This is a genomic window from Enterococcus sp. SB12 (genome assembly GCF_030910025.2).
Classification (GTDB): domain Bacteria; phylum Bacillota; class Bacilli; order Lactobacillales; family Enterococcaceae; genus Enterococcus_B; species Enterococcus_B faecium.
In genome coordinates, this window is sequence record NZ_CP175675.1 from 1 (window position 1) to 57,671 (window position 57,671).

52 protein-coding genes and 1 pseudogene (1 of these 53 running past the window's edge) are annotated in these 57,671 nt (G+C 39.3%); 43 read left to right on the top strand and 10 right to left on the bottom strand.

Annotated features, from left to right (window positions below):
* The 15 genes from dnaA (at position 1) to RBL01_RS00075 (ending at position 19,288) form a co-directional block, all read left to right on the top strand.
* Entirely contained in the window at positions 1–1,335 is a 1,335-nt protein-coding gene (gene dnaA, locus RBL01_RS00005) for a chromosomal replication initiator protein DnaA (RefSeq protein WP_002288360.1), read from the top strand.
* A gap of 197 nt (positions 1,336–1,532) precedes the next feature.
* A complete protein-coding gene (gene dnaN / locus RBL01_RS00010) occupies positions 1,533–2,663 on the top strand; it encodes a DNA polymerase III subunit beta (protein WP_002288361.1) in 1,131 nt (376 codons plus the stop codon).
* Positions 2,664–2,891: 228 nt separating this feature from the next.
* The gene (gene yaaA, locus RBL01_RS00015) at positions 2,892–3,134 is read left to right on the top strand and encodes a S4 domain-containing protein YaaA (RefSeq protein ID WP_002295251.1); all 243 of its coding nucleotides are present in this window, start codon (positions 2,892–2,894) and stop codon (positions 3,132–3,134) included.
* A complete protein-coding gene (recF, locus tag RBL01_RS00020) occupies positions 3,121–4,245 on the top strand; it encodes a DNA replication/repair protein RecF (protein WP_307781024.1) in 1,125 nt (374 codons plus the stop codon). Before yaaA ends, recF begins: the two co-directional genes overlap by 14 nt.
* Positions 4,242–6,188: a DNA topoisomerase (ATP-hydrolyzing) subunit B gene (gyrB, locus tag RBL01_RS00025; protein WP_002288364.1), complete on the top strand. Its 1,947-nt coding sequence runs from the start codon at positions 4,242–4,244 to the stop codon at positions 6,186–6,188. Before recF ends, gyrB begins: the two co-directional genes overlap by 4 nt.
* Positions 6,189–6,207: 19 nt before the next feature.
* On the top strand, positions 6,208–8,679 hold the full coding sequence (gyrA, locus tag RBL01_RS00030) for a DNA gyrase subunit A (RefSeq protein ID WP_002293127.1): 2,472 nt from the start codon (positions 6,208–6,210) through the stop codon (positions 8,677–8,679).
* A gap of 612 nt (positions 8,680–9,291) precedes the next feature.
* On the top strand, positions 9,292–9,591 hold the full coding sequence (gene rpsF / locus RBL01_RS00035) for a 30S ribosomal protein S6 (RefSeq protein WP_002293129.1): 300 nt from the start codon (positions 9,292–9,294) through the stop codon (positions 9,589–9,591).
* A 50-nt stretch (positions 9,592–9,641) separates the two neighbouring features.
* Complete coding sequence (gene ssb / locus RBL01_RS00040; RefSeq protein WP_002288368.1) at positions 9,642–10,154, top strand: single-stranded DNA-binding protein; 513 nt, start codon at positions 9,642–9,644, stop codon at positions 10,152–10,154.
* Positions 10,155–10,179: 25 nt separating this feature from the next.
* Positions 10,180–10,416: a 30S ribosomal protein S18 gene (rpsR, locus tag RBL01_RS00045; RefSeq protein ID WP_002288370.1), complete on the top strand. Its 237-nt coding sequence runs from the start codon at positions 10,180–10,182 to the stop codon at positions 10,414–10,416.
* A gap of 142 nt (positions 10,417–10,558) precedes the next feature.
* Complete coding sequence (locus RBL01_RS00050) at positions 10,559–12,532, top strand: DHH family phosphoesterase (RefSeq protein ID WP_307781025.1); 1,974 nt, start codon at positions 10,559–10,561, stop codon at positions 12,530–12,532.
* Between the two features lie 5 nt (positions 12,533–12,537).
* Positions 12,538–12,990 carry a 50S ribosomal protein L9 gene (gene rplI, locus RBL01_RS00055; RefSeq protein ID WP_002288372.1) on the top strand — a complete coding sequence of 151 codons (453 nt, stop codon included), beginning with the start codon at positions 12,538–12,540 and terminating at the stop codon, positions 12,988–12,990.
* Between the two features lie 274 nt (positions 12,991–13,264).
* Positions 13,265–14,632, top strand: a complete 1,368-nt coding sequence (dnaB, locus tag RBL01_RS00060; RefSeq protein WP_002288373.1) for a replicative DNA helicase — start codon at positions 13,265–13,267, stop codon at positions 14,630–14,632.
* 667 nt (positions 14,633–15,299) lie between these two features.
* A complete protein-coding gene (locus tag RBL01_RS00065; RefSeq protein WP_002309895.1) occupies positions 15,300–16,592 on the top strand; it encodes an adenylosuccinate synthase in 1,293 nt (430 codons plus the stop codon).
* A gap of 666 nt (positions 16,593–17,258) precedes the next feature.
* Positions 17,259–18,122, top strand: a complete 864-nt coding sequence (locus tag RBL01_RS00070; protein ID WP_002316532.1) for a DegV family protein — start codon at positions 17,259–17,261, stop codon at positions 18,120–18,122.
* Between the two features lie 206 nt (positions 18,123–18,328).
* Positions 18,329–19,288, top strand: a complete 960-nt coding sequence (locus tag RBL01_RS00075) for an IS30-like element IS1252 family transposase (RefSeq protein ID WP_271206292.1) — start codon at positions 18,329–18,331, stop codon at positions 19,286–19,288.
* 29 nt (positions 19,289–19,317) lie between these two features.
* On the opposite strand, the gene RBL01_RS00080 is transcribed toward RBL01_RS00075, so the two are convergent.
* The gene (locus RBL01_RS00080) at positions 19,318–20,940 is read right to left on the bottom strand and encodes an ABC-F family ATP-binding cassette domain-containing protein (RefSeq protein ID WP_002319326.1); all 1,623 of its coding nucleotides are present in this window, start codon (positions 20,938–20,940) and stop codon (positions 19,318–19,320) included.
* A gap of 249 nt (positions 20,941–21,189) precedes the next feature.
* On the opposite strand from RBL01_RS00080, the gene RBL01_RS00085 reads away from it, so the two are divergent.
* Positions 21,190–21,711, top strand: a complete 522-nt coding sequence (locus RBL01_RS00085; protein WP_002339459.1) for an HdeD family acid-resistance protein — start codon at positions 21,190–21,192, stop codon at positions 21,709–21,711.
* A 430-nt stretch (positions 21,712–22,141) separates the two neighbouring features.
* On the opposite strand, the gene spxB is transcribed toward RBL01_RS00085, so the two are convergent.
* Positions 22,142–23,872 carry a pyruvate oxidase gene (spxB, locus tag RBL01_RS00090; RefSeq protein WP_002339460.1) on the bottom strand — a complete coding sequence of 577 codons (1,731 nt, stop codon included), beginning with the start codon at positions 23,870–23,872 and terminating at the stop codon, positions 22,142–22,144.
* A gap of 164 nt (positions 23,873–24,036) precedes the next feature.
* Here spxB and RBL01_RS00095 point away from each other — a divergent pair, with 164 nt between their 5' ends.
* A complete protein-coding gene (locus tag RBL01_RS00095) occupies positions 24,037–24,855 on the top strand; it encodes a ZIP family metal transporter (protein WP_002319329.1) in 819 nt (272 codons plus the stop codon).
* A 101-nt stretch (positions 24,856–24,956) separates the two neighbouring features.
* Here RBL01_RS00095 and RBL01_RS00100 read toward each other — a convergent pair whose 3' ends face one another.
* Positions 24,957–25,154, bottom strand: a complete 198-nt coding sequence (locus RBL01_RS00100; RefSeq protein ID WP_002309889.1) for a hypothetical protein — start codon at positions 25,152–25,154, stop codon at positions 24,957–24,959.
* A 168-nt stretch (positions 25,155–25,322) separates the two neighbouring features.
* Between RBL01_RS00100 and RBL01_RS00105 the strand changes: the two genes are divergently transcribed.
* Both RBL01_RS00105 and RBL01_RS00110 read left to right on the top strand, forming a co-directional pair.
* Positions 25,323–25,901, top strand: a complete 579-nt coding sequence (locus RBL01_RS00105) for a TMEM175 family protein (protein WP_002319330.1) — start codon at positions 25,323–25,325, stop codon at positions 25,899–25,901.
* A 94-nt stretch (positions 25,902–25,995) separates the two neighbouring features.
* Positions 25,996–26,133, top strand: a complete 138-nt coding sequence (locus RBL01_RS00110) for a hypothetical protein (protein ID WP_002319331.1) — start codon at positions 25,996–25,998, stop codon at positions 26,131–26,133.
* 118 nt (positions 26,134–26,251) lie between these two features.
* Here the strand turns inward: RBL01_RS00110 and RBL01_RS00115 are convergent, their stop codons facing one another.
* Together RBL01_RS00115 and RBL01_RS00120 are read right to left on the bottom strand one after the other, a co-directional pair.
* Positions 26,252–27,430: an IS256-like element ISEf1 family transposase gene (locus tag RBL01_RS00115; protein WP_000997695.1), complete on the bottom strand. Its 1,179-nt coding sequence runs from the start codon at positions 27,428–27,430 to the stop codon at positions 26,252–26,254.
* 967 nt (positions 27,431–28,397) lie between these two features.
* Positions 28,398–28,901: a VanZ family protein gene (locus RBL01_RS00120; protein ID WP_002315482.1), complete on the bottom strand. Its 504-nt coding sequence runs from the start codon at positions 28,899–28,901 to the stop codon at positions 28,398–28,400.
* A gap of 315 nt (positions 28,902–29,216) precedes the next feature.
* Here RBL01_RS00120 and RBL01_RS00125 point away from each other — a divergent pair, with 315 nt between their 5' ends.
* The 4 genes and pseudogenes from RBL01_RS00125 to RBL01_RS00140 all read left to right on the top strand — a co-directional run bounded on the left by RBL01_RS00125 (position 29,217) and on the right by RBL01_RS00140 (position 31,571).
* Entirely contained in the window at positions 29,217–29,438 is a 222-nt protein-coding gene (locus RBL01_RS00125) for a helix-turn-helix domain-containing protein (RefSeq protein ID WP_002319332.1), read from the top strand.
* 89 nt (positions 29,439–29,527) lie between these two features.
* The gene (locus RBL01_RS00130; protein WP_002339461.1) at positions 29,528–29,779 is read left to right on the top strand and encodes a helix-turn-helix domain-containing protein; all 252 of its coding nucleotides are present in this window, start codon (positions 29,528–29,530) and stop codon (positions 29,777–29,779) included.
* 235 nt (positions 29,780–30,014) lie between these two features.
* Positions 30,015–30,131: a putative metal homeostasis protein gene (locus RBL01_RS00135; RefSeq protein ID WP_002288644.1), complete on the top strand. Its 117-nt coding sequence runs from the start codon at positions 30,015–30,017 to the stop codon at positions 30,129–30,131.
* 150 nt (positions 30,132–30,281) lie between these two features.
* A pseudogene (locus RBL01_RS00140) lies at positions 30,282–31,571 on the top strand (ISL3 family transposase).
* 142 nt (positions 31,572–31,713) lie between these two features.
* On the opposite strand, the gene guaA reads toward RBL01_RS00140, so the two are convergent.
* Both guaA and coaA read right to left on the bottom strand, forming a co-directional pair.
* Positions 31,714–33,279, bottom strand: coding sequence for a glutamine-hydrolyzing GMP synthase (gene guaA, locus RBL01_RS00145; protein WP_002298578.1), 1,566 nt, complete (start codon positions 33,277–33,279; stop codon positions 31,714–31,716).
* Positions 33,280–33,337: 58 nt separating this feature from the next.
* Complete coding sequence (coaA, locus tag RBL01_RS00150) at positions 33,338–34,261, bottom strand: type I pantothenate kinase (protein WP_002339462.1); 924 nt, start codon at positions 34,259–34,261, stop codon at positions 33,338–33,340.
* Positions 34,262–34,456: 195 nt separating this feature from the next.
* On the opposite strand from coaA, the gene RBL01_RS00155 reads away from it, so the two are divergent.
* From RBL01_RS00155 to RBL01_RS00215, 13 genes are all read left to right on the top strand, one after another.
* Positions 34,457–35,062 carry a class I SAM-dependent methyltransferase gene (locus RBL01_RS00155; RefSeq protein WP_002309852.1) on the top strand — a complete coding sequence of 202 codons (606 nt, stop codon included), beginning with the start codon at positions 34,457–34,459 and terminating at the stop codon, positions 35,060–35,062.
* A gap of 308 nt (positions 35,063–35,370) precedes the next feature.
* A complete protein-coding gene (locus RBL01_RS00160) occupies positions 35,371–36,387 on the top strand; it encodes a LacI family DNA-binding transcriptional regulator (protein WP_002291103.1) in 1,017 nt (338 codons plus the stop codon).
* A gap of 140 nt (positions 36,388–36,527) precedes the next feature.
* Positions 36,528–37,829 carry a pyrimidine-nucleoside phosphorylase gene (locus tag RBL01_RS00165; RefSeq protein WP_002291105.1) on the top strand — a complete coding sequence of 434 codons (1,302 nt, stop codon included), beginning with the start codon at positions 36,528–36,530 and terminating at the stop codon, positions 37,827–37,829.
* Positions 37,830–37,875: 46 nt separating this feature from the next.
* Positions 37,876–38,538 (top strand): deoxyribose-phosphate aldolase, encoded by a 663-nt coding sequence (gene deoC, locus RBL01_RS00170; protein ID WP_002291107.1) that lies wholly within the window; start codon positions 37,876–37,878, stop codon positions 38,536–38,538.
* An 18-nt stretch (positions 38,539–38,556) separates the two neighbouring features.
* Complete coding sequence (locus RBL01_RS00175) at positions 38,557–38,955, top strand: cytidine deaminase (RefSeq protein ID WP_002291109.1); 399 nt, start codon at positions 38,557–38,559, stop codon at positions 38,953–38,955.
* 65 nt (positions 38,956–39,020) lie between these two features.
* Positions 39,021–40,103 carry a BMP family protein gene (locus RBL01_RS00180; RefSeq protein ID WP_002319336.1) on the top strand — a complete coding sequence of 361 codons (1,083 nt, stop codon included), beginning with the start codon at positions 39,021–39,023 and terminating at the stop codon, positions 40,101–40,103.
* A 211-nt stretch (positions 40,104–40,314) separates the two neighbouring features.
* On the top strand, positions 40,315–41,877 hold the full coding sequence (locus tag RBL01_RS00185) for an ABC transporter ATP-binding protein (protein WP_002319337.1): 1,563 nt from the start codon (positions 40,315–40,317) through the stop codon (positions 41,875–41,877).
* Entirely contained in the window at positions 41,870–43,003 is a 1,134-nt protein-coding gene (locus tag RBL01_RS00190; RefSeq protein WP_002291115.1) for an ABC transporter permease, read from the top strand. The genes RBL01_RS00185 and RBL01_RS00190 overlap by 8 nt, the downstream gene beginning before the upstream one ends.
* Positions 43,003–43,959, top strand: a complete 957-nt coding sequence (locus RBL01_RS00195; protein ID WP_002309847.1) for an ABC transporter permease — start codon at positions 43,003–43,005, stop codon at positions 43,957–43,959. Before RBL01_RS00190 ends, RBL01_RS00195 begins: the two co-directional genes overlap by 1 nt.
* Before the next feature lie 98 nt (positions 43,960–44,057).
* Positions 44,058–45,224, top strand: a complete 1,167-nt coding sequence (gene deoB / locus RBL01_RS00200; RefSeq protein WP_002291118.1) for a phosphopentomutase — start codon at positions 44,058–44,060, stop codon at positions 45,222–45,224.
* Between the two features lie 24 nt (positions 45,225–45,248).
* Positions 45,249–46,067: a purine-nucleoside phosphorylase gene (locus tag RBL01_RS00205; protein ID WP_002319339.1), complete on the top strand. Its 819-nt coding sequence runs from the start codon at positions 45,249–45,251 to the stop codon at positions 46,065–46,067.
* A 16-nt stretch (positions 46,068–46,083) separates the two neighbouring features.
* On the top strand, positions 46,084–46,791 hold the full coding sequence (gene deoD / locus RBL01_RS00210; RefSeq protein WP_002319340.1) for a purine-nucleoside phosphorylase: 708 nt from the start codon (positions 46,084–46,086) through the stop codon (positions 46,789–46,791).
* A 433-nt stretch (positions 46,792–47,224) separates the two neighbouring features.
* A protein-coding gene (locus RBL01_RS00215; protein ID WP_094850654.1) for an IS3 family transposase occupies positions 47,225–48,351 on the top strand; the annotation gives its coding sequence in 2 pieces (ribosomal slippage) (positions 47,225–47,453 and positions 47,453–48,351; 1,128 coding nt in all).
* Between the two features lie 491 nt (positions 48,352–48,842).
* Here the strand turns inward: RBL01_RS00215 and gpmA are convergent.
* From gpmA to rpiA, 3 genes are all read right to left on the bottom strand, one after another.
* Positions 48,843–49,529: a 2,3-diphosphoglycerate-dependent phosphoglycerate mutase gene (gene gpmA / locus RBL01_RS00220; RefSeq protein WP_002290434.1), complete on the bottom strand. Its 687-nt coding sequence runs from the start codon at positions 49,527–49,529 to the stop codon at positions 48,843–48,845.
* A 170-nt stretch (positions 49,530–49,699) separates the two neighbouring features.
* Positions 49,700–50,281, bottom strand: a complete 582-nt coding sequence (locus RBL01_RS00225; protein ID WP_002315503.1) for a recombinase family protein — start codon at positions 50,279–50,281, stop codon at positions 49,700–49,702.
* 132 nt (positions 50,282–50,413) lie between these two features.
* Entirely contained in the window at positions 50,414–51,097 is a 684-nt protein-coding gene (gene rpiA / locus RBL01_RS00230; protein WP_002309842.1) for a ribose-5-phosphate isomerase RpiA, read from the bottom strand.
* Positions 51,098–51,416: 319 nt separating this feature from the next.
* Here rpiA and rpsL point away from each other — a divergent pair, with 319 nt between their 5' ends.
* From rpsL to rplD, 7 genes are all read left to right on the top strand, one after another.
* Positions 51,417–51,830 (top strand): 30S ribosomal protein S12, encoded by a 414-nt coding sequence (gene rpsL, locus RBL01_RS00235; RefSeq protein WP_002294318.1) that lies wholly within the window; start codon positions 51,417–51,419, stop codon positions 51,828–51,830.
* Between the two features lie 83 nt (positions 51,831–51,913).
* Positions 51,914–52,384 carry a 30S ribosomal protein S7 gene (rpsG, locus tag RBL01_RS00240; RefSeq protein ID WP_002290440.1) on the top strand — a complete coding sequence of 157 codons (471 nt, stop codon included), beginning with the start codon at positions 51,914–51,916 and terminating at the stop codon, positions 52,382–52,384.
* 93 nt (positions 52,385–52,477) lie between these two features.
* Positions 52,478–54,565, top strand: coding sequence for an elongation factor G (fusA, locus tag RBL01_RS00245; protein WP_002309841.1), 2,088 nt, complete (start codon positions 52,478–52,480; stop codon positions 54,563–54,565).
* Positions 54,566–54,736: 171 nt separating this feature from the next.
* Positions 54,737–55,924: an elongation factor Tu gene (gene tuf / locus RBL01_RS00250; RefSeq protein ID WP_002290442.1), complete on the top strand. Its 1,188-nt coding sequence runs from the start codon at positions 54,737–54,739 to the stop codon at positions 55,922–55,924.
* Between the two features lie 405 nt (positions 55,925–56,329).
* Positions 56,330–56,638, top strand: a complete 309-nt coding sequence (gene rpsJ / locus RBL01_RS00255) for a 30S ribosomal protein S10 (RefSeq protein ID WP_002290443.1) — start codon at positions 56,330–56,332, stop codon at positions 56,636–56,638.
* A gap of 30 nt (positions 56,639–56,668) precedes the next feature.
* A complete protein-coding gene (gene rplC / locus RBL01_RS00260) occupies positions 56,669–57,298 on the top strand; it encodes a 50S ribosomal protein L3 (protein WP_002290445.1) in 630 nt (209 codons plus the stop codon).
* A 27-nt stretch (positions 57,299–57,325) separates the two neighbouring features.
* Positions 57,326–57,671: the 5' portion of a 50S ribosomal protein L4 gene (gene rplD / locus RBL01_RS00265; protein ID WP_002290446.1), read on the top strand. 278 nt of this gene lie beyond the right edge of the window; 346 of the gene's 624 nt are visible here — the first part of the coding sequence; the start codon lies at positions 57,326–57,328; its stop codon lies beyond the right edge, outside the window.

Consider the following 57,671-nt stretch of genomic DNA (forward strand, 5'->3'; position numbering starts at 1 on the left):
ATGGTATCCCTCGATGCTTTATGGAATGAATTAAAAGCAACATACCAAAAGGATTTATCGCCTGCTAGCTATAATACATGGATCGAAACAGCGAACCCTCGAACCCTTGATCAAAACCAGCTCGTTGTTGAGGTTCCTAGCAAGATTCATAAAGAATATTGGGAAAAAAACCTGGCGACAAAAATCGTTGAAGTCGGTTATATGTTATCAGGAAATGAGATTATCCCTCGCTTTATTACTGGCGAAGAAGCAGAGCAAGAAGAAGTTATAGAAGAAAAAAATCCAAAAGTTGTGGCACCTAGTCCGCTAAAAAAAGCCATGCTGAACCCTAAATATACCTTTGATACGTTTGTCATTGGTAAAGGAAACCAGATGGCTCATGCAGCAGCGCTCGTTGTAGCAGAAGATCCAGGTTCTATTTATAACCCGCTCTTCTTTTATGGAGGCGTGGGACTTGGTAAGACTCACTTGATGCATGCAATTGGTCATCAAATGCTGCAAAGTCAGCCTAATGCCAAAGTAAAATATGTAAGCAGTGAAACTTTTGCTAATGATTTCATCAATTCGATCCAAAACAAAACAGCAGAAGAGTTCCGTCAAGAATATCGAAATGTTGATTTACTGCTAGTGGATGACATTCAATTTTTTGCAGAAAAAGAAGCTACGCAAGAAGAGTTTTTCCATACTTTCAATGCCTTGTACAATGAAGGGAAACAAATCGTACTAACCAGTGATCGGTTGCCAAACGAGATTCCGAAACTGCAAGAACGCCTTGTTTCTCGCTTTGCATGGGGGCTGTCTGTTGATATTACACCGCCGGATCTTGAAACAAGAACAGCGATTTTACGTAAAAAAGCGGCGGCTGAACGTCTAGAGATCCCAGATGACACACTAAGCTACATCGCAGGACAAATTGATTCTAACATTCGTGAATTAGAAGGTGCGCTTGTTCGAGTGCAAGCTTTTGCTGCGATGAATAGTGAAGATATTTCGACTAGTCTAGCTGCAGACGCACTGAAAACTTTAAAATCAGGAAAAGGACATCCTCAATTGTCAATCCTGCAGATCCAAGAAGAAGTGGCAAAGTATTATCACATCCAATTGAAAGATCTCAAAGGAAAGAAACGCGTCAAATCTATTGTTGTTCCTAGACAAATCGCTATGTATTTGGCACGTGAGCTCACAGATAATTCTTTACCGAAAATCGGAGCTGAATTCGGTGGCAAGGATCATACAACGGTTATCCATGCTCATGAAAAAATCCAGCAGCTGATGGATTCTAGTGTCAGTATGCAAAATGAAGTATCAGAAATCAAAAACTTTTTACTAAATTAATTTGTCGATTCTATCAACTGAAAATAGCATGTGGATAAAAGAAAAAAACGTTCAAAAGTTATACACACTTTTTCCACAGCTGTTTTTTCGGTTCTCTCTTACGTTTTTTGAGTTTTCCACAGAATCAACATGCCCTATTACTTTTATTATTCTTTTTAACTAATAATAAATAAACAAACATTCAAAGGAGATACATCATGAAAGTTACTTTAAACCGAGCTAGCTTTATGCAGGAATTGCAAACTGTTCAACGAGCTATTTCAAGCAAAACCACGATCCCTATTTTGACAGGTGTAAAAATCACACTGACACAAGAAGGTTTGACTTTGACGGGGAGCAACGCTGATATATCAATTGAAACTTTTTTGTCTGTTGAAAACGAAAAAGCAAATATGCAAATCGAATCTACTGGTTCCATTGTTTTACAAGCACGTTTCTTTAGCGAAATCATTCGGAGACTTCCTGAAGAAACATTTACTTTAGAAGTTTTAGAAAATAAACAAGTAGCGATCACTTCTGGAAAAGCGAATTTTATCGTAAATGGATTAGATGCAGATAACTATCCTCATCTTCCTGTTGTCGAAAGCCATAACCAGATGAAATTACCTGTACACGTATTGACTAAACTAATCAACGAAACAGTTTTTGCTGTCTCACAACATGAGAGTCGTCCAATCTTGACAGGTGTGCATTTCATTTTATCTGATAATTCTTTATTGGCTGTAGCTACTGATTCTCACCGTCTAAGTCAACGCGTGATTCCAGTAGAACAAGCGGCTGATCATTTTGATATTGTTATTCCTGGAAAAAGTTTGATCGAATTATCTCGCTCATTAACAAATGAAGAAGAAATCGTCGAAATCAGCATTATGGAAAACCAAGTGTTGTTCAAAACAGAAACGATGTATTTCTATTCCCGTTTGCTAGAAGGAAACTATCCTGATACCAATCGTTTGATTCCTTCAAGTTTTAATACAGAGGTTGAATTTTCTGTTCCTAGCTTTTTAGCGGCGATCGAACGGGCTTCTTTACTTTCTCATGAAGGCCGTAACAACATCGTTCGTTTATCTATTCGTCCAGATGCGGTTGTTTTATACGGAAATTCGCCAGAAATCGGGAAAGTAGAAGAAAGCTTGAGTTATACAGCAAGCAGTGGCGATCCATTAGATATTTCTTTCAATCCGGATTATATGAAAGCAGCGTTGCGTGCATTTGGAGATATGAGCATCAAAGTGAAATTTATCTCTGCTATTCGTCCATTTACATTGGAACCAACGGAAGATGGCGTTCAATTTATTCAGCTGATTACTCCTGTACGTACAAATTAACAATGATTTTCAATGTTCTTGAAAATTTAATTGAAAAGAAATAGAAAAAATAAAATTTTAAACAGAAGGCCCTAAAATCTCTTTTAAGGCTTTCTGTTTATTTTTGTTTAAATCACCTTTTTTAGATTAAATCGTCTTATATGGAAAAATATATGGATAAATTTGTTTTATTGCGAAAAAAAAGGTATAATAGAGTATACTTTTAATAATGAAAATGAGGGATGGGCATTGAAACAACAAGTCATTCTAAATACGGAATTCATGACGTTGGGCCAAATGTTGAAAGAAGTCACAGTTATCGGTAGTGGCGGACAAGCAAAATGGTATTTGGCAGAAAACACTGTGTTAGTCGATGGCGAACCAGAAAATCGTCGTGGACGTAAACTTTATCCCGGCATGATGGTTGAAGTTCCAGAAGTAGGAACTTTTTTTATGGTAAAAAAAGGAAACGACGATAATGAGGCTGAATAAGCTGTATTTAAAAAATTATCGAAATTACGAAGAGCTGAACACCGAATTTTCCAAGAACCTCGTCATCTTTTTAGGAGAAAATGCGCAAGGAAAAACGAATCTTTTGGAAAGTATCTACGTATTAGCTATGACGCGAAGTCATCGGACAAGTAGTGAGCAGGAATTGATTGGCTGGACTGACGATCAGGCGATGATTCAAGGAGAGATCACAAAAGGTTCATCCACTCTTCCATTAGAAATCTTATTATCTAAAAAAGGCCGAAAAACCAAGATCAACCATATCGAACAAAAAAAGTTAAGTACTTACGTGGGACAAATGAATGTCATTTTATTTGCACCAGAAGATCTTTCTTTAGTAAAAGGCAGCCCGCAGATCAGGCGGAAGTTTTTAGATATGGAATTAGGCCAGATCAATCCAATCTATCTTTATGATCTTGTCCAATACCAAGCAATTTTGAAACAAAGAAACCAGTATTTAAAGCAATTGAATGAAAAAAAACAAACTGATTTGCTTTATTTGGATATTTTGTCCGAACAACTAGCAGCGTTTGGCAGCAAAGTATTGAAAGCAAGAGCACAGTTCGTCAAGCGATTGAAGTTTTGGGCTAATTCTTTGCATCAGCAAATCACCCATCAAAAAGAGCAGCTGGAAATCGAGTATCTCACCGCAGTCGATTCTTTAGAAACACATACGCAAGAGCAAATCCAAGAACAATTTCTCGCACTTTTGAACCAAAATAAAAAGAAAGACCTTTTTCGGGGAACAACGACAGTTGGTCCTCATCGTGACGATCTTTCCTTTTTTATTAATCAGAAAAATGTGCAGACTTATGGATCGCAAGGACAGCAAAGAACAACTGCACTAAGTGTCAAATTAGCAGAAATCGATTTGATTAAAGAAGAGACAGGGGAATATCCAATCCTTTTGTTAGATGATGTGATGAGCGAGCTGGATGATAGTCGTCAACTCCATCTGCTAGAAACAATCGAAGGAAAAGTTCAAACGTTCTTAACAACAACGACACTTGACCATGTAAAAAATAAAATGACTGTTGAACCTGAGATTTTTTATGTTCAACAAGGGAAACTAAAAGGAGAAGAAACTGAATGACAGAAGAAAGAAGTTTAGTAGAACGCGCTAAAGAGTATGATGCCAGTCAGATTCAAGTACTTGAAGGACTTGAAGCCGTTCGTAAACGACCTGGCATGTATATCGGTTCGACTAGTTCTGAGGGTCTGCATCACCTTGTTTGGGAAATTGTCGATAATTCGATCGATGAAGTATTAGCAGGTTTTGCAACGAAAATCCATGTGATTATTGAAAAAGACAACAGTATCACCGTTATTGACGACGGTCGGGGGATACCTGTAGATATCCAGGCAAAAACTGGACGTCCTGCAGTTGAAACGGTCTTTACTGTTTTACATGCTGGAGGAAAATTCGGCGGTGGTGGGTACAAAGTTTCTGGTGGACTTCACGGAGTAGGATCTTCTGTTGTTAACGCGCTTTCTACACAGCTTGATGTCAAAGTATACAAAGAAGGAAATGTGTACTATCAAGAATATCGTCGTGGAGCTGTAGTGGACGACTTAAAGATTATCGAACAAACGGATCGCCATGGAACAACGGTTCACTTTACGCCAGACCCTGAAATTTTTACAGAGACAACTGAGTTTGATTTTTCAAAATTGGCTACCCGGATCCGTGAACTTGCTTTCTTGAACCGCGGGATGCGTATATCGATTGAAGACAAACGAGAAGAAGAACCAGTCATCAATGAATACCATTATGACGGCGGGATCAAAAGTTATGTCGAATACTTGAATGCAAACAAAACCGTGATTTTTCCAGAACCTGTATATTTGGAAGGTGAACAGCAAGATATCGCAGTTGAAGTCTCTATGCAATATACAGACGGCTACCATTCCAATATCATGAGTTTTGCCAACAATATCCATACGTATGAAGGCGGAACACATGAATCAGGATTCAAGACTGCTTTAACTCGTGTGATAAATGATTATGCCCGAAAACAAAAGCTGATGAAAGAAAATGACGACAACTTGACCGGTGAAGACGTGCGAGAAGGATTGACAGCTGTTATTTCTATCAAGCATCCTGACCCTCAATTCGAAGGACAAACAAAAACAAAATTGGGCAATTCCGAAGTACGGACAGTCACTGATCGGTTATTTAGCGAACATTTCATGAAATTCTTGCTGGAAAACCCAAGTGTGGGCCGTCAAATTGTTGAAAAAGGATTACTAGCTTCCAGAGCTCGTCTAGCAGCGAAACGTGCGCGTGAAGTAACGAGACGTAAAGGTGCTTTAGAGATTAGTAATCTACCAGGAAAATTAGCGGACTGCTCTAGCAACGATCCTGAAAAATGCGAATTGTTCATCGTCGAAGGAGATTCGGCCGGCGGATCAGCTAAGCAAGGTCGTAATCGAGAGTTTCAAGCCATCTTGCCTATTCGTGGGAAAATCTTGAATGTTGAAAAAGCAAGCATGGACAAGATCTTGGCAAATGAAGAGATCCGGTCTTTATTTACTGCTATGGGTACAGGGTTTGGAGAAGATTTTGATGTATCGAAAGCTCGTTACCACAAATTAGTTATCATGACTGATGCCGATGTCGACGGCGCGCATATCCGTACATTGCTGCTGACTCTTTTTTATCGTTACATGCGTCCTATTGTTGAAGCTGGATACGTCTATATTGCTCAGCCACCTTTATACGGGGTAAAACAAGGGAAGAATATTACGTATGTACAACCAGGAAAAAATGCAGAAGAAGAGTTGAAACAAGTCGTTGCTTCACTTCCTGCCTCACCAAAACCAAGCGTTCAGCGTTATAAAGGACTTGGAGAAATGGATGATCATCAACTATGGGAAACAACTATGGACCCAAGCAATCGGATGATGGCCCGCGTCAGTGTGGACGATGCTATTGCAGCAGATCAGATATTTGAAATGTTGATGGGGGATCGAGTAGAACCACGTCGTGCATTCATCGAGGAAAATGCACACTATGTGAAGAACTTAGATATTTAATCATGAAGGAGGAAAAAGAATGAGTGAAGAAATCAGAGAAAACATCCATGATGTAAATCTAACCAGCGAAATGAAAGACTCCTTCATCGATTATGCGATGAGTGTTATTGTCGCACGTGCACTTCCTGATGTCAGAGATGGTCTGAAACCCGTTCATCGCCGTATTTTATACGGCATGAACGAATTAGGTGTAACACCGGATAAAGCCCATAAAAAATCTGCCAGAATCGTCGGAGATGTCATGGGTAAATACCATCCTCATGGAGACAGTGCGATCTATGAGTCAATGGTACGGATGGCGCAGCCATTCAGCTACCGTTATATGCTAGTGGATGGTCATGGAAACTTTGGTTCTGTTGACGGTGACGGTGCCGCTGCTATGCGTTATACCGAAGCACGGATGAGCAAAATCGCTACAGAAATGCTGCGTGATATCAATAAGAACACTGTTGATTTCCAAAGCAACTATGATGACACAGAAAAAGAACCCGTTGTATTACCTGCTCGCTTCCCTAATCTTTTGGTGAACGGAACGACGGGGATCGCCGTGGGTATGGCAACGAATATCCCACCTCATAATTTGTCTGAGGTAGTAGCGGCTATCGATTTGCTGATGGATAATCCTGATGTGACGACCAATGAATTGATGGAAGTATTACCTGGACCAGATTTTCCAACAGGTGGTTTGGTCATGGGAAAATCAGGAATCCGAAGAGCGTATGAAACAGGTAAAGGTTCTATTACCGTACGTGCAAAAGTTGAGATCACTGAGATGCCAAATGGCAAAGAACGGATCCTCGTGACGGAATTACCTTATATGGTCAATAAAGCAAAATTGATTGAACGGATTTCTGAGTTGCACAGAGACAAGCGTATCGAAGGAATTACGGATTTGCGGGATGAATCTTCCCGTGAAGGCATGCGAATTGTCATTGACGTTCGTCGTGACGCCAGCGCATCAGTTATTTTGAATAACTTATACAAATTGACATCCTTGCAGAATTCATTTGGATTCAATATGTTGGCAATCGAAAAAGGCGTGCCGAAAGTTTTAAGTTTGAAACAAATCCTTGAAAATTATATCGAACATCAACGCGAAGTCATCACACGACGGACGGTCTTTGAAAAAGAAAAAGCAGAAGCAAGAGCACACATCTTAGAAGGTTTGCGTATTGCTTTGGATCATATCGATGAAATCATTGCGATTATCCGCGGGTCTAAATCAGATGACGAAGCAAAAGCAACAATGATCGAACGGTTCGATTTATCCGATCGCCAATCACAAGCTATCTTAGATATGCGTTTGCGTCGATTGACCGGTTTGGAACGGGAAAAAATCGAAAATGAATATCAAGAACTATTGAAACTGATTGAAGATTTGACTGACATTCTGGCAAGACCCGAACGTGTCACAGAAATCATCAAGAATGAATTAGCAGACTTGAATCAACGATTTGGTGATAAACGACGCACAGAATTACTAGTCGGTGAGGTCTTAAGTCTAGAAGATGAAGATTTGATTGAAGAAGAAGAAATCGTTATTACATTGACAAACAATGGTTATATCAAACGTTTGGCAAATAATGAATTCAGAGCTCAACGAAGAGGCGGGCGTGGTGTCCAAGGAATGGGTATCCACAATGACGACTTCGTCAAGAATCTAGTTTCTTGTTCTACCCATGATACATTGTTATTCTTTACGAATAACGGAAAAGTGTATCGGGCAAAAGGATACGAAATTCCAGAATACGGGCGTACAGCCAAAGGAATCCCAATCATCAATTTGCTGGGTATCGACTCGAGTGAAAGCATCCAAGCAATTATTGCGGTGACGGGAGAAGCAGAAGAAGGCCACTATCTCTTCTTTACGACGCGTCAAGGTACAGTTAAACGTACGTCTGTCACTGCTTTCGCTAACATCCGAAGCAATGGCCTGATTGCAATTGGTTTGAAAGAAGATGACGAATTAGTCAATGTTCTATTGACAGACGGACAGTCAAATATCATCATTGGCACACATAACGGTTACTCTGTGACCTTCAAAGAAGAAGCAGTCCGCGATATGGGACGTACAGCTTCCGGCGTCAGAGGGATACGTCTGCGTGAGGAAGATTACGTCGTTGGGGCAGCCCTGATGAAGGAAGACCAAGAAGTACTAGTGATTACAGAAAAAGGTTACGGAAAACGGACCAAAGTATCGGAATATCCAGTGAAAGGCCGCGGAGGTAAAGGAATCAAAACGGCGAATATCACTGAAAAAAATGGTCCACTAGCCGGATTGACCACTGTTTCTGGAAATGAAGACATCATGCTGATTACAGATAAAGGTGTGATTATCCGTTTCAACGTATCGACTGTTTCTCAAACTGGACGTTCAACATTGGGTGTACGTTTGATGAAGATGGAAGCTGATACGAAAGTCGTCACAATGGCAGCAGTCGAGCCAGAAGCGGTAGAACAAACAGTTGAAGAGCAAGCAACAGAAGAATAATCATAAAGATGAAGTGTTTAAGTTAGCAAGGAGGTTGTGACAGAAGTGGGCAACTTCAAGAAATAAGAAGGAATTTACGAAAATTGCTTTTCAAATTTTTGTGAAATTTCGGCTTATTTCCGTAGAAGCTACTTCTGGAACACCGTTTAGGAGGTTGTGAAAAAGCTGCTCTGCATCAAGCAGTAAGAACAATCAGATAAAAATAGCACTCCATATTTTTCATCTGATTGGGTTTAGTGCCGTAGATGCAAGCTTTTGAACACCGTTTAAGGAAGAGGTCGTGAGCCTGCCGTTTCACTCTGAGTCACAAGGATCAATTTCAAAAAACAGCTTCTCATGTTTGTTGAATATTGTGACTTGTGGCCGAGGAGTTGGCAGGAGAACACCGTTTATTCGAAAAAAGGGAACTGCGACAAGACTTTTGTCACAGTTCCCTTGCTCGCTTTTTTGATTAATTGAATTTCTCTTAAAATATTTGAAACTGTTTATTCTGTATTGCTTTTGACCAAAATAGAGTGTATAATCAAAGCTTGTGAGTAGTCTAATTAATTAGATAACTCTCCTTGCTCTTAGGAACCTAAGAGCCGAAAGTCCACAGGGAGGTGAATATCAATGGAAAACACGAAATATGAAATCATGTACATTATTCGTCCAAACATTGATGAAGAAGCAAAAACTGCTTTAATCGAACGTTTCGATGCAATCTTGAAAGATAACGGAGCAGAAGTTATCGAATCAAAAGATTGGGAAAAACGCCGTTTCGCTTATGAAATGAACGGTTACCGTGAAGGTATCTATCACATCGTTAAAGTATCTTCTCCATCATCAGCAAATGCTGTCAGTGAATTTGACCGTCTTGCTAAAATCAACGACGATATCATTCGTCACATGATTGTTAAAGAAGAAGCTTAATTGTTGTTTCATGTGAAACAATAGAAAAACGATGAGAGGAGATGACTATTTTGATTAATAATGTTGTATTAGTTGGACGTCTGACGAAAGATCCAGATTTGCGTTACACAGCAAGTGGTACGGCAGTCGCAACATTTACTTTGGCTGTGAATCGTAATTTTACAAACCAAAGCGGCAATCGCGAGGCTGATTTTATCAACTGTGTGATTTGGCGCAAATCAGCAGAAACTTTAGCAAACTATGCTCGTAAAGGAACACTTTTAGGTGTTACTGGACGTATCCAAACTCGTTCTTATGATAATCAGCAAGGACAACGTGTATACGTAACAGAAGTAGTAGCTGACAACTTCCAATTGCTGGAAAGTCGTTCTGCATCTGAAAATCGCCAACAAAGCGGCGGATTCCAAAGTTCTGGTCAATCAGCTGGCGGATTTGGCGGAAACAATAACTCTAATCAAACATCTCAATCATCCAACGGTATGCCTGATTTCGACCGTGATACTTCTGACCCATTCGGCTCAAGTTCAACGATCGACATTTCAGATGATGATTTACCATTCTAAACGAATTTGATAGGAGGGAAATAGAATGGCACAACAAAGAAGAGGCGGACGTAAACGTCGTAAAGTAGACTACATTGCTGCTAACCATATTGAATATATCGATTATAAAGATATCGAATTACTAAAAAGATTTATTTCAGAACGCGGTAAAATCTTGCCACGTCGTGTAACTGGTACAGGCGCTAAAAACCAACGTAAAATTACTGTTGCAATCAAACGCGCACGTATCATGGGCTTGCTACCTTTCGTTAGCGAAGACTAATGAATCCGAGGAATTGAATGACTGATCCTTTTGATCAGCTATTCAATTCTTTTTTTTCTGTAAAAATAACCGATATTCGTTTAGTCGCTTGAATGACGAAAGTTATGGTAAAATCAAGTTAGTCATATATGGGAGGAAAATTATGGAAAATAAAAACAATCATTTATCCCCAAAACCTCTCTTCCTTATCCTGTTTATACTAATCGAAGTATTGGTAGTCTTAATTTTACCATTTCGTTTTGTTAGCGCTTCGGTCATTCTTTTGATGAATTTATGGGGCGTTCGCTATTGGTTGAAAATGAAACGCTGGCTTACTTTAAATAAACGTGAAAAAATCCAGCAGGCTTCGACCGTAGCCGAAACAAATCTGGCTTATGTCTCAGAAGTCATGCCTGTAGGAGTGATTGCTTATCAGCCATCAAGCCAAAAAATCGAATGGCTCAATCCTTTAGCATTGAAAGTCAAAGATCAAAGTGGATTAACAGAGGAAGAATTGTTAGATACTTTTTTTACTGCAAAAGAAAAAAAGAAAAACCAAGTCTATCTAGCAGATAAAACATTTCAGTTTGATATGGATACAGTAAAGGGTGTCGTTTATTTTAATGATATCACCCAAAACCAGTTATTGAAACTTCATCAGGCGAACAGTCAGCCAGTGATCGGTATTTTATCTATTGATAACTATGCAGATGCTATTGATAAATTGGATGACAAAGAGATTTCTTATTTGAACTCTTTCGTCACTACACTTGTTTCTGACTGGATGAATGAATACCATGTCTTTTTCAAAAGAATCAACGCAGAACGGTTTTTCTTCGTCGCACAGATGATCGATCTGAAAAAGATGATGGATAAAAAATTTGATTTGTTGGACCGCTTTCGAGCAGAAGCTGAAAAACAGAGCTCACCTATCACCTTGAGTATGGGGATTGCTTATGGCGCGAGATCCCTCGATGAAATCGGTGGAGAAGCTCAGAACAATTTAGATGTTGCTCTAGTCCGCGGAGGCGACCAAGTTGTCGTGAAAGAGGTAAAAGAAGGTGCAAAACCTGTTTATTATGGCGGTAAATCAGCTAAGAATGTCAAACGCACGCGCGTCCGTTCTCGAGCGATGAGTACCGCTTTGCGCCGGATTTTTGATGAAACAGGCGATGTGTTCATCATGGGACACAAATTTCCGGATATGGATGCTTTAGGCTCTGCTTTTGGTGTCAGTTGTCTTGCACGCTTCAACCAGAAAAAGGCTTATATCGTTATCAACGAGAACGAAATCATTCCAGATGTAGAACGTTGTCTCGAAGAAATCCATAAACATCCAGAATTAGAAATGCAATTGATCTCTCCAGAACGCGCCATAGAGCTGAAAAAAGATGAAGACCTCATCGTGATGGTGGATTATCATAAACCTTCTCTATCGATCTCTCAGAGCCTATATGAGCAATTTGATAAGATCGTGATCATTGATCATCACCGCCGAGGGGAAGAGTTTCCAAGCAAGCCTTTGCTGACTTATATCGAATCTTCAGCCTCTTCCGCTTCAGAGCTAGTTTCTGAGCTGATCCAATACCAAAGCAGCAAAACGAATCGCTTAGATCGCTTTGAGGCCACACTATTACTTGCAGGGATGGTTGTAGATACGAATAGTTTCAATGTTCGTACAACTGCACGAACTTTTGATGTTGCCAGCTATTTAAGGTCTTGTGGAGCAGACGCATCCTTAGTACAATATTTATTGAGCTCGGACTTAGCGACATACTTGGAAATCAGTCATTTGATTGCTGGAAGCGAGTATGTGACTTCTGATATTGTTGTGGCGGCAGGAACAGATGAAAAAGAGTATAATAGTGTCATAGCGGCAAAAACAGCAGATACACTGCTTTCGATGATCAATATCAACGCAGCTTTCGTCATTACGAAGCGGACAGACGGATTGATTGGGATCAGTGCCCGAAGTACCGGTACGATCAATGTCCAAATCATCATGGAATCCTTAGGTGGTGGAGGACACTTCACAAATGCAGCTACTCAACTGGAGAATACGACAGTTGAAGAAACAAAACAGAAGCTTTTTGCTGCAATCAAAGAAAATATGAATCAAATATATGATAAGGAGTAATCCAAATGAAAGTAATTTTTTTACAAGACGTAAAAGGAAAAGGTAAAAAAGGGGACATCAAAGAAGTTCCAGCAGGTTATGCACAAAATTATCTAATCAAAAATAACTTGGCAAAAGAAGCAACGAAAAGTAGTATCAGTCAGTTAGCTGGACAGAAGAAAGCCCAAGAAAAACACGAAGCTGAAATCTTGGAAGAAGCTAAAAAATTAAAAGAATTCTTGGAAAAAGAAGATACGGTAGTCGAGTTAAAAGCAAAAGCAGGGGAAGACAGCCGTTTGTTTGGATCGATTCCTTCAAAACAAATTGCTGAAGGGCTAAACAAACAATACAAAATCAAATTAGATAAACGAAAAATCGAACTAGAAAACCCAATCCGTTCACTAGGCTACACAAACGTACCTGTGAAGTTGCATCATGAGGTGACGGCTACGATCAAAGTTCATGTCGTACAAGAATAACAAGTCTTGATAGTGATGTTCAGCTGGTAAGAAGAACCAGAAGGAGAAAAGACAAACCGAAATTTATCTGAGAAAAGCAGCTGCAGCAACAAAAGCACAAGCTGCATATCGATTTCAGATTGATTTCGGTTTCTTTTTTGAGAACAGTAAAATAGCACGAAGAAAACGAGTATAATAAAAGAGAGCTATTTTTTTATGATACTTTCGATGCGAATGATGACTTTTCCATCATTTTCTTGTAAAATGAAGCAATTGAAGACAAGGAGCGATACGTATGAATGAAGTGTGGCAGGATCGAATCCCACCGCAAAATATTGAAGCTGAACAAGCGGTTCTAGGCTCTGTTTTTCTTGATGCAGAAACGATCATTGATGCCATGGAGTACATAGAGCCAAAAGACTTTTATCGTCGCGGCCATCAAATTATTTTTGAGACAATGATCGAGTTGAACGATCGTAATGAAGCGATTGACGTTGTTACTGTTAAAGACCGGCTAGAACAAGCAAATTTGTTAGAAGATGCCGGTGGTTTAAGTTACCTATCAGATTTGGCTTTAGCAGTTCCGACAGCAGCAAATATCGTCTACTATGCGAAAATCGTTGAAGAAAAATCATTATTGCGTACATTGATTCAGACAGCAACAGGGATCGTTACAAAAGGATTCGAGCAAGGAGAAGAAGTTCAGACGATCTTAGATGATGCAGAACGCAGTATCTTGGAGGTTTCGGAAAAAAGAAATCGAAGCGGCTTTTTATCCATTGCTGAAGTACTGAACTCAACGATTGAAAATATCGATCGACTAGCTCAAAACAATGAAGAAATCACAGGCCTACCAACTGGCTATCAAGGTCTGGACAAAATGACAGCAGGTTTCCAGCCCGAAGAACTAATCATTCTGGCTGCCCGTCCAGCGGTAGGTAAAACAGCGTTCGCATTGAATATTGCTCAAAATGTAGGAACCAAAACAGATCGTTCTGTTGCGATATTCAGTCTGGAAATGGGGGCGGAATCTCTTGTAAATCGGATGCTTTGTGCAGAAGGTTCGATTGAAGCTAGCCATTTGCGTACAGGTCAGCTTTCGGAAGAAGAATGGTCGAATCTGATCGTTGCGATGGGAAGTCTTTCTCGAGCAAATATTTTTATCGATGATACACCAGGGATCAAGATCTCTGAGATCCGCGCGAAATGTCGGAAACTAGCGCAAGAAAAAGGCAACCTAGGCTTGATATTGATCGATTATTTGCAGTTGATTGAAGGGAACGGTAAAGAGAACCGTCAACAAGAAGTATCAGATATCTCCCGCCAACTGAAAAAACTGGCAAAAGAACTGAAAGTACCTGTCATTGCTCTTTCGCAGTTGTCTCGTGGAGTAGAACAGCGACAAGACAAACGTCCAGTACTAAGTGATATTCGTGAATCCGGATCAATCGAACAAGATGCGGACATCGTAGCCTTCTTGTATCGGGATGATTATTATGAAAGAGAAGGCGGAGATGACGATGATGGAAATGAGCCAAAAAATGACAACGTCATCGAAGTCATCATCGAGAAGAACCGAAGCGGTGCGCGAGGAACAGTTGAACTGCTGTTTATCAAAGAATACAATAAATTTTCGTCGCTTTCGCCAAGAGAAGAATTTTAAAGAATAGGTTGTGAAAGCAGCGTTCAGCCTTGCGCAATGACCAAGGGCACTCGTATAAGATGCGACGAGTAACTGCAAGAGTGACTAGAGCACTTAATTAAAACAGATCTCCAAAGGGATTGTGACAAAAGTCTTGTCACAATCCCTTTTTCCGAATAAACGGTGTTCAATCAGCTGACCCTCGGCATTAGCTCAACAAACGGCAAAATATGAGGAACTATTTTGACGTTTGTTGAGCTAATACTCAGATCAGAACGCTGATTTCACAACCTCTTCCTTAAACGGTATTCAAAAGCTTGCATCTGCGGTAATAAGTCCAACCAAACGAAAAATAGGAGAAGCTATTTTTGTTTGGCTGTTCTTATGACTTGATGCAGGACAGCTTTTTCACAACCTCTGATTCACGGTGTTCCAGAAGTAGCTTCTTCGAAAATAAGTCGAAATTTCACAAAAATATGAGAAGCAATTTTCGTAAATTCCTTCTTATTTCTTGAAGCTGACCACTTCTGTCACAACCTCTTTTTTAATAATCATTCTAAAAGGATAAAAGTTCGTTTTTTAAGCGTTTTTATAAAATAAAAATAAAAATCATTCGATTTTATTTGAATTATGTATCTATTATTGATACAATGGTTCAGGATTAAATAATATAGAACGAGGTGTTCACATGTCATCTGTAGTAGTAGTAGGTACGCAATGGGGCGATGAAGGGAAAGGAAAAATCACAGACTTTCTCAGTGAAAATGCTGAAGTGATTGCACGGTACCAAGGTGGCGACAATGCAGGGCACACAATCAAATTCAACGGTGTGACTTATAAACTGCATTTGATTCCTTCTGGGATTTTTTATAAAGACAAGATCAGTGTGATTGGAAACGGCGTTGTAGTCAATCCTAAATCATTGGTCAAAGAATTAGCTTATTTACATGAAAAAGGTGTAGAAACAAGTAATCTGCGTATTTCTGACCGCGCACACGTAATCTTGCCTTATCATATCAAATTGGACCAATTACAAGAAGATGCGAAAGGTGAAAACAAAATCGGTACAACGATCAAAGGAATCGGACCAGCTTATATGGATAAAGCCGCTCGTGTAGGTATCCGCATCGCAGACTTATTGGATAAAGAAATTTTTGAAGAACGTCTTCGTTTGAATCTAGATGATAAAAACCGTCAATTTGTAAAAATGTTTGATTCAGAACCACTTGATTTTGACGATATTTTTGAAGAATATTATGAATATGGACAACAAATCAAACAATACGTCACAGATACTTCGGTTATCTTGAATGATGCCTTAGATGCAGGTAAACGCGTGTTGTTTGAAGGGGCGCAAGGAGTCATGTTGGATATCGACCAAGGAACCTATCCTTTTGTTACTTCTTCTAATCCAGTAGCCGGTGGTGTTACAATCGGAAGCGGTGTAGGACCTTCAAAAATTAATAAAGTCGTCGGCGTCTGCAAAGCCTATACGTCACGTGTCGGTGATGGTCCATTTCCAACTGAACTATTTGATGAAACAGGTGAACAAATCCGCAAAGTAGGACGAGAATACGGTACGACAACAGGACGTCCTCGTCGTGTCGGCTGGTTTGATTCTGTAGTTATGCGCCATTCTAAACGGGTGTCAGGTATTACCAACCTATCTTTAAACTCAATCGATGTATTAAGTGGATTGGAAACCGTAAAAATTTGCACGGCTTATGAATTAGATGGCGAACTAATCTACCACTATCCAGCAAGCTTGAAAGAGTTGAACCGCTGCAAACCAATCTATGAAGAGTTGCCAGGCTGGTCAGAAGACATTACAGGATGCAAAACACTTGCAGAACTGCCAGAAAACGCACGTAATTATGTACGTCGTATCTCAGAGCTTGTTGGTGTACGTATCTCAACATTTTCTGTCGGACCTGATAGAACACAAACAAACATCTTAGAAAGCGTCTGGGCGCAAATCTAAGGATAAAAACGACGACTGAATCAGGACGTTCTTACCAGAGCGAGTCGAAGTGTTTATCTATACGATAATAATCACTTGAAGAGGTAGTGGTGAAAGAGACGTTTAGCCTTATTGCCGATAGGCTGTCTCTTGAACACTGTTTATTCAGAATAAGGGACTGTGACAAAAGTCTTGTCGCAGTTCCCTTTTTTTGAATAAACGGTGTTCTCCTGCCAACTCCTCGGCCACAAGTCACAATATTCAACAAACATGAGAAGTTGTTTTTTGAAATTGATCCTTGTGACTCAGAGTGAAACGGCAGGCTCACGACCTCTTCCTTAAACGGTGTTCAAAAGCTTGCATCTACGGCACTAAACCCAATCAGATGAAAAATATGGAGTGCTATTTTTATCTGATTGTTCTTACTGCTTGATGCAGAGCAGCTTTTTCACAACCTCCTAAACGGTGTTCCAGAAGTAGCTTCTACGGAAATAAGCCGAAATTTCACAAAAATTTGAGAAGCAATTTTCGTAAATTCCTTCTTATTTCTTGAAGCTGACCACTTCTGTCACAACCTCTTATTTTGATTAGAACTTGCGAAAATAAACCGGTTAAAGTGTGTCTAGCGCAAGAGATTTGCTATAATAGACGATAAGAGTAAAATGTAACGAGAAGGGGTTGAAAAATGTGTATCAAATTGTAACAGATTCTTGTTGTGATCTGCCATACCATGTATTAGCAGAAGAAAAAATTGATTTTTTATCAATGAATCTCCAATTGAATGATCAAGAGTTAGTAGATGATCTCGGAAAGACATTCAATTATGACCGCTACATGAATCAGCTGAAAAATGGTGCGATGCCTACGACATCACAAATCAATGTTGGCCGATATTTAGAATTTTTCCGTTCTTATGCGGAAAAACAGATTCCTGTCTTATATGTGGCTTTTTCCAGTGGATTAAGCGGCTCTTACAGCAGTGCGCTTCAAGCTGTTGAATTACTGAAGGAAGAATACGAAGACCCTGAGATCTATGTTTTTGATACAAAAGCTGCAAGTATCGGGGAAGGGCTTTTAGTGTTGGAAGCTGCAAGATTGAAAAAAGAAGGGAAAAGTATCGAAGAAACCTTAGAGTGGCTGGAAAAAAATTATTTGAAAGTCCATTCATGGGTAACTGTAGACGATTTGAAGTATCTAGAACGAGGCGGTAGGATTTCCAAAGCAAGTGCTACTCTGGGCAGTCTATTGAGTGTAAAGCCTATTATTACGGTAGATAAAGAAGGAAGGCTGACGAATGTTGACAAAGTTCGCGGAAGGAACAAGTCGATCCAAACAATCGTCAATGAGACGGTAAAAACAATCGTTGCGCCACTTGATCAAATCGTTTATGTGGCTTACGCTGGGGATCTAGAGAGCGCGGAGAAGGCAAAACGGCTTTTGGAAGAGCAGATAAAGATGAAAGATGTGAAGCTTTATCCCTTAGGACCAACGATAGCCAGTCACACAGGCTATGGCTGTATCGCGATTTTTTCGATGGGAATCAGTCGATAAAAGCAGTAACTCATTCTGTAAAAAAGCCCAGGATTTGAATGTAACCAAAATAGCGACTCTTAAAAGATAGATGAGCATCTTATCTCTTAGAGGTCGCTGTTTTTTTGTTTTCGCCGATTGTAAAATTAAGCTAGACAAATAAATAAGCCATTCGTGCTACACTCAAAATGTAATTCCGACTAAAGAAAACATAGGAGTGATCACGAATGACCTACACCCATCTTACCACGGATGAACTGGTGATGATAGAGTCTTACTACCACCAAAACATCAAAATTGTGAAAATTGCTGAGTACCTGAAACGATCTCGAACACCGATTTATAACGTCATTAATTTCTTGAAAGAAGGCCATACGGCCCTCGAATACTACCAACAGTATAAAGAAAATAAGAAACGGTGTGGCAGACGAAACATCGTCTTGCCAAAGAAACAACAGTCCTACATTAAAGAAAAAATTGCCCAAGGCTGGACGCCAGACGTTATCATTGGGCGTAAAGAGAAACCAATCAGCTGTTCCGTAAGAACCCTTTATCGCCAGTTCAAGGAAAAGGTGTTCGATGAATCGACTTTGCCCATGAAGGGTAAGCGGAAACCAAATGGACATCAAGAACGCCGAGGAAAACAGGCTTTTAAACGGAATATCGTTGAAAGAGAAACTGATTGCCCGACATTTAAAGAAGAGTTCGGCCATATCGAAGGCGATACCATTGTAGGCATTCATCATAAGAGTGCTGTCATAACTTTGGTAGAACGTCTATCGAAAATCATCATCACCTTGAAGCCCGAGGGGCGCAAGGCGATCGATATTGAGAATACTCTGAACCACTGGTTTGGATCGATTCCCAGACATTTATTTAAATCCATTACCTTTGATTGTGGGAAAGAATTCTCTAATTGGAAGGCTTTAAGTAACCAACATGACATCGCTATTTATTTCGCTGATCCAGGGACTCCTTCGCAACGAGCACTGAATGAAAATTCCAATGGCTTGCTGCGAAAAGATGGTCTGCCAAAAAACATGGATTTTAATCAAGTCGACCAAGCTTTTATCTCTTCAGTGGCGAATAAGAGAAACAATATTCCACGAAAGTCCTTGGATTATCAAACACCCCTGGAAGTATTTATGAGTTACATGAATGAAGATATTTTGTCTAGCTTAATTTGACAAATCAAATTTTTAAGCTAAATAGGCCGTTACGCCCATAACTCATTCAATTGTTTTTGAATATCTGTGTTTTCCAAGAACTCATCATATGTCGTATCAGCCCGATCAATCACACCTTTATCTGAAACAGCAATGATCCGGTTTGCCAATGTTTGGATAAATTGATGGTCATGAGAGGCAAACAGGATCGAGCCAGTAAATGCCATCAAGCCATCATTCAATGCGGTGATTGATTCTAAGTCTAAGTGGTTCGTTGGATCGTCTAATACAAGTACGTTAGCTTTCGAAAGCATCATTTTTGAGAGCATACAACGGACTTTCTCTCCACCAGATAAAACATTCACTGGTTTCAATACTTCTTCACCAGAAAACAGCATTCTTCCTAAGAAACTTCTTAAGAAGGTGTTGTCATCTTCTTCTTTACTTGCATATTGGCGCAACCAGTCTAAAATCGTTAGATCCGTGTCGAATTCTTTCGTTGTATCCTTTGGTAAATAAGAATGACTTGTTGTTACTCCCCAACGTACTGTTCCAGTATCTGGTGTAATTTCACCCATAATAACTTTGAATAGTGTCGTCGTTGTTATATCATTTTCTGCGACAAAAGCAACCTTGTCTTCTTTGTTTAAGTTAAAAGATATATCATTTAAGATTTTCTTTCCATCAATCGTTACACTTACATTTTCTACCTGCAATAAGTCGTTTCCGATCTCACGTTCAGGTTTGAATCCAACGAATGGGTAACGTCTAGAAGAAGGCTGGATATCGTCCAAAGTAATTTTTTCAAGCATTTTTTTACGTGAAGTTGCTTGTTTTGATTTTGATGCATTCGCACTAAAGCGAGCAATGAATTCTTGGAGCTCTTTGATTTGTTCTTCTTTTTTGGCATTTGCATTCGCTTGGAGTTTAGCCGCTAATTGACTAGATTCCAACCAAAAATCATAATTTCCTACATAAAGTTTGATTTTACCAAAATCCAGATCCGCCATATGTGTACATACTTTGTTCAAAAAGTGACGGTCATGGGAGACAACGATCACAGTATTTTCAAAATTGATTAAAAATTCTTCCAACCAATTGATCGATTGGATATCCAGACCGTTTGTTGGTTCGTCTAGTAAAAGAACATCAGGTTTACCAAATAGTGTTTGTGCTAACAACACTTTTACCTTTTGTCCGCCAGTCAATTCACTCATTTGCTGATGGTGCAATTCTTCAGGGATGTTCAGACCTTGCAGTAAAACAGCTGCTTCTGGTTCTGCTTCCCATCCATTAAGTTCAGCAAATTCTCCTTCTAATTCAGCTGCTCGAATACCATCTTCGTCAGTGAAATATTCTTTCATGTAAATCGCATCTTTTTCTTTCATCACTTCATACAGACGCTTGTGCCCCATGATGACTGTTTCAAGTACAGTATAGTCTTCATAGTCGTAATGGTTCTGTTTCAATACGGCCATCCGTTCATCTGGTCCCATAGTAACGGAACCTGTGGAAGGCTGCAGATCCCCTGATAACACTTTAAGGAACGTTGATTTACCTGCACCATTTGCACCAATCAAGCCATAGCAGTTTCCGGGGGTAAATTTAATATTCACATCATCAAATAGTTTGCGGTCTGAAAAGTGCAAACTCACATCATTTACAGTAATCAATTTTTTTCCTCACTTTTATCATTATTAGTTTTTGACAAGTCTTATAGAATTATATAGGGGAAAGGTAAAAGATTCAAGGCAATCGAACATTCTTTGTGTTTCACGTGAAACAGAATGAAGAAAATAAACATAAAAGAGGAGTAGAAATAGCTGCTATAGGATTTTTTAGTTTGCAACAGCATAATTTTTGAAGTTATTTATAAAAGGGAGTACTATAAAACTATAAAAGAAATGAAAGAAGGATTGAAAATGGATAAAAAAAGAACCATCGACTGGGGCTCATTGATTTTGGGAATTTTATTTGTACTTGTCTCATTGTTATCATTTCAAGACCCTGTCGGAAATTTAGTTGCAATTGTAGTAGTCTTTGCGATTTTTTCCTTTATTAAAGGGATATTTGAACTATTTGTACGTAACAGATTAAAAGAGCTAACAGGATATAAAGGAAAGATGCCCTTAATAATCGGGATCATCGATATTCTAGTTGGCGTCTTTTTCTTATTCAATATTGGTGTAGGAGTCGCAGCATTACCTTTTGTTTTTGCAGTATGGTTTATTGCTGATTCAGTTTTAGCGTTATTTACTGCTGACTTGGCAAGAGGAGTAAGTGAAGGATATTATTGGTTTACGATCATCGTCAATATTCTAGGAATTTTATTAGGAATTCTCTTATTGTTTAATCCAATTTCTTCTGCGTTGACATTAAGCTTTTTAGTTGGGTTCTATTTTATGTTATTCGGCATCACAAATATCGTCTATGCGTTTAGATAAGTGAAATCAAACAAATAAAAAAGCCAGCTTCCGGTAACAATTTGACTGTTGCAATTGGTAGCTGGCTTTTTTATCATGGACAAATATGCACGAGGTAATCTTTAGGTGTCGAGACAAATTTATGCAAAAATGTGAAAAGCAATAGGCACAAATTTTATCTTAATACTTGAAACATACCGCAGTTGTCACAATCTCTTGATACACGGTGTTCAAAAGCTTGCATCTGAGGTAATAAGCCCAACCAAACGAAAAAATATGACGAGCTATTTTTGTTTGGCTGTTCTTATTACTTGATGCAGGGCAGCTTTTTCACAACCTCTGATACACGGTGCTCCACCTGCTGCTTCTCGGTAATAAGATCGCCGTCCTAGAAAATATGAGGAACTATTTTCTGTCCATCGTTCTTATTACTCGAAGCATAGCGCAGTTGTCACAATCTCTTTTCATATAATTCATTCAATACTGGCAAATCATGGACTTCATATTTTTCTTTGAATGCTTGGATTTCTTCTTCAGAATATTTTCTTGGATCTAAATGAAGATCTTCTACTGGCAATGGACGCTTGTTATTGATTTTCACATCGATCACTACAGGACGGTCTGATTTTGCGGCTGCATCAAAGGCAAACCGAAGTTGCGAGTATTCTGTGACTGTAAAGCTTTTTGCACCAAGGGCTTCTCCAACTTTACCGAAATCTGCATCTTCTAAAAATACACCGAATTTCTTTTGTTCCGTATCTTCTTGTTCTGCTTCGATGAAACCAAAAGAATCATTAGAAAAAACAACATTGATAATTGGAAGCTGATATTTGACTTGTGTAATGATATCTTGCATGACCATAGCAAATCCGCCATCACCACTTAAGGTAAATACTTGTTTTTCTGGGTAGCTTAGTTGTGCGGCAATTCCTCCAGGCACACCATTACCCATAGTTGCGAACCATCCAGAGGTTGTATGTTTTTGTTTACCGTTCATATTTAATAAGCGAATAGAATGGATAGTCGTGTTACCGACATCTGTGACGAAAATCGCATCGTCTTCAGCAATCCGATTGATTTCTTTATAGACAGCCTCTGGTCGAATCGGTTCTTCCTCACGATCTTCAAAAGATTTCAACCAATTTACCCATTTTTCTTTATTTTCCTGATTTGCTAGGTACCAGCTATCAGCAGGACGAGCATCACCTAATTCGACCAGTCTTTGCAAAGCTGTGTTTGCATCACCGAGAATCGACAGCGATGTTTCATGGCGCCGTCCGAATTTTGACGCATCAATATCGATTTGGATAAATTCAGCAGTTGGATTAAAAAATGCACGTCCAAATGGGAAATCGCTACCGACAAATAAGATCAGATCGGCTTCTGCCAATGCTTCATTTCCGGGTTTAGTAGCGACACGTCCAGCAAAACCAAGAAAGTTTTCATAATCATCAGGAATAATTCCTTTTGCTAGAACGGAAGCGACAATAGGAACTGAAAAATGTTCTGAGAATTCTTTGATTTGCGGAAATCCGTTTCGCGTTCCTTGACCAACATAAAGAACTGGTTTTTTTGCTTTTTCAAGATAAGGCAAAGCAGCCAGCAGATCTTTTTCTTCTGGTAATATCACACTTGTTTTGTGAGTGTGAGCAGTAGAGAAAGGTTGTTCATCAATTTCTTCAAAACCAAGATCAACAGGAATCGTCACGATAGCCACACCTTTATGCTCATAGGCGGCTTTAATGGCTTCATCTACGACATGTGGAAGACTTTGGGGCGTCATGACTGTACGATTGTATACGCTGACATCTGCGAAAATAGGATTTTCGTTTAATTCTTGGAAAGAGTTATAGTTCATGGATGTAGAAGCGACTTGTCCTAAGAACGCTACTAGAGGCACATGGTCCATTTGTGCATCATACAAACCATTGATCAAATGTGTCGCACCAGGTCCTGCAGAGCCGAAGACATCGCCGACTTTCCCGGTTAATTTTGCATCTGCGGCTGCTGCTAGTGCACCGACTTCTTCATGACGGACTTGAATATATTTGATTTCGTTTTTTTCGTGATATAGCGCATCCATAATCGAATTGAAAGATCCTCCGGGAATGCCATAAATATGGTCGATGCCCCAGCTTTCAAGAACTTTTATCATTGCGACTCCTGCATTGATTTTTGACATGGTGTTTCACTCCTTTAGCAATGATGATCCATAAATTTTTTGTATCTAGAGTATAGAACTTTTTATCGAAAATCCCAACTAATTCGTCTTTTCACAAAAATGTAGTCATGTTTTTGGGAATATGCTAGAGTAGTACATAAATAGATTCAAGAGAGGGGAATGGCATGGTTGAATGGCTATTGAGGCTTGAGCCTTGGCAGCAAGCACTTGCTGGGACAGCTTTCACTTATTTTATGACAGCTCTTGGTGCCGGATTGGTTTTTTTCTTTAAAGAAATCAAAAAAGAAGTGCTAAATTTGATGTTAGGATTTGCTTCTGGTGTCATGATTGCTGCAAGTTTTTGGTCCTTGCTTGATCCAGCGATTACAAAAGCAGAAGAAAATGGAGATATTGCTTGGCTAGTTGTAAGTATTGGATTTGGTTTAGGTGGGGTGTTTTTATATATGGCTGATAAAACACTGCCTCATATGCATTTTGGACCGCAACATGAAGCAGAAGGATTGCCTACCCATTTAAAGCGGACAATCTTGCTTGTTTTTTCTATTACATTGCATAATGTTCCTGAAGGTTTAGCCGTAGGGGTAGCATTCGGTGCAGCAGCAACTGCGGATAATCCGACAGCCGCTATATTAGCCGCTGTTTCGGTAGCGCTAGGTATTGGTATCCAAAACTTCCCAGAAGGAGCAGCTGTATCAATCCCATTGCGACAAGAAGGTCTGAGCCGTAAAAAGGCCTTTGTTTACGGACAAGCTTCTGGAATCGTTGAACCAATCGCTGGGGTGATTGGCGCACTACTAGTAACGAAAGTGGAGCTGCTGCTTCCTTATGCACTTGCTTTTGCTGCAGGAGCGATGATTTATGTCGTGGTGGAAGAATTGATTCCCGAAGCACAGCAGACATTGTCCAGCAAACGTCATTTTGCAGTTTTTGGTGTCATGAGCGGATTTATCATTATGATGATCTTGGATGTGGCATTAGGATAATTGGGAAAATCCATATATGATATATCAAATAGGGCCGCGAACTTATGTCGCGACCCTATTTTTAAGTAAGTTATATCATAACGGAGTGATAATGTGATTCATTAATAATAGTTTTTTCTATGTGTATTGCCTTTGATCCAACGAACGAGCCAGATGATAAGTGCGATCGGAATCAAAACTTTGACCGCAAACCATAAAAGGCCACTTACAACACTAACAAAAAGACTGATGACAAAGCTAGCGGCAATCAACACTAAAAGAACCATGAAGATATTTAAGAACATATTTTTTTGACGCATACAAAACCCTCCTCTTGTTCATTCTTTACTATAGAAAAAGTATAACAGGGATTCTCTAAAAACACCTCCAACTGCAGACTGATTTTTACTTCATCTACTTAAATGATCAAACAATTGCTTTTTCCCTTGTTTATCATCTAAAATAGAGCGGAAAAGGAGGAGAATATCATGCCTAAAAATCGTCTTGAAGCATTTACAGATGCTGTAATCGCCATTATCATGACTATTTTAGTTTTAGAACTTCATGAACCTAACGGAGATACGTGGGAGGCGCTCGCTGCATTAGGTTACCGATTTTTTATCTATATTGTCAGTTTCATCATCTTAGCGATTTACTGGAACAATCATCATCATTTATTTCAAGTTGTACATAAGATAAATGGACGGGTCTTATGGGCGAACAGTTTCTTTATTTTTGCGCTTTCACTTTTTCCATTTGCCACTTCACGGATTAGTGAGTACATCAATAGTCTGGCTCCAGAAATGACTTATGGTTTTGTTACCTTGACCGCTAACATTGCGTATTATATCTTGGCAAAAGAACTTGTCAAAGCAAATAAGGGTCACGAGAAAGCATTGAAGACGATGCTGAATGATTACAAGAAATCATACTTATCGATTGGCTTGAATGTTTTAGGAATTGTCTTAGCCTATTTAGTAGCGCCAGTAGCCGTGCTGATCGCAAACATCGTGATTCTTGCTGCTTGGATCATCCCAAGCCGTACCATCGAATCACAATATCGGTAAAATGATCCGTGTTTAAAATTTAAGAGAAAAATATAGAAAAAATAAACAAACGATCAAATATCCGAGTGATACTAGTATTCAAAGAGGGATGCAGATGGATCAAAAAAGACTTCATGTAGGACTGATTACTAGTTTTGTCACGATGCTTATTTATTTGGATCAAGGTCATTTGACTTGGACAGTAGTTGGTGTCACGGTATTTTTGACATTATTCGCAGCAATAAAAAAATAAACATCTTTATGTAAGCTAATATTCTATCTATTTAATAAAAACATGTTTACAGCAGAATCATACTGCGGGAGCGTCAATAATTTTGTGTAAATAAATTGTCCTCCTGCAAAATAATTAGTTACTCAGTAAACATTGAAACTAATGTATCGGTTACCTGTTGAAAACCTTTATGGCTTCTGTTTAGAAATTTTTGATTGTATGTATCAAAAATGCTGACTAGAAAGCGTTCTAGTGATTCTTCATTTTGAAACTGCTCTTTTCTACGGCTGTATCTTTTAATTTGCTTATTGAAAGACTCGATTAGATTGGTTGAGTAAATGGTTCTACGAATGCTAGGTGGAAAATCATAAAAAGTTAATAAGTCTTGGTTTTCTATGAGTGACTGCGTCACTTTAGGATAGTTTTTCTTCCATTTCTCAATCATGCCGGATAAGAAGGTATTCGCTTCTTCTTTTGAGTTAGCTTGATAAACAGCCTTAAAGTCATCACAGATTTCTTTTCGGTCTTTGACACGTACTTTATGAGCGATATTACGAGATACATGGATACAACAATGCTGATATTTTGCTTTAGGATAAATTTGATGGATAGTATCTTTCATGCCTTTTAAGCCGTCCGTAATAAAAAGCAAGACTTCTTGAACTCCTCTGGAGTTAATATCCTGTAGCAGCTCATTCCAAACGTATGTTGATTCAGTTGGAGCAATCGCATAACTCAGTACTTCTTTAGTGCCGTCTTCTCGTATACCAATGGCAATATAAATCGCTTCTTTGGATACAGTTTGACGTTTTAGTGGAATGTAAGTAGCGTCCATAAAAATAGCGACATACTTATCATTTAAGGCTCTGGATTTAAAGGCATTTACTTCTTCAGTCAGAACTTTAGTCATGTTGGACATGGTTTGTGGAGTATAGTGATGACCGTACATTTTTTCGATCAAATCAGCAATTTCAGACATCGTAACACCTTTTTCGAATAAATGGATAATAGTGGTTTCCAATGTATCGTTTGTTCTTTTGTAGGCTGGTAAAGTTTGTTGTTTAAACTCACCATTACGATCTCTAGGTATTTCCAATGTTAATTCACCATATTCGGTTTTGATTGATCGAAAGTAAGAACCGTTTCTCGAATTACCTGAATTAAAACCAGTGCGATCATATTTTTCGTAATCTAAAAAAGCCGTTAATTCAGTCCGTAGGAGTGTGTTTATCGCTTTTTCTAAGTGCGAACGGAATAATTCATTTAAATCGCCTTTAGTGACTAGAGTTTGCACAATTTCTGTAGTAAAATCATTCATAGGGAAGTCCTCTTTTCTGTGAATTGGTTGTCGTTAACTTTATTCTACAGAAGGGACTTCCTTTTTTGTATGGATTTTTTCATTTACACAAAATATTTTATACTCTCCATACTGCTGTAAACATGTTTTTATTTGTGGAAAAAATTTTTAAAAAAGTGTATCGAAAAAAATCGTTAGTTTTTCCACAGTGGATAACTTTATGATAGCTAAAAAAACAATAGATTAGTTAAAGGAGGCATATAGATTTCTTTTGTCAGGGGATATACAATAGAAATGAATAAATATTAACAAGAGTTCAGATGGGGTTAAAAAAGTAAATTCAGAAGAGTGAAAAATAACGAACCAACTATATTTTACGTGTTATTTAATAGTTAAAAAATAACGATACACTTGTTTTGATTTCTCTGCTACTTCTAAAAACTGCTACTTTTTCCTTTGAAATGCCTTCAAAAAGTAGGATCAGGTAAAATCTACTGGCAGAAATCAAGGAAAAAGATACCTTCATAAGAGAGAAAAATGATAGAAAAGAAGAAAAATTATTTATAGAACAAGCTTTTTACAATAAATAGATATACCTATACGGGGTATAAAGAAGAACGAAGATTTCTCAATCGATTTAATTATCGAATAGGAAAATGCGAAGATTTAAAGCATGTAAGCTAAAAAAATAATCATTTTTGATTAAAATGCGTACTTAAATTATGAAGGAGTTATGATAATACTTGTTTTTCAAGGAAAAGGACATTTCATTAATGTAATTAATCTGAAAATAGACATAACCGTTACTTTACTATTTTTTGATAAAAAACAAAGGGAAACATATCCTGACTGCTTCAATGTGTAAGATGTATACTCCAAATAGCAGAGGTGAAAATCGATTTTTTTGAGAATCAATAATTGAATAAAAAAGGACTGTCATAGGTACACACTGGAATGTATCTGTGACGGTCCTTTTTTATGAACGATTTTATCGAAGACGGATAGTACGTGTCAAAAATAAAAAAGCTACGATTAGAAATAACAATAAAACGTACCCCAAAATAACGGCTAGGCGATCCAACTTATTTGTCGATATGTGTTTGTTTAAAAGCTGATAGAACCATAATCCAATCAGACCTCCTGTTGTATTAGTAATTACATCAGTGATATCCGCTACGCCAATACCGAATAGGAATTGAATAAACTCTGCGAAGAAGCTTACAAGGAAAATGATCCCTAATTTTTTAGAAAAGGAAAGCCCTTTGAAATTGACATTCAAAAGCACCCCAAAAGGAAAAAAGACAATGAAGTTATAAGTGGTCTCGCGCAAAACCGTCGTATTTTCAAAAGAAAAAGTAGAAAAAGGGACGAGATTGACATTGCTGTAAGAATAAGTGAGAAATTGTGGAAGATTAAATGATAGCTTGAATAAAATCAACCATAATAGAAAGAATAAATAAATCCCTAATAAAAATTTTGATATATACCGCATAGACATCTCCTCCATCTAAAAAGTATACCATCGAAAACCGCTGAAAAATCATAAAAAAGTATGAAGTTTAAGGACCAACGTAGTTATCGTACGAAAATTAGAAGCTTTTTTGTTGGGAATCCGGTTTCTTTTAAATGAGAAAATATTCAAATATATAACTTAAGTAATTTTTATTCGTTCACTTTTTCCTCTCAAAGATTATTTTTAATAATTATATAAACTACATGCATATATATATTATTTTTCGTATAAAAATGGGATATGCTATACATAAAAAAATTATGGAAAGATAAGTCTTTCAACGCGGAGCGAGGGATGGAGATCCATCAGTGGTTGCGTGAGAAGAGAAGGGAAAAAGGGTATACTCAAAAATGGGTGTCACTTCAGTTACATATTACAAGACAAGGTTTGTCCAATTGGGAAAATGGCCGGTCATATCCAAGTTATGAGATGCTCTATAAATTGATTTATTTGTATGGATGCTCAGCTAAAGAGATTTCAGAACTGTTTACAAGAGAAAGAGAAACAAAGAACTAGGATACACCATTTCTTTTTTAAGATCCCAATCGTTATAGACTCTTTTCAATTACAAATGTTTTTAATATAGTTGATATTGAGGGAAATGGATGCGGTTTAACAACGAGGAGGATGCTTGGATGGTATTTGCTCGATGGCTGACAAAAAAAAGAAAAGACCGAAGTTATACACAAGATTTCGTTGCACGACAATTAGGTATCACAAGACAAACACTTTCCAAATGGGAAACAGGTCTATCGCGTCCCAGTTACGAGATGTTACAAAAAATTTTTTGTTTTTACGACTGTTCGCAAAAAGAAGTAGCTGAATTGTTTAAGACAATCGGAAACGGTAAGATGTGAATGTGGGAAGAATAATTGGTAGATCATATGTAATAATAAAACTTATTTCCGAACAAGCACCTTTTGGAACACTATTCATTCGGAAAAAGTGATTGTGACACGACTTTTGCCATAGCCTCGTTTTAGCAGGTTGACTTTCTTTTTAACATTTGATACCATTCAAAATACAAATCGTAATTATTTCGATTTGTATTTTTAACATGACTATAATCAAAGAAGAAAGTGGGTCGTCTATATGGAAAAAACAGATATCTCAAGTGCATATCGCCGTTTGAAAAGCCCAAATATCAAAACACGAAAACGTGCGTTGAAAATCATCAAAGATGTGAAACGAAATAGTGGAAAAAGGTAAGAAGAAGGAAACTTAATAAAAAAAGGCTCTATACTTTTTGATGTTGGTGGATGACACCAGCATCTTTTTTATTTTCCAAAACATATAGAAAAGACACCTTGAAATCCTTTAGAATTAATTTGGCGAACCAACCCAAAAGGAGGAATCAAGATGTCTTACACTCACCTTATCAAAGAAACATTAGATATTCTAGACTTATCAGTTACTTTTAACGAAAATTGTCTCACAAAAGAAAAATACAAAGGGCAAATCTGTCATATTTATCGTGGAAACTTGATTTATACAGCCCAAGAATGCATCCACTGTAAACACCAGATTGCTTCAGATATTGTGCGTTGGGGTACAACAACCGTCCGGTTGTTAATGAACGATGTTTCTGAATACCGTACCTACCTCGAATTGAAAAAGCAACGCTTCAAATGCAAAGCTTGTCAGCGGACCTTTGTCGCAGATACTTCTGTTGCGAAAAAACATTGTTTCATCAGTGAGAAAGTCCGCTGGTCTGTCGTGACTCGTCTGAAAAAAATACCTCAATGACAGAGATCGCCGCTCAGAAAAATCTATCGGTCTCTTCTGTTTACCGTATTATGAAGCGATTTTATCGTCCGTTGAATCCTTTTCGGACACCGTTACCTAAGGTACTTTGTTTTGATGAATTCAAATCAGTTCGGGGTGTTTCAGGTGCTATGAGTTTCATCATGATGGATGGACAAACACAGCGCTTATTGGACATTGTCGAGAACCGACAACTGCCTTTTTAAAACGTTATTTTAGTCATTTTTCACGAGAAATTCGTGAAGCGGTCGAATGGATCGTGATTGATATGTACGCTCCTTATGTATCGCTCGTTAAAAAGCTGTTTCAAAAGCACAGCTGATTATTGACCGGTTTCACATCGTCCAACATATTGGTCGTACCTTTCGCAATCATCGAATCAAAGAAACGAACCAACTATTAAAAAGCAAAGAACAAAAACACTATCAATTAGGTAAGCAATTAAAAAGATACTGGAAACTTCTTCAAAAAGATGAACGCAAGCTTGATTATACTCGACGCCTTTGGCGACCTGGCTTCAAAGCTCATTTAACAGAGACCGATATTGTGGATCGCTTACTGAAAGGGAGCCCTGCTTTGCGTGTAGGCTATCAGTTATATCAAGACTTTCTTTACGCTGTAAAGGAACGAGACTACGTATCGTTTGAAGAACTACTTACCAATAATATCATGCTTCCCGAAGGCTATCAGACGACCTTGAGAACGTTCCAGAAATTTCTGCCACAAATCAAAAATGCTTTACAACAAAGTTATTCAAATGGCCCACTTGAATGTCTGAACAACCATATCAAAGTGTTAAAACGAAATGCATATGGCTTTCGTAGCTTTTATAATTTCAAATTGCGCATCATGATTCGTCATGGCAACGCATTGATTTTCAACTAAAAAAGATCAAGAGGAACTGATCCACTTGATCTCCAATTATTCTAAGATTTCTCTTTACCAACATCATTTGACAAAGAGCCTAAAAAAATAGCCGAAAAACGTTGTTAAAAAACGTTTTTCGGCTATTTTCAATTATTTTTGTTTATTCCCACTCCACTGTTGCTGGTGGTTTAGAAGTGATGTCATACACGATGCGGTTGACATGGGCTACTTCGTTTACGATACGTACAGAGATTTTTTGCAAGACTTCCCATGGGATACGGGCAAAGTCAGCTGTCATTCCGTCGATTGAAGTCACCGCACGGATACCGACTGTGTAGTCGTAAGTACGTCCGTCACCCATAACACCGACAGAGCGGATTCCTGGAAGAACAGTGAAATATTGCCAGATATCACGGTCAAGTCCAGCAGCTGCGATTTCTTCGCGCAAGATAGCATCAGATTCGCGTACGATTTCTAGCTTGTCTTCAGTGATTTCGCCAAGAACACGAATACCAAGACCAGGGCCAGGGAATGGCTGACGCCAAACGATTGAATCAGGCATGCCTAATTGAGTACCTAATTCACGGACTTCGTCTTTGAATAGTGTGTTTAATGGTTCGATCAATTCAAATTGCATATCTTCTGGCAGTCCACCTACATTATGGTGAGATTTGATCGTTTGTGCTGTTTCTGTACCAGATTCGATAACGTCAGTATACAACGTTCCTTGTGCTAAGAAAGAGACGCCTTCTTCACCAGCAAGTTTTGTTGCTTCGTCATCAAAAACATATACGAATTCATTCCCAATGATTTTACGTTTTTGTTCTGGGTCAGATACACCTTTCAACTTGTCTAAGAAGCGATCTCTTGCATCGACTTTGATGATGTTCAAGCCGAATTTTCCGCCTAGACTTTCCATTACTTGTTCCGCTTCGCCTTTGCGTAGCAGACCATGGTCAACGAAGATAGATGTCAATTGGTCACCGATTGCTTTTTGTAAAAGAACCCCAACGACACTAGAATCAACGCCGCCTGAGAGACCAAGCAAGACTTTTTTGTCACCAACTTGTTCACGGATTTTTTCTACTTGCATATCGATAAAGTTATCCATTGTCCAGTTACCTTCACAGTGGCAAACATCAAAGGCAAAGTGGCGCAACAATTCGATTCCGTATTCGGAATGACGTACTTCTGCATGGAATTGGATACCATAAAAATTACGTGTTGTGTCTTGGATAGAAGCAATCGGACAATCTTTGCTTGTTCCGACTGTTTCAAAGCCTTCAGGAACTTTAGTTACCAAGTCACCATGGCTCATCCATACTGTTTGTTGTTTTGGTGTTTCTTTAAACAAGACAGCTTGATCACTTGTTACTTCTAACAAGGCTTTTCCATATTCGCGGTTTTTAGCAGGCTCTACGGAACCGCCAAGTTTGTATGTGATCAATTGCATACCATAGCAAATCCCTAATACAGGAATACCTAAATTGAAGATCTCAGGATCGATCCCAAATGCATTCTCATCATATACACTGTTTGGTCCGCCAGAAAGAATGATTCCCTTTGGATTCATCGCTTTTACTTCTTCTGCAGTAATGCGGTGGCTCAATAATTCGGAAAAGACTCCAAGATCACGAATACGCCTTGTGATCAATTGGTTATACTGACTACCGTAGTCTAATACGATAATCTTTTCAACGTTCGTCATATCGGCAACGTTTGTCAAATTTATTACCCCTATCCCTTTAAATTTTATCTCAAAATAGTCAAACTATTTTAAAATGCTAATATTTTCGCATGAAAATCGAATCGATAATATGATTTTCAGTTTTATGGAGAATTATATCGGCTCTTCCTCGTGTAGGCAAGATATATTCCTGTAAATTTTTCAAATTCACATTTTTCCATACATCTTTTGCCATTTTAAAGGCTTCTTCACGATCTCCGATAGCAAAATGATAATAATAATTCTCTGGATTTTGGAAAGCCGTATCCAGTAACGCGCCAAAACGATCCAAATACCATTTTTCGATCAGCACGGGATCGGCATCGACATAGACAGAAAAATCAAAAAAGTCGCTGACGTAGATTTGCTGATTCGCAGGTAATTGAAGCGTATTGATCCCCTCAACGATCAAGATATCAGGTTGCTGGATCAGCTCGTACTTATCCGGAATGATATCATATACATCATGTGAGTAAACAGGTACTTTTATCTCTTCCTGACCAGATTTTACACGATTCAAGAAGTCGATCAGCATCTCCATATCATAACTTTCAGGAAATCCTTTGCGATCCATGATTCCACGCTCTTTTAATATACGATTTGGATAAAGAAATCCATCAGTCGTGATCAGCTGAACATTTCTTCGTTTGAAGGTACGAGACAAAATCGTCTGCAGCAGTCTGGCTGTGGTACTTTTTCCAACGGCTACGCTTCCGGCAATCCCGATAATAAAAGGCGGTACTTCTACGTATTTATGAAGAAATAAACCTTTACTCAAGAACAAAGATTCAAATTCTTTCATATATAGATATATCAGATGAGCAAGAGGTACATAGATATCTCGAACATCCTGCATGGAAATGCGGTCATTCAAACTTTTGATATTATCTAGTTCATCTTGTGTCAAAGGTGCTTGCCCATTACGATAAAATTCTCGCCATTCTTCTCTTGCCACACGGTAGTAGTTCATTGGATCATTCATATTAGCCTCCTGCGTTCTCCCATCAATGGAACTATTTTAACACAAAATAAACACAAACCCCACCACTTAAGAGAGATTGCCAATCTTTTTGTACAATCTTTATAATAGAAAGAAAAGGAGTTTTATTCTTGACTTGCGTACGGATACATAAAAGGATAGACTGTTGACATGAAAGAAACGAGAAGGATGGAAGACATGACAAATCATTACTATTCTGAACGCCCAGATACGGCGCACGATTTTGAACAATGGGCTTTTGAGTTAAAAGGCAGAACCTTTCAATTTGTAACTGATTCTGGTGTATTTTCACGTGAAACAGTGGATTATGGTTCACGTGTCCTGATTGATGCTTTTGATTGGGAAGAGTTACCTGATGAAGGAAAGATCTTAGATGTGGGATGCGGGTATGGACCGATTGGGCTAGCTTTGGCATTTGCGACACAACGGTTTGTTGAAATGGTCGACATTAATGAGCGAGCAGTGAGTCTAGCGCAAGGAAACGCAAAGCGTAACCAAATCGAACAAGTGGACATCCATCAATCAAATATCTATGAAGTACTTCATGAAGAAACCTATGCAGCTATTGTCAGCAATCCGCCAATCCGTGCTGGAAAAAAAGTCGTACATGAAATCTTGACAGGCGCATATCCTCGGTTGAAGCAGGGCGGTACACTGACAATTGTGATCCAGAAGAAACAAGGAGCGCCGAGTGCGCAAAAGAAGATGGAAGAAACATTTGGCAATGCAGAAATCGTCACAAAAGATAAAGGATATTATATTATCAAAAGTGTGAAAGAATAACTAGCTGAAAAATAATAGAGCGACGAAAAAGTGGAACTGGGCGTGCATGTAAGGGTACGTATCAGTTCTTTTTTTGTTGAGAAGTTTTTAAAAACAAAGAACTATTTTTTTCTTCAAAAAGAAATAGTAGGAACAGAGTCGTTGTTTTTTACGATAAAATAAATAAGATACAGAACTTGTATAGAACGCTGCCAAGTTGGTAGATAAAGGAGATTTTTATCAAAAAACATACTTTCTTTTTTTCTCTATTCTTTTCTTGGGGGTTTTGGTACACTGATAGGGAATTTAGATAGAAGGGAGCCACTAGGGTGAAGCTGACCATCAGAGATATTGCAGAAATGGCAGGGGTATCAGTAACAACTGTCTCACAGATTTTGAATAACAAAGGAAGCCGATTTAGTGATAAGACAAGAAAAAAAGTGTTGTCGATCGTGAATGAACATCATTATAAACCCGATTATTTCGCTTCAAATGTGATCAATCGACATTCAAAGACCATCGGAATGATCGTCCCTGATGTCACTGATTTCTTCTTCTCCAAACTGATCGAAGGTGTAGAGAGCTATTTGAATCCTTTGGGCTATGTGATCATGTTATGCAATTCTCGTCATAGCCAAGAAAATGAGATCAAGTATTTACAAGAGCTTTCCCACCGCTCAGTGGATGGGATCTTGCTGGCAACACCAAATATTTTACCTGAGAAATACGCATTAGACAGCGGATTTTATCAAAAAATGCCGATTATTTTAATCGATCGCGGATTGAATCGTCGGGATAACGGACGGCTTATCGTAAAGGAATATGAGGGCGCCTATCAAGCCGTTTCACTATTTATTGAAAGCGGCCATACGAAGATTGGCATGCTGAAGGAAACCACTGGATATTATCAATTAGAAGAACGTTTCAACGGATATCGTCATGCGCTGAAAGATCATGGCCTGCCTTTTAATGGGAAATTTGTTGAACATGGAGAGTTGACTGTCCAAGGTGGCTATACTGCATCAAAAAAATTACTCAAACATAAAGATATCACGGCTATTTTTTGCGGGAATGATGCCATGGCGATCGGCTGCTATCAGGCGATAGATGAATTGGGCAAAAAAATCCCAGAAGATATCTCTGTCATAGGATTCGATGGATTAAAACTGTCAGAATACATGATTCCGCAATTGACGACAGTGCAGCAACCAAGTTTTGATATTGGATTTTATGCTGCGCGTTTCCTAATCGATACGATCGAATTTCCTCAAAGAAAAGTTCCGAACAAAGTGTTCGAAACAAAATTAATTATTCGTGAGAGCGTAAAAGTATTGACAAAGGGCTAACTCGGCGGTATATTGCTTATGTAAGCATTTGCAAAGGCGAGTTGGTGCTTTTTTTATTTTTAGTAAACCAGTTTACTAAAGTGGTTTACCTTTCCTAAAAATAATGTATAATACCGAATGAAGACAAGGAGGATCAGGCAATGCGAATGGTGGATCTGATTGAAAAAAAGAGGGATGGAAACGAGCTGTCGAAAGAGGAAATCGAGTACATCGTCACGAACTATACGAATGGAAAGATTCCAGATTATCAAGTCAGTGCATTATTGATGGCAATTTTTTATCAAGACATGACAAATGAAGAAATCACGAACTTAACATTGGCGATTGCTAATTCTGGTGATGTCATCGATTTGAGTTCTCTTGAAGGAATAAAGGTAGATAAGCATTCGACAGGTGGCGTTGGTGACACGACCACATTGATTTTAGCCCCCCTAGTAGCTAGTGTCGGAGTGACAGTGGCTAAAATGTCTGGACGCGGTCTAGGTTACACAGGTGGCACATTAGATAAGCTAGAAGCAATTCCCGGATTTCAGATCGAGCTTTCGGATGAAGCATTCGTGCGCATTGTCAATGAAAGCAAAGTAGCAGTAATCGGTCAATCAGGAAACTTGGCACCGGCGGACAAAAAATTGTACGCTTTGCGTGACGTCACAGCGACCGTCGATTCTCTTCCGCTGATTGCCAGTTCGATCATGAGTAAAAAGATTGCGGCAGGAGCAGATGCAATCGTTTTGGACGTGACCACTGGAGACGGTGCTTTCATGAAGAATATCGAAGATGCAAGACGTCTGGCAAAAACCATGACAAGCATTGGCAAACTAGCGAACCGAGAAACAGTGGCGGTAATCTCGGATATGTCAGAACCTCTTGGCGAAGCAATCGGAAATAGTCTAGAAGTTGTCGAGGCAATCGAAACATTACAAGGAAATGGTCCAGAAGATCTAGTAGAAATGTGCTACGCCTTAGGAAGCCAAATGGTTGTTCTTGCTGGCAAAGCTAAAACAATCGATGAAGCAAGAACGTTGCTTCAAGAAGCTCTGGAATCAGGTAAAGCGTTAGCAAAATTCAAAGAAATGATCCAAAATCAAGGGGGAGACCCAACGATCGTGGAACAACCAGAACGAATTTTGACTGCACGTTACACAATGGAGCTTCCTGCTAAACAAAGCGGAGTCGTGTCAAAAATCGTGGCAAACGAATTAGGAATTGCTGCAATGATGCTAGGTGCTGGGCGTAAAACCAAAGAAGACGATATTGATCACGCCGTTGGATTGAAACTGCATAAAAAAATCGGTGACACTGTGACAAAGGGCGAGTCATTATTGACAATCTATAGTAATGATAAAGAAATCTCCTCTGTTATTGAATTATTATATAAAAATATTGAAATTGGCGAGTCAGCAATGAAGCCAACATTGATTCATGACATTATCACAGAATAAAAGGAAAAAAGCGGATTTTACCGTTTGAAAGAAAAGGGGAAAAGAAATGGAACTAAACCGAATGATCGACCATACTATTTTGAAAGCAGACGCATCTAAAGAAGCTGTGATGCAAATTATCGAAGAAGCGAAAAAATATCATTTTTACTCTGTCTGCATCAATCCAGCATGGGTTGCGCTAGCAAAAGAACAATTACAAGGCGAACCAGTAGCCGTATGTACAGTGATCGGGTTTCCTTTAGGAGCAAACACATCCGAGACAAAAGCATTTGAAACGACAGATGCCATCAATAACGGTGCAGATGAAGTCGATATGGTCATCAATATCGGTGCGTTGAAATCAAAAGATGATCAAAAAGTTCAAAAAGATATCGAAGCAGTTGTTGAAGCAGCAAAAGATCGTGCACTTGTCAAAGTGATCATCGAAACATCTTTATTAGATAGAGAAGAAATCATCCGAGCATGCGAATTAGCAAAAGCTGCAGGCGCTGATTTTGTCAAAACATCAACGGGTTTCTCAACGGGTGGTGCAAAGGTAGAGGATGTCCGCTTGATGCGTGAAACGGTAGGACCAGAAATGGGCGTCAAAGCTTCTGGCGGTATCCATAACGAAGAAGAAGCAATGGCAATGATCGAAGCGGGTGCTACAAGAATCGGAACAAGCGCAGGAGTAGCAATCGTATCTGGTTCAACTGGCGAAGGCTATTAATTTTCAAAGGAGAAACTCATGGCAGAACTCAAACAAGAATGGATCAACACAGCTATTGAAGCGTTAGATAAAGCATACGTTCCTTATTCCCATTTTCCGGTAGGTGCTTGTCTCGTAACAGAATCAGGCAAGATTTATCAAGGTATCAACATCGAGAATGCATCATTTGGATTAACGAATTGTGCCGAGCGCACAGCTTTCTTCAAAGCCGTATCAGAAGGAGAAAGATCGTTTACCCATTTAGTCGTAGCAGGGCACACCCCTGATCCTATTTCTCCATGTGGTGCATGTCGGCAAGTAATGGCAGAGTTCTGTGCTCCTGATATGCCGGTTACGCTAGTGGGAGACAATGGTGTGACGAAGGCAACGACCGTTCGAGAACTACTGCCTTATGCATTTACTGAAAAAGATCTATAACTCATGTTCATTCAGTCAGCTGACTGTTGAAAAATAAAACAATTATTTTAGGAGGCTTTACAGAAATGAAAAAAGCAAAATTATTTGGTTTAGGTGCCGTCGCACTAGCAGCAGGGTTATTTTTAGGTGCATGCGGCAACAACGGCTCTACTGATTCATCCGGTGGCAAAAGCTCATCAGACACAACAACTGCAGCATTGATCACAGATACAGGTGGGGTAGACGACCGTTCATTCAACCAGTCAGCTTGGGAAGGATTACAAAAATGGGGGAAAGATCAAGGTCTTTCACGAGGCAATGATGGCTTCCAATACTTCCAATCTTCAAACGAATCAGATTATATCCCAAATATCGACCAAGCATTGAATGCTGGATTCAAAACGATTTTTGGTATTGGTTATAAACTAAAACCAGCGATCCAAGAACAAGCAACAAACAATACAGGTACGAACTTCGTTATCATCGATGATGTGATTGACGGATTAGATAACGTTGTATCTGCAACATTCAAAGACAACGAAGCTTCTTATCTTGCAGGGATTGCAGCAGCTTACACGACTGAAACAAACGTAGTCGGCTTTATCGGCGGCGTAAAAGGTGAAGTAATCGATCGTTTTGATGCTGGATTCAAAGCCGGTGTTGATGCAGGTGCGAAAGAACTAGGAAAAGAAATCAAAGTATTGAACCAATATGCTGGTGACTTCTCTGCTCCAGATAAAGGACGTTCAATTGCTCAAGGTATGTATGCACAAAATGCAGATATCATCTTCCATGCTTCAGGTGGTACAGGTAACGGTGTATTCCAAGAAGCAAAATCATTGAACGAATCAGGCGACAAAAAAGTTTGGGTTATCGGTGTTGACCGCGACCAATCAAACGAAGGCGAATACACATTGAACGGCGAAAAGAAAAACTTCACATTGACATCTACACTGAAAGCAGTTGGAACAGTAGTAGAAGATTTGGCACAAAAATCAGCTGACGGTAAATTCCCTGGTGGTGAACACACTGTTTATGGATTGAAAGAAGACGGTGTTGGTCTAACAGAAGGACAACTTTCTGATGAAGCGAAAAAAGCAGTGGATGAAGCAAAAGAAAAAATCATTTCAGGTGACGTAAAAGTTCCAGAAACTCCTGAAGAAAACTAAAACCATTTCTATAGCCTTGTTAGACACATGTTTGACAAGGCTATGGTTTGATTAGAACAAGAATTGTTCATTTATCCAAGCTGTCTTGAGACAGTTTGGATAAGGGAACAACTCCCTGAAGTAATGTTTGTTTCAAAAGAAGAACGCTCACTAAGCGTGAATCTTAGTCAATCGTTGCCCTAGATAGAAATCGTTAGGATGTGAAAAAAAGGTGGTTCAAGAAAATATTGTCATAGAAATGCAGAATATTACCAAAGAATTTGGAACATTCAAGGCAAATGACAACATCAATTTACAAGTAAAGGCAGGAGAGATTCATGCGTTGCTTGGAGAAAACGGTGCTGGCAAATCTACATTGATGAACGTGCTTTCCGGATTATTAGAGCCGACATCAGGGAAAATTTTGATGCGTGGGAAAGAAGTACAGATCACAAGCCCGACAAAAGCCAATCAATTAGGGATTGGGATGGTCCATCAGCACTTTATGCTTGTTGATGCCTTTACTGTAACAGAAAACATCGTGTTGGGAAGCGAACCTAGTCGTGCAGGGATGCTTGACCATAAAAAAGCGCGAAAAGAGATCCAAAAAGTTTCTGAACAATATGGATTATCAGTCAACCCGGATGCTTATGTTCGTGATATTTCAGTTGGGATGGAACAACGGGTAGAAATTTTAAAAACACTTTACCGAGGAGCAGATGTACTGATTTTTGATGAGCCGACAGCTGTATTGACCCCTCAGGAAATTGATGAATTAATCGTGATCATGAAGGAATTAGTCAAAGAAGGCAAGTCAATCATTTTGATTACGCATAAGTTAGATGAAATCAAAGCAGTAGCTGACCGTTGTACAGTTATCCGCCGTGGAAAAGGAATCGGTACAGTCAACGTTAAAGACGTTACCTCACAGCAATTAGCTGATATGATGGTCGGAAGAGCGGTTTCATTCAAAACGATGAAAAAAGAAGCGAAGCCTCAAGAAGTCGTTTTGTCTATTGAAAATCTAGTGGTAAAAGAAAATCGTGGATTAGAAGCCGTGAAAAACCTGAACTTAGAGGTTCGTGCTGGCGAAGTACTTGGTATCGCTGGAATCGATGGAAACGGGCAGTCGGAGTTGATCCAAGCTTTGACTGGTTTGCGAAAGGCAGAAAGCGGACATATCAAGCTAAAAGGGGAAGACATCACCAATAAAAAACCTCGAAAGATCACTGAACATGGTGTAGGACATGTGCCAGAAGACCGTCATAAATACGGGTTGGTCCTAGATATGACATTGTCTGAAAACATTGCCCTGCAAACGTATCATCAAAAACCTTACAGTAAAAACGGTATGCTGAATTATTCAGTGATAAATGAACATGCCAGAGAATTGATCGAAGAATATGATGTTCGAACAACGAATGAACTTGTTCCTGCAAAAGCTTTATCAGGCGGAAATCAGCAAAAAGCAATCATCGCTCGGGAAGTCGACCGAGATCCTGATCTGTTGATCGTTGCAAATCCAACTCGTGGGCTGGATGTAGGTGCGATCGAATTTATTCATAAACGTCTGATCGAACAAAGGGACAAATACAAAGCAGTGTTATTGATTAGTTTCGAATTAGAAGAAATTTTAAATGTTTCGGATCGTATTGCTGTTATCCATGAAGGAGAAATCGTCGGGATCGTTGATCCGAAAGAAACATCTGAAAATGAATTAGGTCTATTGATGGCGGGCTATACCTTAGAAGAAGCACGAAAAGAGTTAGAAAAGGGGGCTGGCGCACATGAATGATCGCAGCGAGAAATTCCGTAATTTATTAGTGCCTGTACTTTCAGTTGTTTTAGGATTGATCTTAGGCGCGATATTAATGGCTGCTTTTGGTTTTCAGCCCATCCAAGGTTATTCTTCTATGTTAGATGCAGCTCTTGGTTCGCAAAGAGGAATCGGTGAAACATTAAGGCAAGCAACGCCGTTGATTTTTACAGCATTAGGGTTTTCTGTAGCTAACTCAGCTGGGTTCTTCAATATCGGGCTTTCTGGACAAGCGCTTTGCGGATGGATCGTCAGTGTCTGGGTGGCACTTGCTTTTCCAGATCTTCCAAAAGTTGTTTTGCTTCCATTGTGCGTGATCCTAGGTGCCTTAGCAGGTGCGATGGCAGCGGCTGTTCCTGGGTTGCTACGAGCATTTTTTGGAACAAGTGAAGTGATCGTAACGATCATGATGAACTATATCTTATTATACGTAAGCACATTTGCTTTACATGAAGTGATGCCTGAAAGCTACCGATCAAGTTTGGACTCTTCCAATATGATCAGTCAAAATGCATCGTTGCGGTTACCTTGGTTGACACAAGCTTTTGGCGGCTCTCGCGTAAACTCAGGTTTGTTTTTAGCCATCATCGCGCTTATTTTCGTTTGGCTATTGATGAAGAAAACGACTTTAGGATTTGAGATCCGTTCCGTTGGTTTGAATCCTTTTGCTTCTGAGTATGCAGGGATGAGTAGTAAACGTACGATCGTTTTGTCGATGGTCATTTCTGGCGCTTTGGCAGGGCTTGGCGGTGTGGTTGAAGGATTAGGAACGTATCAAAACTTCTTCGTTCAAACGACCTCGCTATCTATTGGATTTGACGGAATGGCTGTTTCCTTACTTGGATCTGGATCAGCAATCGGTATTCTTTTATCAGCGATTTTGTTCAGTATTTTGAAGATCGGCGGACTTGGCATGCAGACAGGAGCTGGTGTTCCGTTTGAGATCGTCAATGTATCGATTGCTCTGATTATCTTCTTTGTTGGGATCAATTTCTTGATTCGTTTCGTCATGGCTAAGTTCTTCCAAGGAAAAAAACAAGAAGAAATCGTTGCGACAATCGAAGCGAAGCCAACGAATCAAAACCATGAAGGAGGCGAACTATAATGTCGACTATCGAATTAATTGCCTTGATTCTTACTTCAACACTGGTTTATTCAACACCGCTAATTCTAACGTCACTAGGCGGAACGTTTTCTGAACGCAGCGGGATCGTAAACGTAGGGTTAGAGGGAATCATGGTCATGGGTGCTTTTAGTTCCATCGTTTTCAACTTGACGATGAGCCCCTCACTTGGTTCCATGACGCCATGGATCGCTATTTTAGTGGGTGGCGTCGTAGGTATCCTATTTTCTTTGATCCACGCAGTAGCAACAGTCAGCTTGCGTGCTGACCATATCATCAGCGGTACAGTGATCAATCTGATGGCACCAGCTTTAGGTGTTTTCTTGATCAAAGCATGGTATGGGAAAGGTCAAACAGATAACATCACGCAGAATCTGGGATATTTCTCTTTCCCAGGTTTGGCAGATATTCCGGTCATTGGACCAATTTTCTTCAAAAATACATTCTTGCCTGCTTATTGTGCAATTTTGATTGCTGTCATTGCTTGGGTGATCATCTTCAAGACGAAATTCGGCTTACGCCTCCGTTCAGTTGGTGAAAACCCTCAAGCTGCCGATACATTAGGTATCAATGTATATGCTATGCGTTATTCAGGCGTGCTGATTTCAGGCTTGTTAGGCGGTATGGGCGGTGCTGTTTTTGCTCAGTCGATTTCCGGTAACTTTTCAGCTGGGACGATCGTCGGACAAGGGTTCATCTCCATGGCTGCTATGATCTTTGGTAAATGGAATCCTTTAGGCGCAATGGGTGCCTCACTGTTCTTTGGTTTTGCACAAAGCTTGAGTATCATCGGTGCACAATTACCAGTTATTTCTTCGATTCCACCAGTATTGCTGCAAATTGCTCCATATTTGCTGACAATCATTGTGTTGGTTGTTTTCTTAGGGAAAGCTTCTGGACCAAAAGCAAACGGGAAGAACTATATCAAATCAAAATAATCTTTTAGCGAATAAAAAGGGTGGGTTACGGGAAGTGTTTTTCGTCTCGCCCTTTTTGTTTTAAAGGTAATAAAAATAAAAAGAAAGAAGGAATAATCATGTTTAAACGCGTACATCTGATCGTCATGGATTCAGTAGGAATTGGAGAAGCACCAGATGCCGAGAAGTTCGGTGACGTTGGTTCTGATACATTAGGACACATTGCAAAAGAAGCAGGATTGAACATTCCGCATTTAGAGCAGCTTGGTTTGGGAACGATTCGTCCTCTTGAAGGTGTGGAATCAGTGAAAGATCATCAAGGCTATGCGACGAAATTAGAAGAAGTTTCTGTAGGGAAAGATACGATGACAGGCCATTGGGAAATCATGGGATTGAATATCAAGACGCCGTTTCGTGTGTTTCCGAACGGATTCCCTGATGATCTGATCAAACAAATCGAAGAGTTTTCTGGCCGTAAAGTCGTATGCAACAAACCATATAGCGGAACGGCTGTTATTGACGATTACGGTGAACACCAAATGAAAACAGGCGATTTAATCGTATATACTTCTGCTGATCCTGTCCTTCAGATCGCGGCACATGAAGAAATCATTCCTTTAGAAGAACTATACCGGGTTTGCCAATTCGTTCGTGATATAACAAAAGATGACCCGTACATGATCGGTCGAATCATTGCACGTCCATATGTGGGAGAACCAGGAGACTTCACACGAACAAGCAATCGTCATGATTATGCGTTGGATCCATTCGGACACACCGTCCTCGATTCTTTGAAAGAAGCAGGAAAAGACGTGATTGCTGTAGGAAAGATCAACGATATTTTCAATGGACAAGGAATCACTGAATCTGTCCGCACGAAAAGTAATATGGATGGCGTCGACCAGTTGCTGAACGTTATGAAAAAAGAGTTTACAGGTATCAGCTTTACCAATTTAGTAGATTTTGATGCATTATACGGTCATCGCCGGGATGTAGTCGGTTATGCGCATGCGATTGAAGAATTTGACTTGCGGATCCCAGAACTGCTTGAAGCCATGGAAGAAGACGACTTGCTAATGATTACAGCCGATCACGGAAACGATCCGACATTTACTGGTACCGATCATACGCGAGAATATGTACCGTTATTGGTCTACAGTAAAAAAATGAAAGAACAAGGGGCGTTGCCTCAAGGGTATTATTCTGATATCTCCGCAACGATTGCTGAGAACTTTAGTGTTTCTTCGACTGAAAATGGCGAAAGCTTCTTAAAATTATTAAAATAATCTTTTTAAAATAGGAGAAAGCAAATGACCAAGTTAAGCGAGATGTTACAAGAAACGACCCAGTTTATCCTTGATAAAGGAGTAAAAGAAATTGATTTTGGTTTGATCCTAGGTTCAGGATTAGGTGAATTAGCAGATGAAATCGAAGATGCTGTAATGATTTCTTATGATGAGATCCCGTTCTTTCCTGTTTCGACAGTAGTTGGACATGCAGGACGGCTGGTTTACGGATCTCTAGCAGGCAAAAAAGTGTTAGCCATGCAAGGAAGATTCCACTACTATGAAGGTCATTCCATGCAAACAGTGACCTATCCAGTACGTGTGATGGCCGGACTAGGTGCCCATTCAGTCATTGTGACCAACGCATGTGGCGGTGTCAATGAATCCTTCGTACCAGGAGATTTGATGCTGATTACCGATCACATCAATTTTACTGGTGAAAATCCTTTGATCGGCCCGAATGAAGATGAAATGGGTCCTAGATTCCCAGATATGAGTCAAGCTTATACGCCTGACTATCAAGCAACAGCAAAAGCAGCTGCAGAAAAACTAGGTTTGGATCTTAAAGAAGGCGTATATATGGGCTATTCTGGCCCAACTTATGAAACGCCTGCTGAGATTCGGATGTCTCGGACAATAGGAGCCGATGCAGTAGGGATGTCGACTGTTCCAGAAGTCATCGTAGCAGCTCACAGCGGATTAAAAGTGTTAGGAATCTCTTGTATTACCAACTTAGCAGCAGGCATGCAGGCGAATCTGAGCCATGAAGAAGTTGTAGAAACAACTCAGAGAGTCAAACAATCTTTTAAAGCATTGGTTAAAGAAACATTGACATTATTGTAATAGGAGGAGCAACAAAATGAGTGTGCATATCGAAGCGAAAGAAGGCGAGATCGCCGATAAGATTTTACTTCCGGGAGACCCTTTACGAGCTAAATATATTGCGGAGACTTTTTTAGAAGAACCAGTTTGCTACAATCAGGTCCGTGGGATGCTAGGCTTTACCGGCAAATATAAAGGCGAACGTATTTCTGTTCAAGGAACAGGGATGGGGATGCCATCAGCCACCATCTATGCCCATGAATTGATCCAGTCATATGGCGTAAAGAAATTGATCCGAGTAGGTACATGCGGGGCATTGTCAAAAGATGTCCGTGTTCGTGATTTGGTACTAGCGCAAGGCGCAGCAACCAGCTCTTCGATGATCGAAAAAAATTTCCAAGCCTTTCATTTTCCGCCAATCAGTGATTTCAATCTATTACTGAAAGCATATGAGATAGCTAAAGAAAAGGGCTATACGGTTCATGTAGGAAATGTCCTTTCGGAAGATTCTTTCTACAAAGATGATTTGACAGAGACATTCCAATTAGCTGAACTTGGCGTATTAGGAGTGGAAATGGAAGCAGCGGCTCTTTATTACTTAGGCGCGAAATACCATGTGCAGACATTAAGTTTGATGACCGTTAGCGACCATTTGATTACTGGGGAAGAAACAACAGCTGCAGAACGACAATCGACGTTCAATGAAATGATCGAAGTAGGATTGGAAACGGCGATTCAAGGGTAAAGTAATAGCTAAATAGCAAGAAAGTGTGACTGCCTAAACTTCTATTAATAGAAATTTGTCAGTCACATTTTTTTGCAGAAACTGTCTCACATAACCTGAAATCAATGACAACCGTTGCTTCAGTTACTTCGAGAGTCCTCCTAAAGTCAACCTAAAGTCAACCATTTGAATCTCTAAAATGTGAATCGACATTCCTTTTAAATTGCAGACGAATGGCACAATCTTAATCAAATAAAAAAGAACAGAAAGAAGCGAGTTACGCTCTTTCTGTTCCGAACTAGGCCACCAACAGGATGTGACAAATGAGTCATCTTCTGTTGGTGGTTTCGTCTAAATGAATACCTTAACCATTCATGGTGTTAGTATCAAATCTTAGACAGCTTTTCGTAGAGACAAGAATAAATTAAACTTATCTACGAGAGGATGAATTTTTATGACCCGATATGAAGAAAATTTTAAACAAATGATTGTTGAACTGAATCAAACTGGACGTTCTGTTCGAGGGTTAGCGAAAGAATATGGCTTATCTGAAGCAACGATTTACAAATGGAAGAATTTATATTTACCTGATCAGTCCACAGGACTGACTGGAAAAGAAGTAGCTGAACTGAGAAAAGAAAATGCTCGTTTAAATGAGGAACTTGAAATCTTAAAAAAAGCCGCAGCCATATTCTCTCGGAAAACCTAAATTCGCTTGTTCAATTTATTGAAAAATGGTGTAAGGATTACACTGTTTCTTTGTTGTGTCGGTTATTAGAAATCCCTAGAAGTGTCTATTATTTTTATAAGAATAAACCGTTGACAGCTACAGAAATCAGAAATAATAAGTTGAAAAAGAAGATTTCAACAATTTTTTTTACGAATAAACAACGCTATGGTGCCACAAAGATCCATCAAGTTTTATTAAAAGAAGGGATTTCAGTATCTCTTAAACATGTCCAAAAGCTAATGAAACAATTAAATTTAAGGTCGATTGTAGTTAAAAAATATAGACCTCAAAGGTCTAATAAACCGATCATTTCAAAAGAGAATCTCTTAAATCAGGACTTTTCTACTGAAACGATCTGTGAGAAATGGGCAGCTGACATTACGTACATTCCTACTAAGAAAAATGGTTGGTGTTACTTATCTTCAATCATGGATTTACACACGAAAAAAATTATTAGTTATACATTTTCAAAACGAATGACTGTGGATTGTGTCATTCAAACATTGAATAAAGCAAAAATACATTATCACATTCCAGAAGGAATGATTCTACACACTGACTTGGGCAGCCAATACACAGCAAGAGAAGTGGAACAATGGCTTAAAACCAACAAAATAAGGCATTCTTATAGTAGAAAAGGAACACCTTATGATAATGCTGGAATCGAATCTTTCCATGCCTCATTGAAAAAAGAAGAAGTCTACACGACTAGCTACTCAGATTTTGAAGAAGCAAATCGAGCGCTATTTAGCTACATTGAAGGATTTTATAACCGAAATCGAATCCATAGCTCGATTCACTATCTAACCCCACAGGAATTTGAAGAATTAGCAAAAGAAAAAATGGCTTAACCGTCTCTACTAAAATGTGTCCAAGATATTGACTCAAATCCAGTCGTGTAAACACTTTTTTCTATATAACATTTATTATTAGAAAAAAATGATAAAATAAATAGTTTTATGAGGTTGACTTCTATCTAAACTTCATTTATTAGCAACATAAGAAAAGACGGAGAGTTGTGGTGATAGCTCATACAAATGAAAACTTCCTCTTAGAAACAGGATAAAAGAATGAAATTTAAATAAGTTTCTACAAAAAATGTTCGCTCCACATCTGAATGATTGTCAGACATTCTTTTTTCTCTCAATGCTACGCCTTCTCTCTTCATTTTTTGTTTATTCAAACAGTACTTATTATTATAATTATATAGTTATTATGTAAATTGATGTCATTCGCATTAGATAGCCAAGACAACCGTCTTCCAATATCTAAAAAAACAGCCCCTTCATCTCTTACAATAATAGGAGATGAGAGGGCTGTCTTATTTACAATAGAGTATCTATTATAGGTAGTATTTTTTAGCCACTGTTAAGTCATCATTTAATTCATAAACAAGTGGTTGACCTGTTGGGATTTCAAGATCCATGATGTCTTCGTCAGAGATACCTTCGATATGTTTAGCTAGAGCGCGTAATGAGTTACCGTGTGCAGCTACTAAAACAGTTTTGTTGTCTAGTAATGCTGGAGCAATTTTATCTTGCCAGAATGGCAAAGCACGTTCTAATGTCACTTTCAAGTTTTCGCCACCAGGAATATCGCGTTTGTCTAACATTGCGTAACGACGGTCGTTTGCTGCAGAACCTTCGTCAGTTTCTTCCATTAATGGAGGAAGAGTATCGTAAGAACGACGCCAGATGTGTACTTGTTCGTCGCCGTATTTTTCAGCTGTTTCTTTTTTGTTCAAACCTTGTAATTTACCATAGTGACGTTCGTTCAAGCGCCATGATTTGATTTGTGGTACCCAAAGTTGATCTGAATATTCTAAGATCAAGTTACATGTTTTGATTGCACGAGTTAAAACAGAAGTATAGGCAACATCAAATTCGATTCCAGCTTCTTTGATTTTGCGTCCGCCTTCTTTTGCTTCTTCGATTCCTTCTGGTGCTAGGTTTACATCAGCCCAACCAGTAAATTGGTTCAATGCATTCCATTCACTAAGACCGTGACGAGAAAAAACTAATTTTGGCATGTTTAGCTCTCCTTTAAGATAGGTTTATATTTCTGAAAATTTCAGTTCTGTTTTATTGTACAATTTTTTGGAAGAGATTTCCATCGAAAAATTGGATAAGATTCTATGAGAAAACGAGTAGAGAAGATAAAAAAACGAACAGCTGCGAAAGCACTGTTCGTTTTTAGGCATTAGATGCATAATTGCTCGATTTCTTTTTCAGGCAAATTGATATATTTATAACATGTTCCAACTGAAACACCGCATTTTGAAGAAATAAATTGGATTGTTTCTTTTTTTTCATAATAGAGACGCCGGATTTTTTTGATCGTTTTTGCATCGATTTTTGGTCTTCCGCCGATTTTTCCTTTTTTACGAGCTTCATCTAATCCAACTAATGTACGTTCTTTGATTAATGCGCACTCCATGTTTGCCAGGTTTTCCATCAATTGGAAATAGATTTTCCCCATTTCGCGCGTATCGATTCCTTCATCAATGCTAACCAAGTGCAGCCCGCGGTCTTTGAATAATTGCGTAAGTTCTGTTAATTGCCGTGTAGATTTGCCCAATCGATGAAGTTGGCAGACGACTAGTGCATCGCCTTGCTGCATGTCAGCAATCACTGACTCCAAATGAACAGCAGTAGCATCGTTTTGTTCCACTTCATATGTCTCATGGAAAATTTCTTGACAACCAAAGTCAGATAATTGTTCAACCTGAGTTGTTAAATCAACATCATTTATGGTTGTGCGTGCATAACCAATAATTTTCATGGTGATTCCTTTCTAGCAGTGATTTTCTAACTGGATATAACAGTAAAAATGTAGCATAAAGTACGTCAAAAAGATAGTTTTTTCGCAAATTTTCCGCTGTCTTTTTTTATTGGATGATCAAGCAGTTTTTCTTTATTTATGGCGGATGGCATCAAGAATCTCAACACCTTTTTCTGAGCCAACAACAACTTTTGAAACCATATTTAGGAAAAGTCCATGTTCGACTACCCCAACAAGTTCATCTAAATAGGTAGCTAAGCTTTCTGGTTGTTCAATAACTTCTAGATGCAGATCAATGATATAATGACCACCATCTGTAGTTAGGACTTCGCCGTTTTCGTCTGTACGCAAAACAGGTTGGAATCCTTTTTCGTCAAAAATATGAAGTAGCTGTTGGGAGCCATAAGGGATGACTTCAACTGGGAGTGGGAACTTCCCAAGTTTATGGACTAATTTAGAAGAATCAACGATCCAAATCGTTTCTTTTGAGTACGTAGCGACTATTTTCTCGAAAAGCAAAGCAGCACCGCCGCCTTTTATCCCTTGAAAATCAGCACTGATTTCATCAGCACCATCTATCGTCAGATCGACTACTGGGACTTCATCGATACTCTTTAGCGGTATTCCTAATTTTTCTGCTTGTTCTTTTGTCGCATTTGAAGTAGTGACTCCTGTGATACGTAATCCTTCTTCACGCATACGGCGACCAATCTCTTCTACCATATAATAGGCGGTTGAACCGGTCCCGAGACCAACGATCATCCCGTCCTTTACGAATTTCGCGGCTTCAATGCCAGCTAATTGTTTTAAATTCATCTTTGCATCCACCTTTTTTTAATTTGAGCTTCGTGCTTTCCTCACTATTTTAGCGTGATTTACGGCAAAAAGATACCATTCTTTTTTATTGCAATAAAGCTTTTTCAAAAAAAAATTGCATCTCTTGTTGACATGTTTTTTCATTCGTGATATTCTAACAAAGGTGCTTTATCTACAGGTTTCTGTGAAGAAACGTGCTGACTGTTTATCAAAGCATATTTGATAAGGATGCAGACATTGCATTTATTTTTTATCGCAAAAAAAGAACCACCTGGATGTGTGGAACTAGACGCAAATCGTGGGAAGGAGGAAACAAGGAATGCCTACAATTAACCAATTAGTACGTAAACCTCGTAAATCAAAGGTGGAAAAATCTAATTCACCTGCTTTGAACAAAGGATATAACAGCTTTAAGAAAACTCAAACTAACGTAAACTCACCTCAAAAACGTGGGGTAGCAACTCGTGTGGGTACAATGACACCTAAAAAACCGAACTCAGCTTTACGTAAATATGCACGTGTTCGTTTGTCAAACTTAATTGAAGTTACTGCTTATATCCCAGGGATTGGTCATAACTTACAAGAACACAGTGTTGTATTATTACGCGGTGGTCGTGTAAAAGACTTACCAGGGGTACGTTACCATATCGTTCGCGGTGCTTTAGATACTGCTGGTGTTAACGACCGTAAACAAAGCCGTTCTAAATACGGAACTAAAAAACCTAAAGCTTAATTTTAATTATTAAACAAATGAAACTTGCTTCTATTATATAGAAGTGATTACTATGAACAATATTTCGGAAGGAGGAGTTACGGATGCCACGTAAAGGTCCTGTTGCAAAACGTGATGTTTTACCAGATCCTATTTATAACTCAAAATTAGTAACTCGCTTGATCAACCGTGTAATGGTTGACGGAAAACGCGGGATTGCAGCTAACATTATCTATAATGCCTTTGATTTGATCAAAGAATCTACAGGTAACGATCCATTAGAAGTGTTTGAACAAGCAATGAAAAACGTTCAACCTGTTCTTGAAGTTAAAGCACGTCGTGTTGGGGGTTCAAACTACCAAGTACCAGTTGAAGTTCGCCCTGAACGCCGCGTTACTCTAGGTCTTCGTTGGGTAGTAAACTACGCTCGCTTGCGCGGTGAACACACAATGGAAGAACGCTTAGCAAAAGAAATCATGGATGCTGCAAACAACACAGGTGCTTCTGTTAAAAAACGTGAAGACACTCATAAAATGGCTGATGCCAACCGTGCGTTTGCTCACTATCGCTGGTAAGATTCTCTCTGTTTGGTCGGCTTTTATAAGTCGACCTCAGATAGTGTCCTTATTTTTAGCAACTAGATAGTAAAGAGAGGAGAAACAAGGAGAATGACCAGAGAATTTTCTTTACAAAACACTCGTAATATCGGTATCATGGCCCACATCGATGCTGGTAAAACGACTGCTACTGAACGTATCTTGTACTATACTGGTAAAATCCATAAAATTGGTGAAACTCATGAAGGAGCTTCACAAATGGACTGGATGGAACAAGAACAAGAACGTGGTATTACGATCACTTCTGCTGCTACTACAGCACAATGGAAGGGTCATCGAATCAACATCATCGACACACCAGGACACGTAGACTTCACAGTTGAAGTTGAACGTTCATTGCGTGTACTTGATGGTGCTGTAACTGTTCTTGATGCACAATCAGGTGTTGAACCTCAAACTGAAACAGTTTGGCGTCAAGCAACAACTTACGGTGTACCTCGTATCGTATTTGCAAACAAAATGGACAAGATCGGTGCTGACTTCTTATATTCAGTATCAACTTTACATGACCGTTTGCAAGCAAACGCTCACCCAATCCAATTACCAATTGGTGCGGAAGACGACTTCACAGGAATTATCGACCTTGTAACAATGAAGGCTGAAATGTATACAAACGATCTTGGAACAGAGATCGAAGAAACAGAAATTCCTGAAGAATACCGCGAATTAGCTGAAGAATGGCGCGAAAAATTGGTTGAAGCTGTAGCTGAAACTGATGAAGAACTTACTTTGAAATACTTAGAAGGTGAAGAAATCACTGAAGCTGAGTTAAAAGAAGGTATCCGCCGCGCAACAGTTAACGTAGAATTCTACCCAGTACTATGTGGTTCAGCATTTAAGAACAAAGGGGTTCAATTACTATTGGACGCTGTTCTTGATTACTTGCCATCACCGTTAGATATCCCAGCTATCAAAGGGATTGACCCTAAAACTGATGAAGAAGTAGAACGTCCTGCAGACGACAGCGCTCCTTTCTCAGCTTTAGCATTTAAAGTTATGACTGACCCATTCGTAGGTCGTTTAACTTTCTTCCGTGTGTACTCTGGTGTTTTAAAATCAGGTTCATACGTACAAAACGCAACAAAAGGCAAACGCGAACGTGTTGGTCGTATCTTACAGATGCATGCCAACTCTCGTTCAGAAATCTCTGAAGTTTACGCTGGAGATATCGCTGCTGCTGTTGGTTTGAAAGACACAACTACTGGGGACACACTATGTGATGAAAAGAATCTAGTTATTCTTGAATCAATGGAATTCCCAGAACCAGTTATCCAAGTCGCTATTGAACCTAAATCAAAAGCTGACCAAGATAAAATGGGTGTGGCTTTACAAAAACTATCTGAAGAAGATCCTACTTTCCGTGCTGAAACAAACGTGGAAACAGGCGAAACAATCATCGCTGGTATGGGTGAACTTCACTTAGATATCATCGTTGACCGTATGCGTCGTGAATTCAAAGTTGAAGCTAACGTAGGTGCGCCTCAAGTATCTTACCGTGAAACTTTCCGTGCTGGCACTCAAGCCGAAGGTAAGTTTGTACGTCAGTCTGGTGGTAAAGGTCAATACGGTCACGTATGGATCGAATTTACACCAAACGAAGAAGGTGCTGGTTTCGAATTTGAAAATGCGATCGTCGGTGGGGTTGTTCCTCGTGAATACATTCCAGCTGTTGAAACTGGTTTGAAAGATGCAATGGAAAATGGTGTCTTAGCTGGCTATCCATTAGTAGATATCAAAGCTAAACTTTACGATGGTTCATACCATGATGTCGATTCAAATGAAACTGCCTTCCGTGTTGCTGCTTCTATGGCATTACGTGCAGCAGCTAAGAAAGCTAATCCAGTAATCCTTGAACCAATCATGGCTGTAGAAGTTGTTATCCCTGAAGATTACTTAGGTGATGTTATGGGCCACGTAACTGCTCGTCGTGGACGTGTTGAAGGTATGGAAGCTCGCGCTGGCGGCCAACAAGTTGTTCGTGCGATGGTTCCACTTGCTGAAATGTTTGGTTATGCTACAACTCTTCGTTCTGCTACTCAAGGTCGTGGTACATTTACAATGACATTTGACCACTACGAAGATGTACCAAAATCAGTACAAGAAGAAATCATTAAGAAAAACGGCGGAAAAGCTGAATAATTTCTTAAAACCGGATAGTCCTGCAAAGAGATTATCCAAAGAGACTATATTTTTAATATAGTTTCGTGTAAAATAATTATCGATGATATGGGCATGTGGTGTACCTTGTGTACATCATATACCTATCAGACAAATAAAAAATATATTGTATTTTTAGGAGGACATTTTAAAATGGCAAAAGAAAAATTTGACCGTTCTAAACCACACGTTAACATTGGTACTATCGGACACGTTGACCATGGTAAAACTACATTAACAGCTGCAATCACAACTGTACTATCTAAGAAAAACGGCGGCCAAGCTATGGCTTACGATCAAATCGATGGTGCTCCAGAAGAACGCGAACGCGGAATCACAATCTCAACAGCTCACGTTGAGTATGAAACAGATACACGCCACTACGCTCACGTTGACTGCCCAGGACACGCGGACTACGTTAAAAACATGATCACTGGTGCTGCTCAAATGGACGGAGCTATCTTGGTAGTTTCTGCTGCTGACGGCCCAATGCCTCAAACTCGTGAACACATCCTATTGTCTCGTCAAGTTGGTGTTCCTTACATCGTTGTATTCTTGAACAAAGTAGACATGGTTGATGACGAAGAATTACTAGAATTAGTTGAAATGGAAGTTCGTGACCTATTAACAGAATACGAATTCCCTGGTGACGATGTTCCTGTAGTTGCTGGATCAGCTTTGAAAGCTCTAGAAGGCGACGCTTCATACGAAGAAAAAATTCTTGAATTAATGGCTGCAGTTGACGAATACATCCCAACTCCAGAACGTGACAACGACAAACCATTCATGATGCCAGTTGAAGACGTGTTCTCAATTACTGGACGTGGTACTGTTGCTACAGGTCGTGTTGAACGTGGACAAGTTCGCGTTGGTGACGAAGTTGAAGTTGTTGGTATTGCTGAAGAAACTTCAAAAACAACAGTTACTGGTGTTGAAATGTTCCGTAAATTGTTAGACTACGCTGAAGCTGGAGACAACATTGGTGCTTTACTACGTGGTGTTGCACGTGAAGACATCCAACGTGGACAAGTTTTAGCTAAACCAGGTACAATCACACCTCATACAAAATTCTCTGCAGAAGTATACGTGTTGACAAAAGAAGAAGGTGGACGTCATACTCCATTCTTCACTAACTACCGTCCACAATTCTACTTCCGTACAACTGACGTAACAGGTGTTGTTGAATTACCAGAAGGAACTGAAATGGTTATGCCTGGCGACAACGTAACAATGGAAGTTGAATTAATCCACCCAATCGCTATCGAAAACGGTACTAAATTCTCAATCCGTGAAGGCGGACGTACAGTTGGTGCCGGTGTCGTTACAGAAATCAAAGCTTAATTCACTTAAGTTTTAAAGTAAAGCAACATTTATTCGGACGTAAACGCTCGGAACGAAGGTCTCAGGATCTTTGTTCCGAGCTTTTTTATTTATTGCAGGATCAGGGAAAAAGACAGGAGCATTATAATAGAAGAAACACGAAATAAAAGAGTCAGTATTTTCTAAATGAAACTTTATGAAAACAAAATGTTTTTTACAAGAAAAAGCCTTGCTTTGTGAGTTTATATATATTATAATGACAAAGGTGCGTTTACTTTAGTGAATTGCACAGACGTAATCAGAATGATTTCGTCGGCTAAGAAACGAGAGGTTGCGACACGCCCGGACGCTTTGCCACGAACGAGCGTGACGGAAATTTTCGTGGAGCTATGTCTACTTTTCAAAATAGGCGAAGGAGGGAACAAGATGGCAAAACAAAAAATTCGTATCCGTTTAAAAGCGTATGAACACCGTATTTTAGATCAATCAGCGGATAAAATCGTGGAAACTGCAAAAAGAACTGGAGCTAGCGTGTCTGGTCCAATTCCATTACCAACTGAACGCAGTCTTTACACAATCATCCGTGCGACTCATAAATACAAAGATTCACGCGAACAATTCGAAATGCGTACACACAAACGTCTTATCGACATTGTGAACCCAACACCAAAAACTGTTGATGCTTTGATGAAGCTAGACTTACCATCTGGTGTAAACATCGAAATCAAATTATAAAACTAAAACAAAAATAATGGAGGTGTACTCATGACCAAAGGAATCTTAGGGAAAAAAGTGGGAATGACACAAATCTTCACTGAATCTGGTGAATTAATTCCAGTAACTGTTGTAGAAGCTACTCCAAACGTAGTACTACAAGTGAAAACAATGGAAACGGATGGCTACGAAGCTATTCAAGTTGGTTACCAAGATATGCGTGAAGTTTTATCAAACAAACCTGCGAAAGGTCATGTTGCAAAAGCAAACACGGCTCCTAAGCGCTTCATTCGTGAATTCAAAAATGTTGAGCTAGGAGAATATGAAGTAGGAAAAGAAATTACAGTAGATGTTTTCCAAGCAGGAGACATTATTGATGTAACAGGTACTACGAAAGGTAAAGGATTCCAAGGGGTTATCAAACGCCACGGACAAAGCCGCGGACCAATGGCTCACGGTTCTCGTTACCATCGTCGTCCTGGGTCAATGGGTCCAGTTGCACCTAACCGTGTATTTAAAAACAAACGTCTTGCTGGCCGTATGGGTGGCAACCGCGTAACTATCCAAAACTTGGAAGTTGTACGTGTCGATGCAGAAAGAAATGTTATCTTGATCAAAGGTAATGTTCCTGGAGCTAAAAAATCTTTAATCACTATCAAATCAGCTGTGAAAGCTAAATAATTGTAGGAAGAAAGGAGGAACTAAGGAATGCCGAATGTAGCATTATTCAAACAAGATGGAAGCCAAAACGGTGAAATCACACTTAACGAAGAAATCTTCGGAATTGAACCTAATGAAAGTGTTGTTTACGATGCAATCGTAATGCAACGTGCGTCATTAAGACAAGGAACACACGCGGTTAAAAACCGTAGCGCTGTTCGCGGCGGCGGACGTAAACCATGGCGTCAAAAAGGAACAGGTCGTGCACGTCAAGGATCTATCCGCTCACCACAATGGCGTGGAGGTGGCGTAGTCTTTGGACCAACACCACGTTCTTACAGCTACAAACTTCCTAAAAAAGTTCGTCGTTTAGCAATGAAATCTGTATTGTCAG

What these genes read in the sequence shown, in the direction of transcription:
- spxB (WP_002339460.1), bottom strand. Translation starts at nt 23,872, where the DNA reads ATGTCAAAAATCAATGCAGGAGTCGCAATGATAAAAGTTCTTGAAAGC.
- dnaB (WP_002288373.1), top strand. Translation starts at nt 13,265, where the DNA reads ATGAATGAAGTGTGGCAGGATCGAATCCCACCGCAAAATATTGAAGCT.
- deoD (WP_002319340.1), top strand. Translation starts at nt 46,084, where the DNA reads ATGAGTGTGCATATCGAAGCGAAAGAAGGCGAGATCGCCGATAAGATT.
- rpsG (WP_002290440.1), top strand. Translation starts at nt 51,914, where the DNA reads ATGCCACGTAAAGGTCCTGTTGCAAAACGTGATGTTTTACCAGATCCT.
- rpiA (WP_002309842.1), bottom strand. Translation starts at nt 51,097, where the DNA reads ATGAATTTAAAACAATTAGCTGGCATTGAAGCCGCGAAATTCGTAAAG.
- rpsJ (WP_002290443.1), top strand. Translation starts at nt 56,330, where the DNA reads ATGGCAAAACAAAAAATTCGTATCCGTTTAAAAGCGTATGAACACCGT.
- deoC (WP_002291107.1), top strand. Translation starts at nt 37,876, where the DNA reads ATGGAACTAAACCGAATGATCGACCATACTATTTTGAAAGCAGACGCA.
- dnaA (WP_002288360.1), top strand. Translation starts at nt 1, where the DNA reads ATGGTATCCCTCGATGCTTTATGGAATGAATTAAAAGCAACATACCAA.
- RBL01_RS00120 (WP_002315482.1), bottom strand. Translation starts at nt 28,901, where the DNA reads ATGCGGTATATATCAAAATTTTTATTAGGGATTTATTTATTCTTTCTA.
- RBL01_RS00050 (WP_307781025.1), top strand. Translation starts at nt 10,559, where the DNA reads ATGGAAAATAAAAACAATCATTTATCCCCAAAACCTCTCTTCCTTATC.
- gpmA (WP_002290434.1), bottom strand. Translation starts at nt 49,529, where the DNA reads ATGCCAAAATTAGTTTTTTCTCGTCACGGTCTTAGTGAATGGAATGCA.
- RBL01_RS00205 (WP_002319339.1), top strand. Translation starts at nt 45,249, where the DNA reads ATGACCAAGTTAAGCGAGATGTTACAAGAAACGACCCAGTTTATCCTT.
- RBL01_RS00095 (WP_002319329.1), top strand. Translation starts at nt 24,037, where the DNA reads ATGGTTGAATGGCTATTGAGGCTTGAGCCTTGGCAGCAAGCACTTGCT.
- coaA (WP_002339462.1), bottom strand. Translation starts at nt 34,261, where the DNA reads ATGAATGATCCAATGAACTACTACCGTGTGGCAAGAGAAGAATGGCGA.
- RBL01_RS00110 (WP_002319331.1), top strand. Translation starts at nt 25,996, where the DNA reads ATGGATCAAAAAAGACTTCATGTAGGACTGATTACTAGTTTTGTCACG.
- RBL01_RS00115 (WP_000997695.1), bottom strand. Translation starts at nt 27,430, where the DNA reads ATGAATGATTTTACTACAGAAATTGTGCAAACTCTAGTCACTAAAGGC.
- RBL01_RS00085 (WP_002339459.1), top strand. Translation starts at nt 21,190, where the DNA reads ATGGATAAAAAAAGAACCATCGACTGGGGCTCATTGATTTTGGGAATT.
- RBL01_RS00125 (WP_002319332.1), top strand. Translation starts at nt 29,217, where the DNA reads ATGGAGATCCATCAGTGGTTGCGTGAGAAGAGAAGGGAAAAAGGGTAT.
- rpsL (WP_002294318.1), top strand. Translation starts at nt 51,417, where the DNA reads ATGCCTACAATTAACCAATTAGTACGTAAACCTCGTAAATCAAAGGTG.
- dnaN (WP_002288361.1), top strand. Translation starts at nt 1,533, where the DNA reads ATGAAAGTTACTTTAAACCGAGCTAGCTTTATGCAGGAATTGCAAACT.
- RBL01_RS00135 (WP_002288644.1), top strand. Translation starts at nt 30,015, where the DNA reads ATGGAAAAAACAGATATCTCAAGTGCATATCGCCGTTTGAAAAGCCCA.
- rpsF (WP_002293129.1), top strand. Translation starts at nt 9,292, where the DNA reads ATGGAAAACACGAAATATGAAATCATGTACATTATTCGTCCAAACATT.
- rpsR (WP_002288370.1), top strand. Translation starts at nt 10,180, where the DNA reads ATGGCACAACAAAGAAGAGGCGGACGTAAACGTCGTAAAGTAGACTAC.
- RBL01_RS00130 (WP_002339461.1), top strand. Translation starts at nt 29,528, where the DNA reads ATGCGGTTTAACAACGAGGAGGATGCTTGGATGGTATTTGCTCGATGG.
- RBL01_RS00155 (WP_002309852.1), top strand. Translation starts at nt 34,457, where the DNA reads ATGACAAATCATTACTATTCTGAACGCCCAGATACGGCGCACGATTTT.
- deoB (WP_002291118.1), top strand. Translation starts at nt 44,058, where the DNA reads ATGTTTAAACGCGTACATCTGATCGTCATGGATTCAGTAGGAATTGGA.
- RBL01_RS00065 (WP_002309895.1), top strand. Translation starts at nt 15,300, where the DNA reads ATGTCATCTGTAGTAGTAGTAGGTACGCAATGGGGCGATGAAGGGAAA.
- rplI (WP_002288372.1), top strand. Translation starts at nt 12,538, where the DNA reads ATGAAAGTAATTTTTTTACAAGACGTAAAAGGAAAAGGTAAAAAAGGG.
- tuf (WP_002290442.1), top strand. Translation starts at nt 54,737, where the DNA reads ATGGCAAAAGAAAAATTTGACCGTTCTAAACCACACGTTAACATTGGT.
- gyrA (WP_002293127.1), top strand. Translation starts at nt 6,208, where the DNA reads ATGAGTGAAGAAATCAGAGAAAACATCCATGATGTAAATCTAACCAGC.
- fusA (WP_002309841.1), top strand. Translation starts at nt 52,478, where the DNA reads ATGACCAGAGAATTTTCTTTACAAAACACTCGTAATATCGGTATCATG.
- RBL01_RS00190 (WP_002291115.1), top strand. Translation starts at nt 41,870, where the DNA reads ATGAATGATCGCAGCGAGAAATTCCGTAATTTATTAGTGCCTGTACTT.
- RBL01_RS00195 (WP_002309847.1), top strand. Translation starts at nt 43,003, where the DNA reads ATGTCGACTATCGAATTAATTGCCTTGATTCTTACTTCAACACTGGTT.
- RBL01_RS00105 (WP_002319330.1), top strand. Translation starts at nt 25,323, where the DNA reads ATGCCTAAAAATCGTCTTGAAGCATTTACAGATGCTGTAATCGCCATT.
- RBL01_RS00100 (WP_002309889.1), bottom strand. Translation starts at nt 25,154, where the DNA reads ATGCGTCAAAAAAATATGTTCTTAAATATCTTCATGGTTCTTTTAGTG.
- RBL01_RS00175 (WP_002291109.1), top strand. Translation starts at nt 38,557, where the DNA reads ATGGCAGAACTCAAACAAGAATGGATCAACACAGCTATTGAAGCGTTA.
- rplC (WP_002290445.1), top strand. Translation starts at nt 56,669, where the DNA reads ATGACCAAAGGAATCTTAGGGAAAAAAGTGGGAATGACACAAATCTTC.
- RBL01_RS00225 (WP_002315503.1), bottom strand. Translation starts at nt 50,281, where the DNA reads ATGAAAATTATTGGTTATGCACGCACAACCATAAATGATGTTGATTTA.
- RBL01_RS00075 (WP_271206292.1), top strand. Translation starts at nt 18,329, where the DNA reads ATGACCTACACCCATCTTACCACGGATGAACTGGTGATGATAGAGTCT.
- gyrB (WP_002288364.1), top strand. Translation starts at nt 4,242, where the DNA reads ATGACAGAAGAAAGAAGTTTAGTAGAACGCGCTAAAGAGTATGATGCC.
- RBL01_RS00165 (WP_002291105.1), top strand. Translation starts at nt 36,528, where the DNA reads ATGCGAATGGTGGATCTGATTGAAAAAAAGAGGGATGGAAACGAGCTG.
- RBL01_RS00180 (WP_002319336.1), top strand. Translation starts at nt 39,021, where the DNA reads ATGAAAAAAGCAAAATTATTTGGTTTAGGTGCCGTCGCACTAGCAGCA.
- recF (WP_307781024.1), top strand. Translation starts at nt 3,121, where the DNA reads ATGAGGCTGAATAAGCTGTATTTAAAAAATTATCGAAATTACGAAGAG.